Genomic DNA, 54008 nt, shown 5'->3' with positions numbered 1-54008 from the left:
TGATCAGGACGATCTTGCCCGAGAGCTGGCCGCGCCAGCGGGCGAAGTCGCCGGCGGTGCTCATCGGCGCGACGACGATCGGGGCGCTGACGACGCCGTTGGTGCCGGGCGTCCAGGCGATGGGGATGGCGCGCAGGTCCAGCGGACGCGGGGTGGTCATGCGGGCGCTGGACCGGACGATCGACCAGCCGCGGCCGAACTCGAATGGATCGGCGCGGACGTTCGTCAGACCGTAGTCGCGGAAGCGCTGCTGGGCCCAGGCCTCGGCCTCCCGCATCTGCGGCGAGTTGGTCATGCGGCCGCCGATGCGGTCCGTCAGCCACGCGGCGTTCTGCATGACCTCGGAGTGGTTGAAGCCCTGATCGATGATGCCGTTGATCGCCTGCAGGTCTGGCGCCTGGGCGGCGGCCGGCGCGGCGAGAGGCAGGGTCAGGGCGATGGCAGTCGCGGACAGAAGGGCGGCAAGGCGCATGGGAATTCCCCGGAATCACTGAACGCGGGGATATGACGCCATCCGGCTTCGCCGTGCCAGAGCGGAATCGCGCCGGGGACGGATCAGTCCCCGTCTGCGCCGTCGACCGCGCTCTCGACCAGGCCGCGCCAAACGGGATCGGTGTCGTCGACCAGATCGACGTCTTCCAGCAGGGCCACCGCCGCGCCGCCGTCCGGCAGGATCAGGCCGATGACGTCCATCTCGTCGCCCTCGGGCCCGATGTGACTCTCGGCCTGCACGGCCACGGCGGCCTGCTCGCCGCCCTCCTCCCACCAGATCACCGGCTGGGGCAGCTCCATGTCGATGACGCGCGGGTCCTCGGTGTCGTCGAGCGCGAAGACGGCCTTCTTCGCCTGCACGTCGTCCAGGGTGGCGACGCGGCCGGTGAAGGCGGTCAGGCGCGACCAGTCGTCGACATCATAGCCGCCGCCGTCTTCGTCGAAATCGGGGGCCTGTTGGGTCATGGGGTCCTCCGCGGAGCCGGAATCATCTTCCGCATCGAGATGAGGGTTCATCACGGCGAACACAACGGATTCACAACGGGCACGGCGGGGGACCAGTTTGTCTCAGCCGCCGTTGTGTTCGCTGTGGTCCGTCGTGTTCGTTGTGATGAACCAACCTGATTGCGCTTCGCGCAAAGAAAAGGCCGGCGCCCTTGCGAGCGCCGGCCCTTCATTTCAGTCCCGAGGGACGGTCGGTCTTACTGACCGCCCATCATCGAGGCGACTTCCGAAGCGAAGTCGGGGCCCTCGACCTTCTCGACGCCTTCACCAAGGGCAAGGCGCACGAAGCCGACCAGCTTCAGGGTCGTGCCGAGGTCCTTGCCGGTGTTGGCGACCAGCTGCTCGACGGTCACGTCCGGATCCATGACGAACGGCTGCTTCGACAGCACCACGTCCTTCTGGAACTTGTTGATCTGACCTTCCACGATCTTCTCGATCATGTTTTCCGGACGGCCTTCTTCCTTGGCCTTCTCGATAAGAACGGTGCGCTCCTTCTCGATGGCGGCCGGGTCCAGGTCATCCGTGTTCAGCGACAGCGGCGCGGTCGCGGCGACGTGCATCGCGATCTTGCGACCCAGCTCACGGATCGTGGCCTTGTCGCCGGCGCCTTCGATGGCGACCAGCACGCCGATGCGGCCGACGCCCGGCGAAACGGCGTTGTGGACGTAGGTCGCGACAGCGCCTTCCGACACCGACAGGCGGGCGGCGCGACGCAGCTGCATGTTCTCGCCGATGGTGGCGATCATGTTGGTCACTTCGTCCTGGACCGTCTTGCCGGCTTCCAGTTCAGCGCCGTGCAGGGCTTCGATCGAGTGGTGCTCGAGGCCCAGTTCGGCGAACTTCTTGGCGGCCGTCTGGAACAGGTCGTTGCGGGCGACGAAGTCGGTTTCCGCGTTGAACTCGATGGCGGCGGCGACTTCGCCAGCGCCGTCTTCACGGGCGGCGACAGCGACCAGACCTTCAGCGGCGACGCGGTCGGCCTTCTTGGCGGCCTTGGACAGGCCCTTGGCGCGCAACCAGTCGATCGCGGCTTCGATGTTGCCGTCGTTCTCTTGCAGGGCCTTCTTGCAGTCCATCATGCCGACGCCCGAACGCTCGCGCAGTTCCTTGACGAGGGCGGCAGTGATCTCGGCCATGAGATATCTCCTTGGGGGTCTTTTTGTATGCGGTAACGGCCGGGCAGATAGCCCGGCCGTGTGTCAGTTCAACGCGCGGCCTTCTTCTGAAAGCCGCGATGCGATCCTCAGACCGCGGCCTTGTCGGTTTCGACGGCGTCGTTGGCTTCCGTAGTCGCGGCTTGCGCGGCTTCGTCAGCGACGGCCGGCTCGGCAGCAGCTTCCAGCTCGGCGGCGACAGCTTCGGTACCGGCGGGAGCGGCTTCGGCTTCAGCCTTCGGAGCCGTGGCTTCGCGAAGCATCGGCTCGTCCGGGTTCACCGCAGCGCCCAGGTCGACGCCCGACGACGACTGGCCGGCGGCCAGGCCGTCCAGGACGGCGTCGGCGATCAGGTCGCAGTAGGTCTGGATGGCGCGGGCGGCGTCGTCGTTACCCGGGACCGGGTAGGTGATGCCGTCCGGATCCGAGTTGGTGTCCAGGATCGCGATGATCGGGATGTTCAGCTTGCGGGCTTCCTGGATCGCGATCGACTCCTTGTTGGTGTCGATGACGAACATGATGTCCGGGATGCCGCCCATGTCCTTGATGCCGCCCAGCGAGGCGTCGAGCTTGTCGCGCTCGCGCTGCAGGCTCAGCAGCTCGCGCTTCACGCGGCCTTCGCCGCCCGACTCGAGCAGGGCGTCCAGTTCACGCAGGCGAGCGATCGAACCCGAGACCGTCTTCCAGTTGGTCAGGGTGCCGCCGAGCCAGCGGTTGTTCATGTAGTACTGGGCGCAGCGCTTGGCGGCCTCGGCGACCGGGTCAGCGGCCTGGCGCTTGGTGCCGACGAACAGGACGCGACCACCCTTGGCGGCGACGTTGCGGACTTCGACCAGGGCCTGGTGCAGCAGCGGGATGGTCTGCGACAGGTCGATGATGTGGATGTTCGAGCGGGCGCCGAAGATGTAGCGGTCCATCTTCGGGTTCCAGCGGTGCGTCTGGTGACCGAAGTGAGCGCCGGCTTCGAGCAGCGAACGCATGGAGAATTCTGGCAGAGCCATGATCGGTAGTGTCCTTTTTCCGATAGACGTTGCGTGGGCGCTTTAAAGATCCGGCTGGACCCTCGGAATGGTGCGGTCGGGGATGTCTCCCCCGGCTGCGCCACGCCCACGTGCGAAGTGCGCGGGCCAAATAGGCGGGATGGCCCGAAAATGCAAGCGGCGGCGTGAACCTACGTGCCGCGCGGCTTGGCCCGGTTGGTGGCTTCGGCGACGGACGGGTCCTCGGGCCACGGGTGACGCGGGTAGCGGCCGCGCATGTCGGCGCGCACGTCCTTCCACGATCCCGCCCAGAAGCCCGGCAGATCCTTCGTCATCTGCACTGGACGGCGCGCGGGTGACAGCAGGCTAAGGGTCAAGGGCACGCGGCCGCCGCCGACGGTCGGATGGACGGTGACGCCGAACAGCTCCTGCACCCGGATATCGACCTGCGGCCCGCCCTCGGCGGCATAGTCGATGGCGGCGGAGCCCATCGGCGTCTCCAGCCGGGGCGGAGCCAGCACATCCAGCTGGCGGACACGGTCCCACGGGATCAGGGCGCGCAGACCGCCTTCCAGCGCCGCATCGCCGATGGCGTCCAGCGACTGCACAGTGTCCAGCAACGGCCAGAGCCAGGCTTCGCGCTCAGCCAGCAGACCGTCGTCCGAGATGTCGGGCCAGCCCTCCTCCAGCGACGCAACAAAGGACAGACGGGCGCGCAGGGCCGAGGCCCGCTCGCCCCAGCGGATCGCCTTCAGACCGTCGGCCTCGACCTCGGTCTTGAGCGCCGCAGTGATGGTGGCGCGGTCGGGAGCACCCATGAGCTTCTCGTCGACCACGATCGCGCCGACGCGGCGCAGGCGTTTCAGCACCAGACGGCCGGACGGCTCCTTCGTCAGCCGTTCCTCGGTCTCCAGCCGATGTTCCAGATCCGCTGGATCGACGGGCGCGGCCAGACGGATGCGGTCGCGCGCGTCGCCGCCGCCCAGTTCGGCCACCGCCAGCCAGGGCTCGCGCGCCAGAGGATCGGTAGCGTCGAGGAAGGCGCCGCGCCCCGAAGCCAGCAGATACTCGCCTGGCTTGCCCCGCGCCTTCGCCACCCGCTCGGGGAAGGCTTCGGCCAGAAGCAGGCCGGCATCGGCGCCGCGCGCGCCCTTCCCGGCTCCCTTGCGCGCCGCAGCGGCCCAGCGCTCGATCAGCTTGCCAGCGTCGCGGGCGCGAGGCGTGCGATCGCTCTCCAGCCCCCTCAGGCGCTCGGACAGATCGACGGACGAGCCGCCCAGTCCCGGCTCGCTGAGGACAGCGGCGATGCGTGCGCCCAGATCGGCCTCTCCCGCGTCGGCGGCGACAGCCAGCATGTGCGCCAGTCGCGGCGACAGGGGGATGGCGGCCAGCCGTTGGCCGTGGTCGGTCAGGCCGCCATCCGCGTCCAGCGCCTCCAGCCGGTAGAGCACCCTCCTCGCCTCGGCGAAGGCGCCGGCGGGCGGCGGGTCCAGCAGGGCCAGACCATCCGGTGACCGCGCGCCCCAGCGGGCCAGGTCCAGCGCGAACGCCGTCAGGTCCGCCTCGCGGATCTCGGGGTTCTGGTGCGGGACCAGACCACGGGTCTGCTCCTCGTCCCACAGGCGATAGCAGACGCCCGGTTCGACCCGCCCTGCCCGGCCCCGGCGCTGCTCGGCCGAGGAGCGGCTTACGCGGACGGTGGCCAGCCGGGTCAGCCCGCTAAACGGCTCGAAGCGCGGCACGCGTGACAGGCCGCCGTCGATGACGACGCGCACCCCTTCGATGGTCAGGCTGGTCTCGGCGATGGAGGTGGCCAGCACCACCTTGCGGCGGCCCGGCGCGGCCGGCTCGATGGCCCTATCCTGCTCGCCCTTGTCCATGGCGCCGAACAGGGGCGCGAGATCAACGTCGGCCGGCAGGCGGTCACCCAGCGCGCGAACGGTGCGATGGATTTCGCCCTGCCCCGGCAGGAAGGCGAGGACGGAGCCGGTCTCGTCGGCCAGGGCCAGCCGGATGGCCCGAGCCAAGGCGTCCTCGAACCGCTCGGCGGCGTTGCGGCCAAGGTAACGGGTCTCGACCGGAAACATCCGGCCCTCGGCCTCGATGATCGGCGCGCCGTCGAGAAGTCGCGAGACGCCGGCCGTGTCGAGCGTCGCCGACATGACCAGAATGCGCAGGTCATCACGCAGCAGGGTCTGGCTGTCACGGGCAAGGGCGAGGCCGAGATCGGCGTCGAGGCTGCGCTCGTGGAACTCGTCGAACAAAACTGCGCCGACGCCGTCCAGCGCCGGGTCGTCCAGAATCATGCGGGTGAAGACGCCCTCGGTGACGACCTCAATGCGGGTCTTCGGACCGATGCGACTCTGCAGACGGGTGCGGTAGCCGACCGTATCGCCCGCCTTTTCGCCCAGGGTTTTCGCCATCCGTTCGGCTGCGGCGCGCGCGGCGAGACGTCGCGGTTCGAGCACCAGAATCCGCCGCCCTCCAAGCCACGACTGGTCCAGCAGGGCCAAGGGCACGACCGTGGTCTTGCCCGCCCCCGGAGGCGCGGCCAGCACGGCGACAGGGCCCGAGGCCAGCGCCGCCTTCAGCGGTTCAAGAACGGCGTGAATGGGCAACATCGCGCACGGCTGTACCCGCAACACACCCATTCACGAAAGCGTCGTCGCGTGTTCACCAAACGGAAACCGCGTTGCCAGCGTGGACATGCGCCGCTAGCGTCCCGCCCAACAGCTATCTGCTGCCCGTTCGGGAGGGGAAAAGTATATGTGGCGCGTTAAATCGCTCGACGCGATTCTGGCTACGGCTCAGAAAAAATCACTGCACCGGTCGCTCGGTGCGTTCCAGCTGACCCTGCTCGGGGTCGGCGCAATCATCGGCACCGGGATCTTCGTGCTGACCGCCGCCGCCTCGCAGAAGGCCGGCCCGGGCATGATGCTCAGCTTCGTGATCGCCGGCGCCGTCTGCGCCGTCGCCGCGCTCTGCTACTCGGAACTGGCCGCCATGGCCCCCGTTTCGGGCTCGGCCTACACCTACACCTACGCCGTGATGGGCGAACTGCTGGCCTGGATGGTCGGCTGGGCGCTGATCCTGGAATACGCGGTCGCCGCCGGCGCCGTGTCGGTCGGCTGGTCCGGCTATGTGATGGGCCTGATCGAGAACGCCTTGGGATTCGACTGGCCTGATGCACTACAGGCCGGTCCGGCCTGGAGCATGAACGGCTTCATCCCGAGCCCCGACTTCTCGGCAGGCATCATCAACGTTCCGGCGATCGTCGTCGCCATGGCGGTGACCTTCCTGCTGATGCGCGGCACGACGGAATCGGCCCGACTGAACGCCATCCTGGTGGTGATCAAGGTCGCCGCCCTGACCGCCTTCATCGTTCTGACCCTGCCGGTCATCAAGTCGCAGAACTTTACTCCGTTCGCACCGAACGGCCTGTTCGGCGAGTATTCGGGCATGGGCATCGTCGGCGCCGCGGCGTCGATCTTCTTCGCCTATGTCGGCTTCGACGCGGTCTCCACCGCGGCCGAAGAGACCAAGAACCCGCAGCGCAACGTGCCGATCGGCCTGATCGGTTCGCTGGGCATCTGCACCATCTTCTACCTGCTGGTCGCCATCGGCGCGGTCGGCGCGATCGGCGCGCAGCCGGTCCTGGGCGCCGACGGTTCGGCCGTGCAGCCGGGTTCGCCCGCCTTCATCGCCGCCTGTCAGCTGGCCGAAAACGCCAACCAGCTGGTCTGCTCGAACGAGGCTCTGGCCCACGTTCTGCGCGAGATCAACTGGCCGATCGTCGGCAACGCCCTCGGCACCGCCGCCATGCTGGCCCTGCCCTCGGTCATCCTGATGATGATCTACGGCCAGACCCGCATCTTCTTCGTGATGGCGCGCGACGGCCTGCTGCCGGAAGCCTTCTCCAAGGTGCACCCGAAGTGGAAGACGCCGCACATCGTGACCCTGTTCACGGGTATGGCCGTCGCCACCGCCGGCGCCCTGTTCCCGGTCGGTCAGCTGGCCGACATCTCGAACTCGGGCACGCTGTTCGCCTTCTTCATGGTGTCGATCGCCGTGCTGATGCTGCGCGTGAAGGAGCCGAACCGTCACCGTCCGTTCCGGACGCCGCTGATCTGGATCATCGCGCCGCTGTCGGCCGCGGGCTGTGCGTTCCTGTTCTGGAACCTGCCGCACGACGCCAAGATGGTGCTGCCGATCTGGGGCGGCATCGGCCTGGTGGTCTATCTGCTGTACGGCTACCGCAAGAGCCACGTGGGTCGCGGTCTGGTCGAGGTGCCGGAACTGCACCCCGACGCGCCTCCGGGACCGGTCCCGCCGATGCCGGGCGCTCCGTCGCCGACGGACAAGCGCGAGGACTGATCTCCGGATCAAACGACAGGAAAGGCCCGGGAGCGATCCCGGGCCTTTTTCATTTCGGGGCGAGGAGCCGGATGACCGGGAGCCACGTCACGCGGCGCGAGCCTCCACAAAGATCGGGGCTTCCGCGAATCCGAGCGCCGGATTGGCATGGACGGTGACCAGACGCTCGCCCTGATAGAGATAGACTGTCTCGAAGCCCGGCCACTGATGCGCCACATCCTCCAGCGCCCGGCGCGCGGAGCCATCGTCCGCCGCATCGACAACGGCGATGTCGCGGACCGGAAGACCCGGCATGTTCACGATACAATAATAGGAAATCACGGCGAAAATCTCTGGAGTGGTCCGCCGGAACGACAGACGCGCCGACCGGTTCCCGGCTGTTGTCATCACCTCTCCGATGCGTGATCAGCCGTGAAGAAAACCGCCGTCCGTGCAGGCCTGATGCGCCCGATTGCTTCCGCGCCAAATCCCGCTAGAACCCCCTCAGACCTGAGCGGATGTGGCGGAACTGGTAGACGCACCAGATTTAGGTTCTGGCGCCGCGAGGCGTGGAGGTTCGAGTCCTCTCATCCGCACCATTTCCTCCCAGCCTGACGCACCGGGCGAGAGGACGTCGACGATCCCTGCCAGTCCGAGCGCCTCAAGGCTCCAGCGCCATCCTCATCGCCGCCTCCACATGCAGTGAGACGGTGTCGATCATTGGGGCCGGACAGTCACCCTGCCGCAGAGCCGGGAGGGCATCGGTGCGCTCGAAGAGGATGGCCTGCGCGCCGTCATTGGCCATGCGGGCCATAATCTCCAGACAGGCGTCGCGCCTCGCCGTCGGGTCGCTCTGAACGACGAACTCGAGATACTCAGCCCGTTCCACGGACGCTCGTTCGGCTGCGGTGGGGAGCAAGACGTCGATCCCGTACCGGCTCGATAATGGCCCCTCGTAGGCGTCCGGCCCAGCAGAGGCCGGATCCAGCAGCCCGACCTTGTCGATGCCCTCCACCTTCAGGCGTTCGGCGACGGGACCTGCGAAATGGAGCAACGGAATGGACACCGCGCGCTGCACATGTTCGGCCACGTCGTGATGGGTGGCGCCGCAGATCAGCAGCAGGTCCGCGCCGGCGACCTCCAGCCGTATCGCAGCGTCCCTGAAGAGATCGGACAATCCCTCTTCATCGCTCGCATGTCGCAGGCGGCGAACCTCATTGAAGTCGCAGGACCAGATCACGCAGCGTGGCGTGACCCTCTGGAGGTCGTGCACCACGCCCAGGCTGAGCAGGCGGTAGTATTCGGCCGTGGCGCTGGAATCGATGCCGCCGATCAAGCCGATGGTTTTCATACGGGAGTTCTAGGCCAGAACTGTCGCTGGTCGACGTAGCAAGACGGCGTTTCGTCGTGAAAGATTGTTCTTGCTTTGTTCTCGTTCGCGCGTATCGTCCCCTCATGGCCGAGACAGCGAAGGGACGTGGCGCGCGATCGAATGCGACGGGTCGCTACGAACCCCGGACGAGCGAGGCCTTCGATGACGGCTGGACCGCCGAGGACGCCGAGGTCGCGCCCCTGCGCACGACCCTGACGCCCGAAACGGCCCGGACGATCATCGCGCGAAACACAAGTCCGGACATCGGTTTCGACCGGTCCATCAACCCCTACAAGGGCTGCGAACATGGCTGCATCTACTGCTACGCCCGTCCGTCCCATGCCTGGATGGGCCTATCCCCGGGCCTGGATTTCGAGAGCCGTATCTTCTTCAAGCCCGGCGCCGCGGACCTGCTGGAACAGGAGTTCTGCAAACCGCGATACGTCTGCAAGCGGATCCATATAGGCGGCAACACCGACCCCTATCAGCCGGTCGAGCGCGAGCTGAAGTCGACGCGCGGCATTCTCGAGGTGATGCAGCGGTTCAACCACCCCTTCAGCATCATCACCAAGTCGGTGCTGATCACTCGGGACGTGGACATTCTGGGGCCGATGGGACGCGAGGGACTGGCCTCGGCCTTCGTCTCGATCACTACCCTGGACCGCAAGCTGGCGCGGGCGATGGAGCCGCGGGCCTCGACGCCGGCGAAGCGGCTGGAGGCGATCAGCCGGCTGGCGGATGCGGGCGTCCCGGTCGGCGTCGGCTTCGCCCCGGTGATACCCGGTCTGAACGACCATGAGCTGGAGTCCATTCTCGAGGCTGCGGCGAAGGCCGGGGCGATCACGGCCATGTATGTGACCCTTCGCCTTCCGCTGGAGATCAAGGACCTGTTCCGCGAGTGGCTGGCCGATGCGCGACCAGATCGCGCCGCACGGGTGATGTCCCTCGTCCGCCAGACCCGCGGTGGCAGGGACTACGACCCGGACTGGTCCCAGCGGATGAAGGGAACCGGCCCGGTCGCCGAGCTGATCGCCACCCGCTTCCGCGCGGCAGTCAAACGCTACGGTCTCGATGGCCCGCGCCATCTGCTGGATGAGAGCCGTTTTCGGGTCCCCGCTTCGGCACGCAAGCAGATGGACCTGTTCGACGCGGCGTGACCTAGCCGGCGCGGTGCGCCTCCCGGAACTCGTCTTCGCCCCAGATGCGGATGGCCTGACCCGACGCGGCAGCCTCGGTCGCGATCTCAAAGCCTCGGCTCCGCCGCTCTCCCACCGTGAACGGCGGCTCGCTGCCGACGATGATCAGGTCGGTAGTCGTCTTTCCGACGCCGGCAACGATCGTCGCGCCCATGGCGGCGAGTTCTTCCGGCAGCTTGCTCTGGAACGCCCCCATCAATGCAATGCGCCGGCCCAGCAGCGGGCCGGAGCCGCTGGAGACGGGTCGGGCGCGGCGCTCTTTCTTCGGCCATTCACGCTTTTCTCCGTGGATCAGCCCGCCTCCGAAATCGAGCGGACCCCAACTGGGAATGGCCAGTCGGACGCCGAAGTGACCTTCGTCGTGATGGTTCGTCCGCCAGCCGCCGTTGATGAGGGCACCGCAAGTCGCTGAGCCCAGCCCAACGGCCGCCAGCGCCTCCTTCATCCGAGGAGCCCACTCGCGGTTTAGAAACCCGACACGCTGACCCCGGATCAGAACCTCGACGGCATTTGGGTCGAAGCGGTTGTTCGGATCAGGCCGCACCGTTGCAACGCACTCATGCTCGACACCGTAGCGCGTGTGGCTGCCGCACTCGGCCATGATCGCCCGCTGGTAGTTACTCTCGCCCACGACCTGGGTCGGAAACGAGCCAACACGCCACTGGATGTGGCCCGCCTTCGGCAGACGCCCCGGTGGCGGCTCCATGCTGGAGCGCGGCGGTCGCGCAGGCTGAACTCCGCTCACCTGAGCCGCGCCTCTGAACCCTGCAAGAAACTCCGACAACCAGCCCACAGAAACACTCCCCAGTTGCGCGGAGCTAAGCCGGTCGGCGGCGGGGTGTCCAGTCAGTCGCCATCGCGAGGTGGGTCAGTGGATAAGTAGGACGGATTCAGGTTATCTTCTTCAAAATCGTCGCCGAGTATTCCCGACTTCTTCAACTCGTCCATGAGAATGCGACGGGTCTCTTCGATCTCTTCGTCGGAATGGCTGAAGGATGTGTGGAGATAGGGTAAGACAGGCGGAAGGAAGCCCGGCGTTATTGCAGGAGCGCTAGCCTGCACCTTCCGATGCCACTCTGCTGCTCGGAGTATCGGGCTGGACGCGAATTCGGTTCGCCCGCCATCAAGGCGGATGACCTCGCGAGTGAATTCATTGGAGAAGAGAATCCGCAGCGGCACACTATAGTAGAATCCAAGGTTGAACTCGCCACCGTAGTAGTTCCTAACGAACGACAAGATGCCGTTTGATGTAATCCCCGCACGCTCAATTGGCATGGGATACTTTCTGTGCTCTCGATAAACGTGCCGAAGAAGCATTGCCACGGCGCTACCCACGTCAAGAAGCAATCTTGGCAAGCTCCGATGCGGCCAGAATCTATGCGCCTGCAATCGAACCTGCTCACCATAGGTGAGCAATGTCATAGCGACCTTTGCACCGTAAAAATCTGCCCAAAGTTCGAGAGTGAGGTACTCGTCGTTGGTCTGCGAATCCGCCCCGTCGAGATGCTTGTGAGCGAGGTGGGCAATCTCATGGCCCAGCATGAGGAGATGAAAGATCAACCGATCGGGTGACTCGATGACTTCATCAGCCATCTCCCTCGGAATGAGAATGTAACTCCCCGTACTGTCCTTTCGGACACAGGGCATGTTCACAGCGCCAACTCTCGCGCCGACCTCGAATGGGAACGCGGGATGGAAGAAGCGCGAGAAGTCCCTCGCAGCAGCGAAAGCCAGCGCGCGGCCGGTCAGCGGCTCTGATGGTTGTGTGATCTGGACGTCCGTCATAGTCATGATCACAAGGTTAAGCGAACCGCCCACCAGAATGCGATAATCGCGTTCGTTACGACCTTGAAAATCTGTGACGATTCTAGCGACGAAAGACGCTGACCAGTTCGACGTGGGCCGACCACAGGAACTGGTCGATCGGGGTGACGGTCTCCAGCCGGAAGCCCGCGTCGATCAGCACGCGGGCGTCGCGGGCGAAGGTCGTCGGGTTGCAGGAAACGTAGACGATACGCTCGGCCTTGGTCCCCGCCAGCTGGCCCGTCTGCTCGATCGCGCCGGCGCGCGGCGGGTCCATGACGATGGCGTCGCAGCCGCGCAGGTCGTAGGGGGCCAGAGGGCGGCGGAACAGGTCGCGGGCCTGGGCCTCGATGGTCTTGATGCCCTTCGCCGTCTTCAGCCCGGCCTTCAGCGCCTCGATGCCGGGCGCCGAGGCGTCGGCGGCCAGCACCGGCGCGACCGTCGCCAGCGGGAAGGTGAAGGCCCCCGCGCCGCAGAACAGGTCGGCGATCTTCTTTGAGCCTTTAACTGCGGCGACGGCGCGCTCGACCATGGCCTGTTCGGCCTCAGGCACGGCCTGCAGGAAGCCGCCGGCCGGCAGGGGTACGACGGCCGGGCCAAAGGCCACGCGCGGCTGGCGGGCCATGACGAGGGTCTCGCCGGTGAGACTGAGCCGCGCCACATCGGCCTCGGCCGCCGCCTCGATGGCGCGCATCTGGGCGTCGCGCGACAAGCCGCCCGAGCGGCGCTCCACGCCCGTGACGTCGATATCCAGCCCATCCAGCGTCCAGGTGACGTGCAGGGTCGGGGCGGACTTGGGGTGTTCGAGGAAGGGCTCGGCGATCTTCGCCAGCGCCGGAAAGGCCGCGACCAGCCGGGGATCGGCGACAGGACAGGCGGTGACCGGCACCAGCCGCCAGCTTTTGCGCGCCTTGAAGCCCAGTAGCGCCCGGCCGTCCGGACCGCGCCGGGCGTGCAGGCCCAACCGGCGACGGCTGGCCGGAGGCGAGGCGACGGTCGGCTCGACCTCGATGTCGATGCCGTGACGAGCCAGGGCGAAGCGCACCTGCTCGCGCTTCCATTCCAGATAGGGCTCACTGGCCCAGTGCTGCAGCGAGCAACCGCCGCAGTCGCCGTAGTTGGGCGAAACAGGCGCGATCCGCTCCGGGCTGGGCGTCAGGATCTCGACGTTCTCCAGACGCCCCTCGCGCACCACGCCGCGCACCGTCTCGCCGGGCAGGGTCAGGGGCGCGAACACGGGGCCCGCGGGGGTCTCGGCGATCCCGTCGCCCTGCCCGCCTACGCGCGCGATCGTCAGTGTTTCCGTCATCGGCCGCTCATAGCCCGGACCGGGCCTCGCGCGAAACCTGAACGAAGATGAACGGACTGATCAAAGGCCGTTCAGCTTCGAAGGCTCATACGGGATGCAACAGACAAGGGGCCGGATCGTTCGGCAGAGGTCTGAAACAGGATTTTGAAGCCGATGTCCGCTTCCATCACCCGCAAGGCCGCTCTCGGCGCCGTCGCGCTGGCTACCGCCGCCGTGACGTTCGCGCCGGCCGCTTCGGCCCAGAGCTATTACGGCGACCGTTATGGTCAGGACCGCTATTACGGCGACCGCTACGACCGGTACGACAACCGTGACAGCTACGACTACTGCCGCAGTGATCGCGGCCAGCGTCGCGCCGCAGGCGCCACCATCGGCGCCGGCATCGGCGCAGTGGCCGGCTCGCAACTGGCCGCTCGCGGTCGTCGCACCGAAGGCTCGATCCTCGGCGGTGTGCTCGGCGCCGTAGTCGGCGGCAGCGTCGGCAACGACTCGTCGCGCAACTGCGAGAGCGACCGCTATTACGACAGCAACTACGGCTACTCGTATGACAACGACCGCTATGAGTACCGCGGCTACAACGACGGCTACCGCTACGACGATCGCGCCCGTTACGATGACCGCTACCGCTACGAGAGCCGCGGCGGTTGCCGGACGGTCGAGAGCCGCAGCCGCGACTGGAACGGCCGGATCGTGACCCGGTACGAAGAGGTCTGCGACCGCTACTGACGGAATCGCGTCGCCGGTTATTTTTCAGCCCCCCTGTCGATCGGCGATGTGACGGGAGCCGCCGGTGGAGAAATCCACCGGCGGTTTCTCTTTTTTGAGTTGGGCGCGGACCGTCGGCCCTGCGGGACCTCCCGACCCGACGCGCCCTGTGCGCTTCGCGCTCAAGCAGCGAGCGACCGCGTCGCGAGCGTTAGCGCTCCAAGCGTGATCTAGCCCAGAGCAGGTATTCGACGTTGCCATCGCCGCCGGTGATGGGGCTTTCGGCGGTGGCCTGAACGGACCAGTCGATGCTCTCCAGCCAGGTTGAAACGCGATCCAGCGCGGCCTGACGGGCTTCGGCGTCCTTGACCACCCCGCCCCGGCCGATGTCGGCGCGGCTGTCCATCTCGAACTGAGGCTTCACGAGGGTGACCAGATCGGCGTCCGGCGCGGCCAGCGACAGGGCGGCGGGCAGGACCTTGGCCAGACCGATGAAGCTGGCGTCGCAGACGATCAGTTGCGGCGCGTCCGGGATCAGGGCCGGGGACAGATCGCGGGCATCGGTTTTCTCCAGATTGGTCACGCGCGGATCGGCGGCGATGCGGGCATGCAACTGCCCCTGCCCCACGTCGACGGCGAAGACCCGCTCCGCGCCGCGCTCCAGACAGACCTCGGTGAAGCCGCCGGTGGAGGCGCCGACGTCCAGCACCGTGCGGCCATCGACCACGACGGACCAGAGCGTCAGGGCGTGATCGAGCTTCAGGGCGGCCCGGCCGACGAAGCGGTGGGCCTCGACGAAGGTGATGTCGGCGTTGTCAGCCACGGACTGCGAGGCGTTTCTTGCCGGAACGCCATCTATGGTGACGCCCCCGGCCTCGATCGCCGCCTTCGCCCGCGCCCGGCTTTCGGCCAGACCGCGGGCGACGAGGAGCTGGTCCAATCTCATAGTTCATCCCCGCCCCGGTGAGGGGGACCATCCGAAGGATGGTGGAGGGGCGTTGAAGCGAGCGCGAGGCAGCCGCCCCTCCACCGCTGCGCGGTCCCCCTCCCCCGTGGGGGGAGGAATGCGACGGTCACAGCGCCGCGAGCCTTTGCAGCGCCGCTTCCAGCTTGGCCTTGCCGGCCTCGGCCTCGGCCAGTTTCTCGCGCTGCTCGTCGACGACCTCAGGCGCGGCGCGGGCGACGAAGTTGGGGTTGCCCAGCTTCTTGTTCACGTGGCCGATGTCGCTTTCGAAGGCGGCGATTTCCTTGGTCAGACGCGTGCGCTCGGCGGCCAGATCGATGATGCCGGCCAGCGACAGGGCGGCGGTGGCGCCGCCGGTGACGAAGGTCACGGCGCCCGCCGGCGCGGCCTCGGCCGAGGCCAGCTCGGACACCCGGCCCAGCGTCAGGATCAGATCGCGGTGACGCGCCATGCGCTCGGCGGTCGTTGAATCCGGCGCCACGAAGGCCAGCGGCGGCTTGGCCGACGGCGGCACGTTCATCTCGGCGCGCAGCTGACGGATCTCGGTGACAAGATCGACCAGCCAGCCGATCTCCGCCTCGGCGCCGGCGTCGATGAAGCTGTCCGGCAAGGAAGGCCACGACGAACCGATCAGGGTCGCTTCCTCGCGCGGCGCGCCCTCGCCCGCCGTCTTGTCCCACAGCTCCTCGGTGATGAAGGGCATGACCGGGTGCATCAGCTTCAGGGTCTGGTCCAGCGTCCAGGCCGTCATGGCGCGAGTCTCGGCCTTCGCGGTCTCGTCGGCGCCGTTGAAGACCGGCTTGGCCAGCTCCAGGTACCAGTCGCAGAAGACGTTCCAGACGAAGCGGTAGAGCGCCGAGGCGGCGTCATCGAAACGTCCGCCCTCGACGGCTTCGGATACCTGACGCTCGGCCTTGGTCAGCTCGCCGCGGATCCAGCGGTTGATGGTCTGGTCGACGGTCGCGGGATCGAAGCCCTCGACGCGTCGGGCTTCGTTCATCTGGGCGAAGCGGGCGGCGTTCCACAGCTTGGTGCCGAAGTTGCGATAACCTTCAATGCGTTGCCTCGACAACTTGATGTCGCGCGTGCCCGACAGGATGGCCATGGTGAAGCGCAGCGGGTCGGCGCCCAGCTCGTCGATGATGCCGAGCGGGTCGATGACGTTGCCCTTCGACTTCGACATCTTCTGGCCCTTCTCGTCGCGGACCAGCCCATTGATGATGACCCGCTTGAACGGAACCTCATCCATAAAGTGAAGTCCCATCATCATCATCCGGGCGACCCAGAAGAAAATGATGTCTGCGGCCGTGACGAGGTCGCTGGTCGGATAGAAGCGTTCGAGGTCTTCCGTCTTCTCGGGCCAGCCCATGGTCGAGAACGGCCACAGGGCCGAGCTGAACCAGGTGTCGAGGACGTCCTCGTCCTGCGTCAGGGCGGTTTCGGCGCCGTAGTGCTGACGAGCGGCCGCGCGGGCGTCCTCCTCGCTCTCCTCGACGAAGATGGTCCCGTCCGGGCCGTACCATGCCGGGATGCGGTGGCCCCACCACAGCTGGCGCGAGATACACCACGGCTCGATGTTGCGCAGCCACTCGAAATAGATCTTCGAGTAGCTGGCGGGTTCGAACACGGTGTCGCCCTGCTCCACCGCCTTGATCGCCGGCTGGGCCAGGGTGTGGGCGTCGACGTACCACTGGTCAGTTAAGTACGGTTCAATGACAACGCCGGAGCGGTCGCCGTGCGGGACAACGTGGCGGGTCTTCTCAATCTCCTTGAGCCAACCTTCCTCTTCCGCACGAGCCACAATAGCTTTCCGCGCGATGAAGCGATCCAGACCTCTCAGTTCAGCTGGGATACTCTCCGAGACAGCTTCGCCAACGAGATCTTCATCCGCCAGCTGAGTGCCGTCTGCTGCAACTGCGCGGTGACCGAACTCAAAGTCATCCAAGCCGGACCGCTTGATGCGTCCGAACTTGTCCATAACGTTGATGATCTCAAGTCCGGCTCGCTTCCCGACTTGGAAGTCGTTGAAGTCGTGCGCCGGTGTGATCTTCACCGCGCCCGAACCCTTGGTCGGATCGGCATAGTCGTCGGCGACGATGGGGATGCGGCGGCCGGTGATGGGCAGGATCACCGACTTGCCGACCAGCCCGGCGTAACGCTCGTCCGACGGATGCACGGCCACGCCGGTGTCGCCCAGCATGGTCTCCGGGCGGGTCGTGGCGACGACGATGCAGTCGCGGGTCTCATGCTCCGTCGCCTTGCCGTCCTCGTCGAAGGCGATCGGATGCTCATAGGTCACGCCGTCAGCCAGCGGATAGGCGAAATGCCAGTAGGCGCCCTCGACCTCGCGCTGCTCGACCTCCAGATCCGAGATGGCGGTCTGGAAATGCGGGTCCCAGTTCACCAGGCGCTTGTCGCGGTAGATCAGGCCTTCCTTGTGCAGTTGGACGAAGACCTTGCGGACGGCGGCGTTCAAGCCCTCGTCGAGGGTGAAGCGCTCGCGCGACCAGTCGCAGGACGAGCCCAGACGGCGCAGTTGCTGGACGATGGTCCCTCCCGACTCGGCCTTCCATTCCCAGACCTTGTCGACGAAGGCCTCCCGACCCATTTCGCGCCGCCCGACGTTGCCCGCGGCGGCCAGCTGGCGCTCGACGACCATCTGGGTGGCGATGCCGGCGTGGTCCGTGCCGGGCAGCCAGAGAACGGCCTTGCCCTTCATCCGGTGATAGCGGGCCAGGACGTCCTGCAGCGTGTTGTTCAGCGCGTGGCCGATGTGCAGCGACCCCGTCACGTTCGGCGGCGGAATAACGATCGAATAGGCGTCGGCGGCGCCGTCGGTGGCGGAGGCCGCGCGCGGGGCGAACAGGCCGCTGTCCTCCCACATCGCGTACAGGCGGGGTTCGGCGGCTTTCGGATCGAAGGTCTTGTCGAGCATGGGGAGATCTTACACGAAAGAAGAAGGGCGGCCCCGACTGGAGCCGCCCTGGAATGATCTAGTGAAGATCGGTGCGCAGGTGAAGGCTAGCCGGCCGAGCGGGCGATGCGTTCGACTTCCTTGCGTACCTGGGCCTCGACGATGGCCGGCAGGTTGGCGTCCAGCCATTCCTTCAGCAGCGGGCGCAGCATCTCGGCGACCATGGCCTCGACGGTCGAGCCGCTGGCGAAGGTCAGGTCCGGGCCGCTGGCGGCCGGAGCGGCCTCGGGCTTTTTGAAGCTGGCGGCCAGACCGGCGAAGGCTGAGGCGGCGCTGGCGGCGGCGCTGTCGCCGACGAGCGAGTCGTAGCTGGTCGTCGGAACCGACGGGTGCTCGGGCGTGTGAACTTCCGGCGCGGCGTAGAGCGACTCGCTGACGGGTTCGACCGGGAACGGCTCGGGCTCGGCGGCGGACACGTCCAGATCGCCGATGGTTTCGGTGGCCGGGGCTTCATAGGTGTCGGTCAGCTCGAGGACGTCTTCCTCGGCCGCGACCGGCTCCTGCACAGACGGGGTCTCGTCCATGAACGCCGGCGAGACGACGGGCTCTTCAGCCGGAGCGGGCGCGGCTTCCGGCTCGGTCGCAGCAGCGGCGGGTGCGGCCGTTTCGGCCGGCGCGTCATCTTCGGAGATGATCCGGCGAATGGACGCCAGGATCTCTTCCATCGTCGGTTCCTGGGCGGTCTGGTCGGTCATGTCTAAACCCCGGATCGCACGCGTCGGCGCACGGAAATGAAGATGGCTCACGGCCGGTGTTACCCGTCCGCGTCAATCTCTCGTCGCATCAACGCCCGTAGGAATCAACGGGCGTTTTCGCCTGAAGGGCGAAAGCCGGCGATCAGTTCCGCGGCGCGGTCTGGACCACTTCCGACTTCAGCTGCTGGTCGATCGGCGCATCCTCCGCATCAACCGCAGGCATGACCGGCGGGGCGGCGACACGGTCGAGGGTCTCCAGCACACCATCCCACGGCAGGGCGCCGCGGTTGCGGACGCGGTTGTAGTTGGCGGCCGGGTCGTAGGCCTCGAGGGTCGGATCCAGATCCGGGCCTTCGAGGCGACCCATGGCGGCGAGGAGTTGGGCCTGGGCAACGTATTCGTTGCGCTGGGCGCTGGCCAGGGTGACCTCGGCGCTACGCAGCTCCAGCTCCTGGTTCAGCACGTCCAGGGTGGTGCGCAGACCAACCTGGGCCTCCTGACGCACGCCCTCGGCGGCGACGGTGGCGGCACGGACGGCCTCGCGACCGGCCTGCAGGGTCGAGCGGGCCGAGATCGACTGGGCATAGGCGCTGCTGACGGCCTGAAGCGTATTGCGACGCTCGCCCTCGACGCCGATCTGGGCGGCGTTGGCGCGCTCGCGGGCCTGGGCCACGCGCGAGCTGGTCAGGCCGCCGGTGAACAGCGGCACCGACAGGGTCGCGCCGGCACGGAAGGTGGTGTTGTTGGCCAGATCCGAGAAGCGGCCGATGTCGTTGGTGGCTCCGCCGTAAGAAGCGGTCACGCTGGCCGACGGCAGGTAGTCGGCGCGGGCGGCGGCGACCTCGGCCTCGGCGGCACGCAGGGCCCAGCCGGCCGAACGGACCGACGGATTATCCTGCATGGCGACGTCCAGCGCCGAGTCGAAGTCGGTCGGCACGCCTGGCAGCACCGGCATGGCCTCCAGGTTGCCCGGGGCCTGACCGACGACGGCGGCGTAACCGGCGCGGCTGACGGACAGCTGGGCCTGGGCCTGGGCCAGATCGGCTTCGGACTGGGCCAGACGCGCTTCGGACTGGGCGACGTCGGTGCGGGTGATCTCGCCGACCTCGAAGCGGGCCGACGATTCTTCCAGCTGGCGCTGCAGCACGCCGAGGTTGGCCTGACGAATGCGCAGGATCTCGGTGTCGCGAATCACATCGGCATAGGCCTGGATTACGGCCGCGAGGACGGTCTGTTCGGTATCGCGCAGGCCTTCGCGCCCGGCGAGGATGTTGGCTTCGGCGGCGCTGATCGAATGCCCGACCCGGCCGGCGGTCCACAGCGGCTGAGAAACCGAGACGCTGGCGCTGGCGCCGTCGCTCTCGACGTCCGGCCCGCCGTCCGTCCAGGTCTTGGTGTAATCGGCGCCGACCGAGGCCGACAGCGTCGGGCGCAGGCCCGCGCGGGCGGCGACGATGGTCTCGTCCAGGGCGCGCTGGTTCGCGCGCTGGGCCAGAATGGTCGGGTTGGTGCGGTAGGCCAGGGCAATGGCCTCCTGCAGCGTATCGGCCCAGGCGGGCGCGCCCACGCTCGAAATCACGGCGATGATGGCGGCCGAGGCGAGCACGCGCGAACGGTTCAGCATGACGATTCCTGCCTTGGGCGCAGACCGTGCGCCCTTCGTATCCCAGAGGCCTGATGCGGGACGGTTTACGCCCACGCCAGTTAAGTTTTTTTCACGCGGCCGGTCGGGAGTTCCGTCGCGGTCGCGGATCAGAGGGCGAAGGTGGGTTCCGGCCGCAGTTCCGCAAGCACCTGCGGCGCAGCATCGAACAGTTCGCGGCGCGAGACGCCCTGCTCGCCACGCACATAGAGAACCGCCTTGCCGGCCGCGCTGGACCGCTCGACGACGGCCAGACGACCGCCGACCTTCAGGGCGTTGATCCAGGCCTCGGGACGGCCGGGCACGGCGCATTCCGAGATGATGATGTCATAGCCCTCACCCGACGCGGCGGTCAGCGGAGCGACGACCGTCTGCACGCCCTCGTCGGCCAGAACCGGACCGACAACCTCGAACACAGCGGCGTCGGCTTCCTGGGCGGTGACCTCAAGACCCATGCGGGCCAGAACGGCGCCGGCGTAGGGGCCGGCGATAGCCAGGGCGCGCTCGCCCGGCCTGGCGCCCAGCGCCATCAGCAGCTTGGACAGGTCGCGGGCCAGCATCAGCAGGCGGCCGTTGGCGATCTCGGGCTGGATCTCGGCATAGGCCGAGAAGGCGCGATCGGCCGGAAGGAAGCGCTCGCGCGGGGTTTCCAGCAGCGCGGCCTGCAGCGCGCGGTCGGTGACATCATTCACGCGAACCTGGCTGTCGACCATGACCTTGCGTGCGGCGGCGAAATCCATGAGCTGGCAATCCTGCTGAAATCTGGCGCGCTTATAGGTCTGTGCGTTGCGGCGGACAATCCGATCTGATAGCGAACGCGCCTCGCGATGGTTGGCTTGGTCACCAAGGCCCCTACGGCCTGATGGCGGAGTGGTTACGCAGCGGACTGCAAATCCGTGTACGCCGGTTCGATTCCGGCTCAGGCCTCCATCGCGAGATTTCCCTTCAGGACAGCACAAAACGCCCCGCGCTGGCGCGCAGGGCGTCTTTTATCGCGTGCTGGAGACGTCAGATGGGCGCGGTGATCCAACCGATGGCGCTGGCTGCGCCGACGGCGGCCGCGGCGATGGCCACGGCCATCCCGATGCGCGCATTGCGATGAATGAAAACGAAAACGCCGCCTAACATGGCCACTACTCCCCCCGGAACCCGCCCACAGCGCCACAGCTCGAGCGATCCATCAAGGTGTACAAAGCGTTAATCGCGGATTGGTGATCGTTTTACGCCGATCGCGCGAAATGATGCAGGGCGATTCCCCCGGCTACCGAAACGTTCAGCGAATCGAACCCGCCGGCCATGCGAATCCCGACCGCCTGGCAGCGCGCGATGATCGATTCCGGCAGACCCGGCCCCTCGGATCCCAGAATCACAGCCACGCGCCCTCCCCTCGGCGCGTCATGCAACGGAAGGGTCGCGGACGGCGTCATGGCGTACGGGACGAATCCCCGCGCCTGCAGTTGATCGATGACCTCGGACATCTGCAGCCCCGTCGCCATCGGCGTGCGCAGCGCCGCGCCGACCGAAACGCGGATGGCCTTGCGATAGAAGGGATCGCAGCAACCGGCGTCCAGCAGCACCGCATCGGCGCCGAAGGCCGCCGCATTGCGGAAGATGCCGCCCACGTTGTCGTGGTTGCCGATCCCGCTGGCCACAACCACCAGAGCCTCATCGCCCAGCCCGTCCAGCAAGGCGTCGGCCGACGTCGCCGCCGGCTTCTCCCCCAACGCCAGGATGCCGCGATGCAGATGGAAGCCCGCGATGGCGTCGAGCACGCCCTGCTTCGCCACATGTACAGGCGTGTCGGCCGGGAGGGCCTCCAAGATGTCGCTCAGACCCTCGACCCGGTTCTCCGCCAGCAGCACGCCGCGAATCCCGCAGCGCGACTGTGGCGAGGCCAGAACGCGCAGGACGACCTCGCCTTCTGCGACGAACAAACCCTCACGCCCGGTCAGGTCTCTTTCGCGGATGTCCCGGAAGCCCGCGATACGGGCATCCGAAGGGTCTTCGATGAAGATGATGTTCAAAGTCCGATATTTCCCGTTGCGTTCGTCTGACTCGCGCTGCTATAGCGCCGGCCTTCCCGAGCGAAACCTCTTCCGCGGTAGCTCAGTGGTAGAGCAGCCGACTGTTAATCGGCTGGTCGTAGGTTCGAATCCTACCCGCGGAGCCACTCGCTTTTCCATGCGCTTCGGCGCACCGGGAGGATTCTCCAGACCGATCCGGTTTTCGCGCAGTCCGTCGCTGTGCGTTCGGGATCTCGCACAAGAAAAAAGCCCGACGCGGACGTCGGGCTGAAGAAGTTCGGTGATGGTGGGTGTCCTCGAAAAGGAAGACATCCCTCCGTTGAGCCGAATTGGTTAACGCATCGTAAATCAGACATCCGGCAGCCAGGTCCACTGACGCGCGCCCGCAGGGCCGTTCCACGCGACCCTCCACCCTTCCCCTGCTCGCTCGGCCGTCAGACTGTCGGTCCCGGCGCCCGGCCCCGGCCAGGCGAAGGTCGTGGAGCCCACCCGGATGGACTGCGCAGCGCCCGCGCCGGCCAGAACCACGCTCCAGTGGCCGGTCGCGTCGGGCGTCACCTGAAGCAACTCCGACCCCGCGGCGACCGCGACCCGGGCCACGCCTTCCGCCGCCTGGCCCGAGGCCAGTGCCGCCCGGCCGTCACTGTCCACGGCGCCGAGCGCCGGTGAATCGCCAAGACGGCGCGTCGGACCTCCTGCGCGAAGGACCGCGATCGGGCCATCGGCGAGTATCAACAGACGGTCCGGCGACACGGCGGCATCCTGCCCGACCTGGGTTTCGGGCCTCAGCACCAGATGCGCCCGTGGGGCGGTCATGCGAATCTCGAAGGCGCCCCGCTCGTCCGCGGCGGCCGCGAAGGCTGCACCCTCGTCGTTGCGCAGCACGACACGTGCGCCCGGTTCGGCCATGCCGGAAAAGATCAGCGTCGCGGGACCACGCCGGACGCCGGTGATCTCGGGCGGTTGCGTCCAACCCGTCGCCTGCGAGGCCGGGTCGACCTTGTCCGCCGAGCGCGGCGCGTCCGAACACGCGGCGAGCGCCGCAGACGCGCCCAGCAACATTCCGGCGAAGATGGCCCGTTTCATCCTGTGTCTCCGGAGGCTAGGACTGTCTGCCAGATAGCGCGCCGCATGCGCCGCTGTCTCCAATCGATACCGAGGCTTCATGTCCATCTCCATCCAGCCGTTCGACGGCAAGTCCGTCTGTCTGTTCTGCGGCTCGTCCGACCGTTCCGATCCCGCCTACACCGTCGCCGCACAGCAGTTCGGCGCCCAGACCGCGGCCGCCGGCTGGCGGCTGGTCTATGGCGGCGGAGGCGTGGGCCTGATGGGCGCCTCCGCGCGATCGGCGCACGAGGCCGGCGGCCGGGTGCTGGGTGTCATGCCGGGCTTCCTGCGCAGCCGCGAGCGCCTGTTCGACGACGTGGAAACCCTGGTCGTCACCTCGATGCACGAGCGCAAGACCATCATGTACGATCAGTCAGACGCCTTCGTGGTCGCGCCGGGCGGCGTCGGCACGCTGGAGGAGGTCATCGAGGTCCTGTCGTGGAAGCGTCTGGACCTGCATGGCAAGCCGGTGATCTTCCTGAATATCAATGGCTTCTGGGACACCCTGCTGGCCACGCTGGACCACAGCATGGCCTCGGGCATGACCCCCGACACCTTCCGCCAGGCCTATAGTGTGGCGAACACGGTCGAGGAGGCGATCGCGCAAATGCAGCGTGCGGACGATCTGCCTCACTTGAAACATGATCAGCGATAAGTAATCGTCGTTCAGAGAGCGTTGTGCGTTTCGTTTGACAACGCGCCTTGACAGTTTCTTTTAAAAACGCACAGTGAGGCTGTGGGGCTCTCCCTTGACGCCCCGACCTCATACGGAGTTTCCCATGCGCGCCCTGATCGTCGCCGCGACCCTGCTCGTCGCCGCCCCCGCCTTCGCCCAATCGGCCGCCTCGAGCGCCACCCTGGTGGACGCCTCGCGCGCCCCGGCCGCCCGCACCATCATCGACGGCGCCAACTGGCGCTGTGAGGGCACGTCGTGCACCGCCAACGGCGGCGCCAACCAGACCGCCACCCGCGCCTGCCGCCGCGTGGTCGCCCGCTTCGGCGCCGTGTCGGCCTTCACCTACAAGGGCGTCGCCCTGTCGGCCGAAGAACTGACCGCCTGCAACGCCTGATCCCTTCCGGATCGCACATATGAGAAAGGCCGCTCCCTGACGGGGGCGGCCTTTTTCGCACCTGCTTGTGGACAGCGCTTACGCCGCCTCGCCCTTGAGCCGCTTCACGATCCGGTCGCGGTCGATCATCGGCGCGATGGTCGCCATGTCCGGACCATGCGACTGGCCGGTCAGGATCAGGCGCAGCGGCATGAACAGGCCCTTGCCCTTGGCGCCGGTGGCTTCCTTCACGGCATTGGTCCAGGTCGGCCACAGGCTGGCGTCGATCGTCTCCGGCAGCACGGCCAGAGCGGCCTCGGCGAAGGCAGCGTCCTCGATCACCGGCGTGATCGGACCGCGAACGATGGCTGCCATTTCAATCACATCGGCGAACTTCTGAAGGTTCGGCCGCACGGCCTCCCAGAAGCCTTCACCCAGATCGGCGTCCAGATCGGCCAGACGCGGCTGGGCCACCGCGTAGCTCATCGCGTGCAGGGCCTGGGCGTTCAGACGGTCCAGATCGGCCGTGTCGTAGCGCGCCGGCGACCGGCCCATCTTGGAGAAGGCGAAGCTCTCGCCCAGTGCCTGGATCGAGGCGCCGACCTCAAGCGGGTCAGAGGTGCCGATGCGGCCAAGGTGGCTGGTGATGGCGATAGGCTCGTAGCCCAGATCGCGCATCTCGCTGATCGACAGGGAGCCGAGTCGCTTCGACAGGGCCGCGCCATCGGCGCCGACCAGCAGCGGCATGTGGGCGAAGCCGGGGATCGGCGCGCCCAGAGCTTCGAATATCTCGATCTGCGCACCGGTGTTGGTGACGTGATCCTCACCCCGGATGATGTGGGTGATGGCCATGTCGATGTCGTCGACGACCGAAGGCAGAGTGTAGAGAAACAGGCCGTCCTCGCGGATCAGCACCGGATCCGACATCGAGGCGGTGTCCACCTCGGCGTGACCGCGGGCCAGATCCTCCCAGGCGACGCGCTTGCCATCCAGCTTGAAGCGCCAGTGCGGACGACGGCCCTCGGCTTCGTAGGCCGCCTTCTGCTCATCGGTCAGTTCCAGCGCAGCACGGTCGTAGATCGGCGGCAGGCCGCGCGACAGCTGCACCTTGCGACGACGATCCAGTTCCTCGGCCGTTTCGTAGCAGGGATACAGGCGGCCTGAAGCCTTCAGACGGGCGGCGGCGTCCTCGTAGCGGTCGAAACGTTTGGACTGGTTGTCCCGCTCGTCCCAGAGCAGCCCCAGCCAGGCGAGGTCGTCCTCGATGCCCTGTTCGAACTCGGCGGTCGAACGGGCCAGGTCGGTGTCGTCGATGCGCAGCACGAAGCTGCCGCCCTGCCCCTTGGCGAACATCCAGTTCACCAGGGCGGTGCGCACGTTGCCGACGTGCAGTTTACCCGTCGGAGACGGGGCGAAGCGGACCTTGACGGACATTCAGACGACCTTGAGATGCAAGGCGGCTAGGTCGCGCCCACAGCCCTTCAAGTCAAGGCGTGCGCCGTATTCAGTCGTCGCGGTGGACGCGTTCCCGGCGCTCGTGACGCTCCTGGGCCTCGACCGACAGGGTCGCCGTCGGGCGGGCTTCGAGGCGACCAAGGCTGATCGGCTCGCCGGTTTCCTCACAATAGCCGTAGGAACCGTCCTCGATCCGGCGCAGGGCCTCGTCGATCTTGGAGATCAGCTTGCGCTGTCGATCACGGGTGCGCAGTTCGAGCGCCCGATCCGATTCAGACGAGGCGCGATCCACCAGGTCCGGGTGGTTCTCGGTCTCGGCCTTCAGGTTGATCACCGTGCCCTTGGACTCGCGAAGGATGTCATCCTTCCAGTCCATGAGCTTGGCCTTGAAGTAGGCCAGCTGCCGATCATTCATGAACGGCTCGTCGTCGGTCGGCCGGTAAACGGCGTTCTCGACGATACTGGACGCCAATGCGTTCATCGCACTCACGCTAAATCCATCAGCGCCCCCCTGTGGCGCACGCTGCGTATAGGGCTGCCAAGGAGTCGCGGCAACAACCCTCTCGCGAGCGTGAGCGGCTACGGTTCACCGATCAGTGTGACCGTGACAATTCTTCATCACACGGCGAAGTCGCACTCGCTTTTTCGGAACGATTTCGCTGATTTATGCGGCGGTTCGGCGAATTTCAGCCTTGGCCAACTCGACCGCAGCGCGAAGGTCGATCTGGTCCAGCACCTGGGTCAGTCCCGGATCGGCGTCTTCGGGGCGTTCCTCGCGGATGGTCCGGGCCAGCCGGTCCAGAGCCGCCTCGCCGGTCGCGCCATCCAGCAGAGCCAGTTTCAGATCATCCAGGCGATCCAGCAGGCCGCTGCCCCGGCGGATCGCTCGTCGGCGGCGCTCGGTCGGATCCTCGACGCCCTGCAGGGCCATCAGCGCGCAGACATCGGTCACCCCGCCCATGGCGCTGGTCGCCTGCGCCGCGCTGGCGGGAGCCGCGCCGCCGCCGGAGGACAAGGCGAATCCGCCCGACGCCTGACGGGCGGGACGCGAGCCTTGCGGGGCTGAGGGACCGGTTGGGCCGTTGACCTTCATGCGCGGCGACTCCTGGGCACGATGCAACATCGTCCGGCAGGGTCACCGTTTGGTTAATGGCCCGGCAAAAACTGCCGGAACAAGGCTACAGCGCCCGCAGAGAGTCGTTGTTTTTATTCGTGTTTCGGTTTGGCACAGAGCTGGCATCCCGGTCAGACGTAACGGATCCCGGATACCTGACCGATGCAGAAACTGCTGACCGCCCTCATCGCCGCCGCCGTGGCCGGATTCGCCTCTCCGGCGATGGCCCAGTCGCGGATCAAGGACATCGCGTCCATCGAGGGCGTTCGCACGAACCAGCTGGTCGGTTACGGACTGGTCGTCGGCCTCAACGGCACCGGTGACAGTCTGCGCAACTGCCCCTTCACCCGCCAGTCGCTGGAAGGCATGTCCGAGCGGCTGGGCAACAACATCCGCGGCACCAACGCCAACACCAAGAACATGGCCGCGGTGATGATCACCGCCGAACTTCCGCCCTTCGCCACGCCGGGCTCGCGCATCGACATCAGCGTCTCATCGATGTGTGACGCCAAGAGCCTGCTGGGCGGCTCGCTTCTGCCCACGACCCTGGAAGCCGCCGACGGGCAGGTCTACGCCCTGGGCTCAGGCTCGGTGCAGACCGGATCGGTCTCGGCGTCCGGCGCCTCGGGCTCATCGGTCACCCGCGGCGTGCCGACGGCGGGCCGGATCGCCGGAGGCGCCACCGTCGAGCGCGAGACCGGCTTCGAGATGGCCAATATGAACGAGGTGCGCCTGACGCTGCGCAACCCCGACTTCACGACGGCCCAGCGAGTCGCAGCGGCCATCAACCAGACATATCCGAACAGCGCCCTGGCCGAGAACGGCACCGTCATCGCCGTGCGCGCACCGGCGCAAATGGGCATGGCCGGCTTCATCAGCCGGGTCGAGAACCTGCCGGTCGAGGTCGACGCGCCGGCCAAGGTCATCATCGACGAGGTCAACGGCGTCATCGTCATGGGCGAGCAGGTGCGGGTCTCCACCGTCGCCATCGCCCACGGCAACCTGACCGTCTCGGTGCAGGAGAACCCGATGGTCAGCCAGCCCGAACCTTTCAGCCGCGGTCAGACGGCCGTGGTGCCCCAGTCCAGTGTCGAGGTGACCGAGGAGACCGGCACCCAGATGCGGATCGTCGGGGGCAGCGCGTCCCTGTCCTCGCTGGTGAATGGCCTGAACGCCCTGGGCGTCAGTCCCCGCGACATGATCAGCATCCTGCAGGCCATCAAGGCCGCCGGCGCCTTGCAAGCCGATATCGAGGTGATGTGATGAACCCGATCGATCCGACCACCTCTCCCCTCACCCCGGCGGCGCCGAACCGGAATGCCGAAGCGGCCGCCCGGATGCGTGAAACCGCGGAGGCGTTTGAGGCTTCCATCCTCAGCCAGATGCTGAAGCCGATGTTCGAGGGCCTGAAGACCGACGGCATGTTCGGCGGCGGTCACGCCGAGGAGACGTGGCGCGGCTTCATGGTCGACGCCATGGCCAAGCAGACCGTCAAGGCCGGCGGCATCGGCCTGGCCGATCAGGTCGTCGCCCAGATGATCCGCATGCAGGAGGAGCAGTCCGCATGACCGACCCCGCCGCCATCAACGCCACCGCCCGCATCCGTCAGCTGACCGACCTCACGCACCGCCTGACCGAACGTCTGACCGCGGAATCGAAGGCGTTCGAGGCCCGCCGCCCGCAGGACGCCATGGCCACCTTGGCCGAAACCCAGGAACTGGCGAACCTGTACCGGCGCGAGTCCGCCCAGGTGAAGGCAAACCCGGCCAGCGTGTCGGCGGCGTCTCCGGCCGACCGCAAGGCTCTTGTCGAGGCGACCAAGGCGTTCGAAGCCATTCTCGATACGCACTCGCGCGCCGTAGAGGCCGCCCGCACAATTTCCGAGGGCCTGGTCAAGACCATCGCCGCCGAAGTGGCCGGCCAACGCGGCAACCCGTCGGCCTATGGCGCCTCCGGACGGGCCAACGGTGGCGACACGCGGGCCGTCGCCTATAACCGCACCGCCTGACTTCGCCCTAAGGCTGTTCTTAATCTGCTTGCGGCATAGCTGGCGGCATGAACCTCGGATCGCGCCTGCTCGGCATGGCCTTCGCCTCTGCCGATCTTCTCTTCGAGTTGAAGGACGGGCGGATCGCCTTTGCGGTCGGCGCCGGTCCCGTTGCGGGCATCGATCCGGCGTCGGCGTGGTCCGGCCGACCTCTGAGCGAGGTTCTCGATGTCCAGTCCGCGTGCGAGCTCACTGACAACCTCGCCGCCCTGGGCTCCGGTCGACGTTCGGCGCCTATGGAGATCCGCGTCGTCACAGGTGACGGTCGCGCCCGTCGCGCCTCGCTGCGCGCCTTCGTCCTGCCAGAGATCGCCCCCGCCATCTCCTGCGCCCTCAGTTGGACCGGACCGGCCTTCGTTCTGGCCGTCACGACCGAGCCGCCGATCCTGGATGCGCGAGGCCTGATCAGCCGTCTTGAGGATGTGATGACGTCGCCGGGCGCGGACAACGGACTGTCGGTAGCCTTCGTAGAGGTGCCGGGCCTCGACACCGACAGCGACGAGCACCGCGCCGCCAGCGCCCGGATCGAGTCCGAGCTTCAGGCCGCGTCACTGAATGGCGCCTCCGCCTGCCGCCTGTCCGCCGACCGCTTCGCCCTGATGCGGGGCGCGGACGACCTCACCGATCTGGTTCGCACCGTCGAGGCCGCAGCCGCGGCCGAGGGACTCAGCCTGTCCGCCACGACCGCGACCGGCGACCTGAACGGCGCAGAGTCGGCCGTGGCCGTGCGCACGCTCCGTCTCGCTCTCGACGCCTGCCTGAAGGATGGGGTCGCCGCCGGGGCCAGCTTCGGCGAACGCCTCAAGGAGACCGTCGCCGACGCCGATCGCTTCCGCGGCATCGTTCGCGCTCGCGAGTTCCATCTGGTCTATCAGCCCATCGTTTCGCTGGAGAGCGGAGCAATGCACCACTTCGAAGCCCTGGCCCGCTTCAACGACGGCCCGCGCGCGCCGGTGGCCCAGATCGCGATGGCCGAGGAGTTGGGCCTGATCGAGGGCTTCGACCTCGCCGTCGCGGAAAAGGCGCTGGTCCAGATGCGCAAGGCCGGGTTCGGGCGCGCAAAGATCGCCATCAACGCCTCGGCCCTGTCGCTGACCGGCGATGCCTATGTCGAGAACCTGCTGCGGATGACCGCCGCTGCGACCGACGTGAGGGATCGCCTGCTGGTCGAGATCACCGAGACCGCCGCCGTGGCCGACCTGGAGGCCGCCAACCGCCGCCTCGCCGTCCTGCGCGATGCCGGCTTCAAGGTTTGCATCGACGACTTCGGCGCGGGCTCCGCCTCGTTCGACTATCTGCGCAGTCTGCAGGTCGACATGGTCAAGCTGGACGGCGTCTTCGTCCACGAGATCGCCACCGAGCAGCGCGCTCGCACGCTTGCGACCCACGTCATCCAGCTCTGCGCCGATCTGGGCGTCGCCACGGTCGCGGAGATGGTCGAGACCCAGGCCCAGGCCGATGCCCTGAAGGCGCTGGGCGTGAACTATGGTCAGGGCTGGCTTTTCGGCCGTCCGGGTCCGACACCGACCTCGCAGACTCAGTCGCGTCCTGTGGCCCGTCGCAGAGGCGAGGTCGTCGGCTGGGGCTGATCCAGCAGGATCGTCCGCCCGATCACGATGGCCTCGAGAAAGTCCGGATCGTGGCTGACCACGACCAGCGCGCCGTCATAGACCCGCAGCGCCGCCTCCACCGCCGCGATCGACTCCAGATCCAGATGGTTGGTCGGCTCGTCGAGGATCAGCAGTTGCGGCGGCGACTTGCCGGTCATCACGCAGGCCAACGCCGCCCGCAGCCGCTCGCCACCTGACAGGGTTCCCACCACCCGCTGCGCAGCCGTGTTGCGAAACAGGAAGCGCGCCAGGGCCGCATGAGCCTCGTTCGGCGTACCCTCCGGATTCAGCCTCATCCAGGCTTCCAGCAAGGACTCGTCCGGCCGCAGGATTGCCGCGTCCTGATCCAGAAGGGCGGCGGCCACAGGGCGTTCGACTCGGCCCGAAGTCGTCTCAAGCTCGCCCGCCAGCAGCTTCAGCAGTGTCGTCTTCCCGGCGCCGTTGGGGCCGGTGACGGCGATCCGCTCCGGCCCGGTGATCCGCAGCGAGGTCGGGACGAGGATGGTTCGCCCGGACGGCGCAACCCACGATGCCGCTTCCAGCACCGCCACGGTTCGTCCGGCGGACAGGCCGGTCGAGGGCATGGGAATATCCAGCGCACGGATGCGCTCCACCATCTCGCGCGCCTCGACCAGTTGAGCCTCCGCCTCTTCCGCCCTGCGCTGCGCCAGCGCATGCTCGCGCGCGCCGGAGTTCTCCGCTCGCTCGGCCATCGCGCCCAGCAGGATGCGCGGCTCGGACGCCTTGGCGGCGAAGGCCCGTCCGGCCTTGTCGCGTCGGGCCTTCCGCTCGACCGCCTTCTGGTTTTCGCGGAAGACGCGCGAGGCGTCGCGCTCGGCCGTTGCAAGATCCCGCTCCGCCGTCGCCCGCTCGGCTGCCTTGCGCTCGGCATAGAGGTCGTAGCCCCCGCCATAGGTCGCCACACCGAGCCCTGAAAGCTCGACGATCCGGTCCATGCGACGCAGCAAGGCCCGATCGTGGCTGACCACGACGACGCCGCCCGGCCAGCGGCCCAGCAGGTCGGCGATGGCGGCCCGTCCGTCTGCATCCAGATGATTGGTCGGTTCATCCAGCACCAGCAGGTCCGGCTGACGCAGCAGCAGGCCGGCGAGCCGAACCCGTGTCTGCTCTCCGCCGCTCAGCGACGCCGCGTGACGGGCCATTTTCAGCCCCGGTAGACCGACATCGGTCAAGGCCGCAGCGATCCGCTCGTCCAGCGTCCAGTCGGCCAGATCGAAGTCATCGCCATCTGCCTCGCCTGCCAAAACGCGCGCGACAATGGCTAGTGGTTCAGCCACGTCCAGCAGGTTTGCCACAGTTTCGGCCGGCCCCGCATCGCGCCTCTGTTCCAGCCACCCGACCGTGCCTGCGCGCGCGACGGTCCCCTCGGCAGGCTCGGCTTGCCCGAGGATCAGGCGCAGCAGGGTCGTCTTGCCGGAGCCGTTGCGGCCGACAATGCCTGTGCGCTCACGCCCGAAGGCGAGGCTCAGATCAGAGAAAAGGGTATGACCGTCAGGCGTGCGGGCCGCGACGCGATCGAGCGTCACGAGTGCGGATGCGGACGGGTTTCGGCTTGGGAGCGAGGGCATAGGCGAGCACGAGCAGCAACGGAGCGGAAAGGGCGAAACCGATTTCCAGCGTGCTGATCATGATCGTCGGGCCTCCAGTGAACTCACTCGATAGGGAAAGGATGGGTGCGAATGTCCGTGTCCGCAAGTCTTTTCGGCCTCGCGCCGCTGACGACGGCGTGACAGGGTGGCCGGCGGAGGGACCCGAAATGCGCCATCTGAAGCCGCTCGCCCTGTTGCTCCCGGCCCTGCTCGCCGCCTGCGCCAGCACGCCTTACGCCCCGACCGGCCCCGCCGATTTCAGCCCGATCGCCACAACGCCTGCACCGCATGCCCGGCTGTATGCCGACTGCATCGGCCAGGCGGCGACGGCCGGAACCTACGGGCGCGCCCACGATGCAGACACTGAGATGGTCCAGTTCACCTGCACGGGCGCACCGGCCCGCGCATTCTACGATGCCCTCGCCGCCCGAAGCGCCGAGGTGGGATCGGAGGTCGTCGCCAACGGCCGCACCTTCCGCTCGACCAACCGCATCATCGCCAACCTGTTCGGGGCCGACCACTGCTCCACCGGCGGCGCGGGCGATTACCGCTGCTCGCTCAGCTTCAACGCCGGCGAGTTCCTGAAACCCTGACCCGGACTTGTTGCCACCCTGTTGTCAGCAGACTGGCGACAGGTGGCAGGAGTTCCCATATTGTTCTTGCTGACTTGAGCAAACCATCCCCCATATAGCGCTGTCGCGCCGGACCCTCCCCGGCCCCTCCGCGTTCTCCGGATTCCATGACCGAAAAGCACAACTTCATCCGCGTGCGCGGCGCGCGCGAGCACAATCTCAAGGGCGTCGACATCGACATCCCGCGCGAGAAGCTGGTGGTCATGACCGGGCTGTCGGGCTCAGGCAAATCCTCGCTCGCCTTCGACACCATCTATGCCGAGGGCCAGCGTCGATATGTCGAGAGCCTCAGCGCCTACGCCCGCCAGTTCCTGGAGCTGATGGGCAAGCCGGATGTGGACCTGATCGAGGGCCTGTCGCCGGCCATCTCGATCGAACAGAAGACCACGTCCAAGAACCCGCGCTCGACCGTCGGGACGGTGACCGAGATCCACGACTACATGCGCCTGCTGTGGGCACGCGTGGGTGTGCCCTATTCGCCCGCGACCGGCCTGCCGATCGAAAGCCAGACCATCTCCATGATGGTCGACAAGCTGACGGCCCTGCCCGACGGCGAACGCCTGCTGCTGCTGGCTCCGGTCGTGCGCGGCCGGAAGGGCGAGTACCGGAAGGAGATCGCCGAATGGCAGCGCTCGGGCTTCCAGCGCCTGAAGATCGACGGCGAGTTCTACGCCATCGAGGACGCCCCGGCGCTGGACAAGAAGTTCAAGCACGACATCGACATCGTCGTGGACCGGATCGTCACAAAGCCCGGCCTCGAAGGCCGCTATGCCGACAGCCTGCAGACGGCGCTGGGCCTGGCGGACGGCATCGCCGTGGCGGAATGGGCGAACGCGGCCGAGGGTGAGAAGGAACCGCGCCGGATCACCTTCTCCGAGAAGTTCGCCTGCCCGGTCTCGGGCTTCACCATCAGCGAGATCGAGCCGCGGCTGTTTTCGTTCAACAACCCGTTCGGCGCCTGCCCGGCTTGCGATGGACTGGGCGTGAAGCTGGCGTTCGACGCCGATCTGGTGGTGCCGGATCGCGACAAGACCCTGCATGGCGGCGCGGTCGCCCCGTGGTCGCGAGGCCCCTCGCCCCTCTACACCCAGACGCTGCAGTCGCTGTCGACCCACTACGGCTTCTCGATGGACAAGCCGTGGCGCGACCTGCCGGCCAAGGCCCAGAACGTCATCCTCCAGGGCTCTGGCGGCGAGAAGATCAAGTTCGTCTATGACGACAACGCCCGGAAATACGAGACGCTGAAGGCCTTCGAGGGCGTGCTGCCCAACCTTGAGCGTCGCTGGCGCGAGACCGACAGCGCCTGGGTTCGCGAGGAGCTGGGCCGCTTCCAGTCCGAGACCCCGTGCGAAAGCTGCGGCGGCAAGCGTCTGAAGCCCGAGGCCCTGGCGGTGAAGATCGCCGGCGAGGACATCGCCGACATCTCCACCCTGTCCATCTCGCGCGCCTTCGCCTGGTTCGAGAGCCTCGACGGCCAGCTGACCGACAAGCAGATGGAGATCGCCCGGCGGATCCTGAAGGAGATCACGGATCGCCTGCGCTTCCTGAACAATGTCGGCCTCGACTATCTGAACCTGTCACGCAGCTCGGGCACCCTGTCCGGCGGCGAGAGCCAGCGCATCCGTCTGGCGTCGCAGATCGGCTCGGGCCTGACCGGCGTGCTCTACGTCCTCGATGAGCCGTCGATCGGCCTGCACCAGCGCGACAACACCCGCCTGCTGGAAAGCCTGATGGGCCTGCGCGACCTCGGCAACTCCGTGCTGGTGGTCGAGCATGACGAGGAAGCCATTCTGACGGCCGACTACGTCATCGACATGGGTCCGGCCGCCGGCGTCCACGGCGGCCAGATCTGCGCCCACGGCACTCCGGCCGAGGTGATGGCCAACCCGAACTCCCTGACCGGAAAATACCTGACCGGCGAGCGCGAGATAGAGCTGCCGCCCGAGGGCCGTCGCCCGGTCAATCGCAAGAAGATGCTGAGGATCTCGGGCGCGACCGGGAACAACCTCAAGAACGTCACCGGTGAAATCCCCGCCGGCCTGTTCACCTGCATCACCGGCGTGTCCGGCGGCGGCAAGTCGACCTTCACGATCGAGACCCTCTACAAGGCGGCCGCGCGTCGCCTGCACAACGCCTCGGACGCCCCGGCCCATTTCGACCGGATCGAGGGGCTGGAGATGTTCGACAAGGTCATCGACATCGACCAGTCGCCCATCGGCCGCACCCCGCGCTCCAACCCGGCCACCTATACCGGCGCCTTCGGCCCGATCCGCGACTGGTACGCGGGTCTGCCCGAGTCCAAGGCGCGCGGCTATGGCCCCGGCCGGTTCAGCTTCAACGTCAAGGGCGGCCGCTGCGAGGCCTGTCAGGGCGACGGCGTCATCAAGATCGAGATGCACTTCCTGCCGGACGTCTACGTCACCTGCGACGTCTGCAAGGGCAAGCGCTACAACCGCGAGACGCTGGAGATCGTCTTCAAGGGCAAGAGCATCTCCGACGTTCTGGACATGACGGTCGAGGAAGCCGCGCGCTTCTTCAACGCCGTGCCGTCCATCCGCGACAAGATGCAGACGCTGGAACGCGTGGGCTTGGGCTATGTCCAGGTCGGCCAGTCGGCGACGACCCTGTCCGGCGGCGAGGCCCAACGGGTCAAGCTGTCGAAGGAGCTGTCCAAGCGCGCCACCGGCAAGACGCTCTATATCCTCGACGAGCCGACAACGGGCCTGCATTTCGAGGACACCCGCAAGCTGCTGGAGGTGCTTCAGGAGCTGGTCGAGAGCGGCAACACCATCGTGGTGATCGAGCACAATCTCGATGTCATCAAGGTCGCCGACTGGCTGCTGGACTTCGGTCCCGAGGGCGGTGAAGGCGGCGGTGAGATCGTCGCGGTCGGCACGCCGGAAGAGGTCGCGGCCAATCCGAAGAGCTGGACCGGCAAATACCTGAAGGAGGTGCTGGACCGCCATGAGGAGCGCCGCAGGGCGCGCGTGGCGGACCTGAAGGCTGAAGCCAAGCCGGCCAAGGCGCGCAAGAGCGCCTGAGCCGGCTCAGGCCCGGATCAGCTCCGGGCCGCGCCCTTGTCGCCGACGATGTCGCGATAGGCCACCGCCGGCGGCGCCAGGAAGATGGCGTAGGTCAGGGCCGAGAAGAACGAGGTCACCACCAGATTGGCGATCATCGGCGCCGTGAAGAAGCTCTGGAGGCTGGTGTAATCGGCTTGCAGCATCTGGAACATTGCATCCAGCGAGCCGGCTGAAGCGCCGCTCAGGGCCATCATGAAGGCGAAGCTGATGGCGCTACCGAGGAAGGACACCATGATCCCCAGAATGCCGGCGAGCACATAAGCGCCGAGCAACGGCCAGAAATGCCCCTTCGTCGCCTTCCAGGACTGGAAGATCCGGATCCGCCCTTCGGCGAAGGTCATCGGTGCGGCGAACGAAAACTTGACCCAGAACGCCAGCAGTCCGGCGATCATGACCAGATAAAGCACAAGAACGATCAGGGCGGTGGCGATCCCCGCGCCAGCGCCGCCACCTCCGGCGGCCATGGCGATAACCGCAGCGATCACGCCGATGCACAGCGCCAGTGCGAACGTCAGGACGATCGACAGCGCCCAGAGTGCGACCAGCACCACGGCGAGGCGCAGTTCGGTGGCGCCCAGCCGCAGGTAGGCCATGCCGGATTCGGTCGGCCGAAGAACCGCCCGATAGACCGCACCGGTGAAGATCGAGAAAATCAGCAGCACGAAAGGCAGCAGTACCGCGTACATGCCCGCCATCTGTCCGAACAAGGCCGCAACCTCCGCCGGATCGGTGGCCGGCGTGTTGCTGGCGGCGATCAGTTGGCTCATCGAGTCACCGAAAAGGGCGACGATCAACGCCGAGCTGACCAGGCTGATGATCAGCGAGGCGAGAGCCCAGAACAGCATCACCTTCGGTTGGTGCCTTCCGATCCGGAAGCCTTCAAGTGCCGCGTCGGTCGCCGAAAAAGCCATCATGCCCTCCAAAGTCGAAGCGTCAGCCTAGCGACCTTGGCGCTGCGTCGCTAGAAGCCGCGCATGACGGCAGCTCCCAAACCCATTCATGTCATCGGCGGCGGCCTCGCCGGTTCGGAAGCCGCGTGGCAGATCGCCAATGCCGGCGTGCCCGTGATCCTGCACGAGATGCGCGGCGTGCCGGGCATCAGGACCGACGCCCACCACACCGACGGCCTTGCCGAGCTGGTGTGCTCCAACTCCTTCCGCTCGGACGACTGGGAGTTCAACGCCGTCGGCCTGCTGCACGCCGAGATGCGCGCGCTGGATTCGATCATCATGGCTTGCGGAGATGCCAACATGGTGCCCGCCGGCGGCGCCCTTGCCGTGGACCGCGACCAGTTCTCGCAGGCTGTGACGGCGAAGCTGGAAGCCCATCCGCTGGTCACCATAGTGCGCGAGGAGATCGCCGGACTGCCGCCCGAGGAATGGGACAACGTCATCGTCGCCACCGGCCCGCTGACCTCCCCCGCCCTCGCCGACGCCATCCTGAAGGCCACCGGCGAGGAGAGCCTCAGCTTCTTCGACGCCATCGCCCCCATCGTCCACGCCGACTCGATCGACTTCGACATCGCCTGGCGTCAGTCGCGCTATGACAAAGAGGGTCCGGGCGGCGACGCGGCGGCCTATATCAACCTGCCGATGGACAAGCCCCAGTACGAGGCCTTCATCGACGCCCTGCTGGACGGACCCAAGGCCGAGTTCAAGGATTGGGAGAACGTCCCCTATTTCGACGGCTGCCTGCCGATCGAGGTCATGGCAGAGCGCGGTCGCGAAACCCTGCGCCACGGCCCGATGAAGCCGGTCGGCCTGACCAATCCGCGCAACCCGACGGTCAAGGCGCACGCCATCGTCCAGCTGCGTCAGGACAATGCGCTTGGCACCCTGTTCAACATGGTCGGCTTCCAGACCAAGCTGAAGCACGGCGCCCAGACCGACGTCTTCCGCATGATCCCGGGTCTGCAGGATGCGCAGTTCGCGCGTCTGGGCGGCCTGCACCGCAACACTTTCCTGAACAGCCCGAAGCTGCTGGATCGTCAGCTGCGCCTGAAGTCGATGCCGCGCCTGCGCTTCGCCGGACAGGTCACGGGTGTCGAGGGCTACGTCGAGAGCGCCGCCATGGGCTTGCTGACCGGCCGTCTGGCCGCCGCGCAGGCTCTGGGCCGCGACCTCGCCCCGCCGCCGGCGGAGACGGCCATGGGAGCGCTGGTCGAGCACATCACGGGCGGACACCTCGAGGGATCGAAGTTCCAGCCGATGAACATCAACTACGGCCTGCTGCCGCCGCTGGAGGCGCCGAAGGTCGACGATGACGGCAAGCGCATCCATCCCAAGGAGCGCGGCCGGGCCAAGAAGCGGCTGATGAGCATCCGCGCGATGGAGGCCCTCAAGGCCTGGCGGGACGCGGCCGTCTGATGTCCGAAGACAACGAACTCGGCCGCCTGATCGACCGCCGCACCACCCTGCTCTATCGCCTCGACCTGATCGCGAAGGGCGCGCAGATCACCTACGACGACGGCACTCCGGTCGACATGGCGTCCGAGAAGGCGCGGCTGGAGGACGAAGTCGCCCGGCTGGATCGCAAGATCCTGTCGCTGCAACCGCCCGCCGGTCAGGCCTGAGGCTTCGCAGGCAGCGAAGTCGCGGCTAGACAGGGCGTACGGAGCCTCCCCGATGTCAGTCCTCGACTTCGCCCGCCGCGCGGTGCGCCGGAAGATCACCGATGTGTTCAACGACGCCGACAAGGGCGAGCGTCCGGTGCTGCGTCGCGCCGACGCCCTTTTCTCTCCCGACGAGGTCGCATGGCAGGTCAACGGCGACGTCGTCACCATGATGATCGGCGGCGTGTCCGGCCTGCTGCTGCAGATGCTCCACCCGGCGGTGCTGGCGGGTGTCTGGGATCATTCCGACTTCCGCGCCGACATGCATGGCCGGCTGCGCCGGACGGCGAAGTTTATCGCCACCACGACCTATGACCACGCCGATGCCGGCCGCGCCGCCATCGACAAGGTCAATCGCATTCACGCGAAACTGTCAGGGACGCTGCCGGACGGCACGCCGTACCGCGTCTCGGACCCGCACCTGCTGGCCTGGGTCCATGTCACCGAGACGATCAGCTTCCTCGACTCGTGGATCCGCTATGCCGAACCGGACATGTCGATGGCTCGGCAGGACGCCTATTTCGCCGACATGGCGCGGATGGGCGAGGCCCTGCATGCCGCGCCGGTTCCGCGCACCCGCGCCGAGGCCGAGGCCCTGATCCAGAGCTACCGCTCCGAATTGCGCGCCGATGCGCGCACGCACGAGGTCGCCGCGATGGTGATGCGCCAGACCGTGGGTCAGGCCTCGGTGGATCTGGCGGCCGGGGTCATCATGCAGGCGGGCATGGACCTGCTCCCTGCCTGGGCCCGCGCCATGCACGACCAGCCCGAGCGCCTGCCCCGCCCCCTGATGCTCGCCGGGGCGCACAGCACCGCCCGCTTCATCCGCTGGGCCTTCGAGAACTCGCCCAACAAGGCCGTCTGGCCTGCCGGGGTCACGGAGTATCCATGAGCCAGCCGTTCGACATCCGCATCGACGACCTCTCTGGCCAGCCGACCCGCGACCTGCTGGCGCTGCACCTGCGCGGCATGCAGGCGTATTCACCGCCGGAGTCCGTGCATGCGCTCGATCTGTCAGCGCTGAGCGGCCCGGACATCACGGTCTGGACCGTCTGGCGGGGCGAGGCCATCGCCGGCATCGGCGCCCTGCGTCAGCACCCGGGCGGCGTCGGCGAGCTGAAGTCCATGCGCACCCACCCGGAGCATCTGCGTCAAGGCGTGGCTGCGGCTCTGCTGGAGCACCTGATCGCCGAGGCCCGCGTCCGCGGCCTGACGCGCCTGAGTCTCGAGACCGGCTCAGGCGATGCGTTCGAACCCGCGCTCGCCCTGTATCGCCGACGCGGCTTCGCCAACGGCGACGCATTCGGCGGCTATGAGGCGACGGACTTCAACCAGTTCCTGCACCTGGACATCTGAGCGGGCTCGCTCAGATCCGCCCGGTCGCCACAGCCCAGGTCAGCCGCAGCCGCTTCACCGCTTCCGGCGCATCCGGCTTCAGCAGGGCCGCCGGCGCGACCGCCGGGAAGGCCGATGCCGGCAAGGCCTTCAGCGCCCGGTTCGCCTCGCCCCGCAGCGCGCGCGCCTGATCCGTCTGCCCCGTCTGGGCCAAAGCTCTGACCCGCGCCGCCGGAGCCACCGCGTCATCGAACCCCGCCCCGGCCAGCACATGCACCGCCGCCTGCGTCGGGCCGACATAGAAGGCGTCCAGATCGTGCGGTTCGCCGTGGACCCGGCCGATGTGCGCCTCGATCAGGGCGTCGAAGGGCTCGCGCGGCAGGGCGTGGCGGACGACGACGTCCGTCAGGGCCTCCAACACCGGATGGCCCTTGCGCGGCACGCCGGAGAAGACGCCGTCCATCTGCTCCCGCCACCAGGCGTAGCGCATCTCGGCCAGCAGCGGCTGGGTCACCCGCGACGGGATGGCCATCAGTTCCGCCTCGAAGGCGTACAGCACGATCAGGTCGGCGCGCAGGCCTTCGTCCGCCACGAAGCGGCTGGCCAGCCAGCGGTCGATGTCGGCGGTGCGGACCTGTTCGTCCAGCGTCGTGCCCTGTGCGCTCATCGGCTCCCTGTAGAAACGAAGGGCCGGGAAGGTCGCCCTCCCCGGCCCCGATTGGTCTGGCTGATATCGCGCCTTACGGACGCGAGGCCATGCCCAGCTTGATCGGCTTGGTGTCGTCTTCGGCCTTGCCGCCGCGCTTCACGCCCCACAGCAGGATGATCGGCGCGCCGACGTAGATCGATGAGTAGGTGCCAATCACGATGCCGAACATCAGGGCGATCGAGAAGCCGTACAGGGCCTCGCCGCCGAGGAAGGCCAGCGCCGCCAGAACCATGACGGCGGTGACGCCGGTGATGATCGTACGGCTCAGGGTCTCGTTCAGCGACAGGTCGATCACTTCGGCCAGCGGCATGGTCTTGTACTTGCGCAGGTTCTCGCGAAGGCGGTCGAACACGACGACGGTGTCGTTCATCGAATAGCCGATGACCGTCAGGATGGCGGCGACCATGTTCAGGCTGAACTCGAGGCGCATGATGACGATCAGGCCGAACGTCAGCACTACGTCGTGCAGCAGGCCGATGACCGCGCCGAAGCCGAACTGGGGCTCGAACCGGAACCAGATGTAGAGGAACATCAGGACGATGGCCGCGCCGAGCGCCAGCAGGCCGGACTGGAACAGCTCGCCCGAGACCTTGGAGCCCACGACCTCGACGCCCGAATAGGTCACCTGCCCGACGCTTTCGCTGATCGCACCTTCCACGCGCTGAACAATGGCGCTCTGGTCACTGCCTTCCGGGATCTGGAAGCGGACCACGGCGCTGGAGCCGTCGGCCGCGTTGTTGTCGCGTCTGGCGATGCCCTGCACCTGGACATCGCCCAGCCCCAGTTCGCCGACCGCGCCGCGCAACTGGTCGAGTTCGAGCACCACGCCCGCAGGCTTGGACACCTCGATCGAGGCGCCCCCGCGGAAGTCGATGCCCATATTCAGGCCGGGATAGAAGCAGCCGACGATCGAGGCGACCGACAGCACGACCGACAGGATGCCCGCCGGTAGCGCGTACTTCACGAAGCGGAAGTTCGTCTTCTGCGGCAGCAGTTTGATGAGAGGCCAACCACGCATCGTCTTACTCCGCCGCCGCTTTGGCGGTCTTGCCGGCCGGAGGCGCAACGCCCTCGGAGATCGGCAGTGTCTTGGGTTTAGCGTACTTCAGCCACAGGCCGACGCCCACCTGGGCGACCAGCACCGAGGACAGCATCGAGGTGAAGACGCCGATAGTCAGGGTCCAGGCGAAGCCGCGGACCGGGCCGGCGCCGAAGATGAACATGATCAGCGCGGCGACCAGGGTTGTCAGGTTGGCGTCCACGATGGTGCCCATGGCCTTGTTGAAGCCGGCGTCCGCCGAAGCGATGACGCTGCGTCCCTGTCGGGCCTCGTCGCGCATCCGCTCGTAGATCAGCACGTTGGCATCCACGGCCACGGCGAAGGTCAACACCAGACCGGCGATGCCCGGCAGGGTCAGGGTCGCGCCGATCAGCGACATGGAGGCGATGATCAGCAGGCCGTTCAGCAGCAGACCGATGACCGAGATGCCGCCGAACAGCAGACCGTAGGCGCCCAGCATGAAGGCGACGATGATGATGAAGCCGACGGCGGTCGAGATCGCGCCGTTACGCACGGCGTCTGCGCCCAGTTCGGCGGTCACGGTCCGGCGCTCCTCGACCTTCAACGGAGCCGGCAGGGCGCCGCCGTTCAGCAGGTTCACGAGCTCGGAGGCCTCCGCCAGGGAGAAGTTGCCGGTGATCTGGCCGCTGCCGCCGGTGATGGCGCTCTGGATGGTCGGGGCCGAGATGACCTTGCCGTCCAGCAGGATGGCGAAGCGCTCGCCCAGGTTGGCGGCCGTGGCTGCGCCAAAGCGGCGTCCGCCGACGCCGTCGAAGCGGAAGTCGATGGCGGTGCGGCTGTTCTGATCGGTGCCAACGCCGGCGCGGGTCAGATTCTCGCCCGATACCATGATGCGGCGCTCGACCAGCAGCGGCGTGGCGCCGTCGATGTCCATCACCAGCAGATAGCCCGGAGGCACCGTGCCGGCGATGGCGTCGCGCATGGCCTGCGGATCGCTGTTCACCATCTGGAAGGTTAGCTGGGCGGTCTGGCCCACCAGACGTTCCAGTTCGGCCGGATCGCTCTGGCCCGGAGCCTGAACGACGATGCGCTCGGCGCCTTGGCGAGCAATCGAGATTTCCTTGGTGCCGCTCGAGTCCAGACGACGGCGAACGACCTCGATCGACTGGCTGACGGCCTCGGCCGGCATCGCCGCCATGGCCTGGTCGGTGTACGCGTAGCGGATACGGTTGTCGCCCTGACGGGTAACCGTCCGGTTCGGAACGCCGGCCGTGCCGGTGTTGAGCAGCGCCCGCATCGACGTCAGGGCCGTATCCATCTGCGCCGGATCGGCGAGGGTGATCACGACGCCGTTGCCCTGCCGGGCGATGGCGCTCACGCCGACGCCCGCTTCCTGCAGGATGCTGCGCGTATCCTCACCGAGGTTGGAGAGACGCTTCTCGCTCATCGCCGGGGTGTCGACTTCCAGCAGCAGGTATGAACCGCCCTGCAGGTCGAGGCCGAGATTGACGCCGCTCGAGGGCAGCCACGACGGCAGCGCATCGCGCTGGGCTTGGCTCAGGACATTCGGGAAGGCGAACAACAACCCGAACAGAAGGGACAGGGCGAGAAGAGTGATCTTCCAGCGAGACAGATGGATCATGCGGGTCGCCCCAGCCTTTCAGTGCGCCGATCAGGCCTTGGCGTCGTTGGCCGCGATGGCGGTGCGGGCGCCGACCTGGCTGATCATCGACTTGACCACGCGGACGTTCACGCCCTGCGAGATCTCGACCATGGCCTCGTCGTTCTCGACGCGGGTGACCTTGCCGATCATGCCGTTCGACAAGGTGACGGTGTCGCCGCGCTTCAGGGCCGCGACCATGGCCTGGTGCGCCTTCATCTGCTTCTGCTGCGGACGGATCATCAGGAAGTAGAAGAGCACGATCAGGCCGATGAACGGCAGGAAGGTGATCAGTTGGGCCATAAGGCCGCCGTCGGCAGACGTCATCAGCGTTTCCCCGAAGAGGCGGCCTTCCGCAGGCGCCCCGGTCAAAATGAGGCGCGGAAACTAGGGTGCGCCGTCACACTTTGCAACGCGACGCGAGGGCACGCCGCAAAGCGTGCGTTATCGCGGCAACACGGTCAGCGGATCGACCGCGTTCGGCTCGTCCCCGCGCATGCGCCAGGTCTCGAAATGGATCGACGGTCGGCCATCGCCGGCCGTGGTGCCGGCGGTGCCAATCACCTGACCTGCGCGGATCTCGTCACCGTCCCGGACCGACGCGCTGCCGAGGTGGCCATAGACCGTCCGCCAGCCTTCGCGGTGCACGATCAGGACCGTCAGCCCCTGCCCCGCGAGGTCGTCGCCGACATAGCCGACCCGGCCGGCCGCCGCGGCGCGGACCTCGGCTCCGGCCGTAGCGCCGATGTTGATGCCGTTGTTGCGCTCGCCCATGCCCACCGGGCCGAAGCGACGCAGGATGTCCCCGCGCAGAGGCCAATCGAGGCCCACATTGGTTGTCGCAGGCGCAGCGGCCGGCGGCGCGGTCGCGGCCGGCTGGCGGGCGGGCGGCGGCGTGGCTGGACGGGGCGGCGCCGGGGGCGGCGGAGGCACGCCTTCGTTCGGCGTCACCACGCCGACCGGCGATGGGCCGGTCGCATAGGGATCGCCGCCCACATCGATCGCGCCTTCCGGCAGAATCAGGCGCTGGCCCGGCGAGATATCCGCGCGCGGCCCGAGGGCGTTCAGGTCGATCAGCTGCTGGATGGGCGTCTGGAAACGACGGCCGATGCCGGAGATCGTGTCGCCGGACTGGATCGTATAGCTGGCGCCCGGCCGCACGGCTCCACCGCTCGACGACGGCGGCGGCGGGGTGGTGAAACCTTCGGACGCCGGACCGGCGGCCGGCGCGCGACCGCCCGGATTGTAGGGAACCTCGGTGTAGGGACGCGGAGAGACCGTGATCGGCGCATCCAGCGCCCCGCCCTCGATCGTCGCCACCGGCGCCCCGCGCGGCAGCGGAGACTCCGTCGCTGGATCGGTGCGCCCGATCACGCCCTCTCCGGTCGGTGCGGGCGTATCATAGGCGCCGGGTGCAGGGGCCGCGCCGCGCGGCGCGGTCGGATAGACGGAATAGCGAGGCTCGGTCGGATAGGTCGAACAGGCCGCCAAGACGCTGGCCGCACCCAACAACACCAGAACCCGAAGTCCGCCGTTCATCGCCATTCGCCCGCTCCTGATTCCGGCCGCCCGCAGTTCGCGAACCTAGACCCCACGAACCGCGCCAAAGTTGGGCGGGAAGGTTAATCGGACCTTACCCTAGCCTTCTTTAGCCGTACCCTCGACAAGCGGCACGAACCGCACCTCGGTCAGGCTCTCGCGGCGGAAGCTGCCGTCGGGCTGGCCGACGTAGCGGTGCAGCATCTGCACCGAGCTGCGCCCCACCGGACAGACCAGCACCCCGCCGGGCTTGAGCTGCTTCAGCAGCTCGGTCGGCTCGCCCGGCGCCGCGGCCGTGACCATGATCCGGTCGAACGGCGCCTGTTCGGGCCAGCCCAGACCGCCGTCGCCGTGGCGGGTGATGACATTGTCGATGTCGAGCTGCCGCAGCTTGGCCTCGGCCTCGGTCAGCAGGCTGCGGTAGCGCTCCACCGAGTACACATAGCGCGCCAGCCGGCTCAGCACCGCGGCTTGGTAGCCGCTGCCGGTGCCGATCTCCAGCACCCGGTGGCGCGCCTGAACGTCCAGCGCCTGGGTCATCAGGCCGACGATGTAGGGCTGGCTGATCGTCTGGGCGCAGTCGATCGGCAGGGCCTGATCCTCCCACGCCTGATCGAGGAATTTCTCGTGCACGAAGACCGCGCGGTCGATCGATTCCATGGCCGTCAGCACGCGCGGATCGGTGACCCCCTGCTGCCTCAGACCCAGAATCAGCCGGCCGGCACGGTCGTCGTTCAGCTTCATTCGGCGGCCACCGTCTTCGGCGGGGCGCCGCCCAGCACCTTCTTCAGGTCGTTGACGCTGGACATATGGGTCAGGTCGATATGCAGGGGGCTGACCGAAATCCGGCCCTCGTCCATCGCGCGCAGGTCGGTGCCCTCGGCATGCTCCTGCTTCTCGCCGCGGAAGCTCATCCAGTAGTAGTCGCGGCCGCGCAGATCGGTGCGCCGAATGGCGTGCATCTCGCCGATATCGCGGAAGCCCTGACGCGTCACCTCGACCTCGGTCACGTCCTCCGGTTTCCGGTTCGGGAAGTTCAGGTTCATCACCACTCCGTTCGCCCACGGCTGGGCCAGAAGGCGGCTGATGATGGCGGGGGCGAAGGCCTCGGCCGTCTCCCAGTGCGCGGTCACCTCGTCGTGGAAGCGCTCGAGGCTCTGGCTCAACGCGATCGAGCGAATGCCGAAGGCCATGCCCTGCAACGCCCCGGCGACCGTGCCGGAGTAGCTGACGTCCTCGCCGACGTTGTGCCCGCGATTGACGCCCGACAGCACCAGATCCGGCTTCTCTGGCATCAGATCGTTGACCGCCAGGATCACGCAGTCCGTCGGCGTTCCGGTCACCGCGAAGCGCTTCTCGCCGAACCGGTTCACGCGCAGCGGTTCGGTCAGGGTGATGCCCCTGCCCTTGGCCGACTGCTCGGTCTGCGGCGCGCACACCCAGACGTCGTCCGACAGGGTGCGGGCGATGCGCTCCAGACACTCAAGGCCCTCGGCCTCGATGCCGTCGTCGTTGGTCAGAAGGATTCTCATGGTCGGGTTTGACTAGTCTGAAGACCGCCCGAGCGCATCCGAAAAATCCTCCGCTCGCCTGACGGGCGAAGGGTGCGGCCTACTGCACCACCTCGACCCGGTCGGCCAGCACGATCGTGTCCCGGCCGCACAGGTTGGTGATGCGGGTCCCCTGCCAGTTCCAGGTCTGGGCTCCGTCGCGCTCGGCCCAGGCCACGGCGCGGCCCGTCAGGCGGATCTTGCGGCTCGACACGTCGCGCGCGGTCTCCTGCACGCTGCGCGGCAGGGCCGCGCTGACGCAGTCGCCGGGGAAGCCCAGCGTGAGGTCGCGCTCTTCCTGGAACAGGCGGATTTCGTCGCCCTGCACCCGGGCCCAACCCTCGAACGTGGTTCCCGAGGCGTTGAACCACGACGGCGGCGGCGCGTCGTTGCCGCCCGCCGAGGCGCAGCCGGTCAGGGCGAGCGCCGCCGTCACGGCTCCGGTGAGGATCAGGGTCTTACGCATACTCGTGTCCTTCCGCTTCTGATGGCCGACCTTGGCCGCAATCTTGCGACAGGTGCGTGACCATCCCGTGCTTTTCGATACGCCAATGCATGGCAAACGGATCGGGTCCGCCGATCCGTCGCCGGTCAGCCGACCTGCGCCAGTCCGCCCATGTAGGGAGCCAGCGCCGCCGGCACGCGGATCGTGCCGTCGTCCTGCTGATAGTTCTCCATGATGGCCACCAGTGTGCGGCCGACCGCCAGACCCGAGCCGTTCAGCGTGTGCACGAACTCGGTCTTCTTCTCGCCGTCCCGCTTGAACCGGGCGTCCATGCGCCGGGCCTGGAAGTCCCCGCAGTTCGAGCAGGAGCTGATCTCGCGATAGGTCCCCTGCGACGGCAGCCAGACCTCCAGATCGTAGGTCTTGCGGGCCGAGAAGCCCATGTCGCCCTTGCACAGCAGCATCTTGCGGTACGGCAGCTCCAGCGCCTGCAGGATCGCCTCGGCGCAGCCCACCATCCGCTCGTGCTCGGCGTCGGAGTCCTCCGGCCGGGTGATCGAGACCAGCTCGACCTTGGTGAACTGGTGCTGGCGGATCAGGCCGCGCGTATCGCGCCCGGCCGAGCCCGCCTCGGCCCGGAAGCAGGGCGTCAGCGCCGTCATCCGGATCGGCTGCGCAATCTCGCCCTCAGGCAGGATCTGTTCGCGCACGAGGTTGGTCAGGGAGACCTCGGCGGTGGGAATGAGGTAGTGCTCGCCGGCCCTGAACAGGTCCTCCTCGAACTTCGGCAGTTGGCCCGTGCCGAACATGGCTTCGGCCTTGACCATGTAGGGCGAGGCGACCTCCAGATAGCCGTGCTGGTCCGTCTGCACGTCGATCATGAACTGGGCCACAGCCCGCTCCAGCCGCGCCAGCTGACCCTTCAGCACCGCGAAGCGCGAGCCCGACATCTTCGCCGCCGCCTCGAAATCCAGCAGGCCCAGGGCCTCGCCCAGATCGGCGTGATCCTTGGCCGGGCCGCCCTCGCGCGGCGTGCCCCAACGCGAGACCTCGACGTTGCCGGCCTCGTCCTCGCCATCCGGCACGTCGTCGGCGGCCAGGTTCTTCAGCCCCGCCAGCAGGTCGCGCAACTCCTTGCCGACGCTCGCCTCGACCTCTTCCGCCGCCGCGATATCGCCCTTCAGCGTCTCGACCTCGGCCTTCAGGCGATCCGCCTCGGCCATGTCCTTCTTGGCCATGGCCGCGCCGATCAGCTTCGACGCCGCGTTGCGCTTCGACAGCGCGTCCTGCCCCGCCGTCTGGGCGGCGCGCAGCTCCTTGTCCAGCCGCAGCAGGTCCGCCACCAGCCCGTCGGCCTCCTCGACCCCGCGCGACGACCACCCGGCCACGAAGGCGGCGGGGTTGTCACGGATGGCGCGGATATCGTGCATGGTCAGTCTCCTTGGGAAGCGATGCTCTAGCGTCCGGGGGGGATTCAGCCAAGTCGCACGCCGCCTCACCTCTCCATCGCCCCTTCTTGCCCCTCCCAAACCACGCCATACTTGCGAATCCATGCCGATCCGTCGCCTTCCTCCCGAGACCGTGAACCGCATCGCCGCCGGAGAGGTGGTCGAGCGGCCGTCCAGCGCCATCAAGGAGCTGGTCGAGAACGCGCTGGACGCGGGGGCCGGCCGCATCGAGATCCAGGCAGACGGCGGGGGCCTCAGCCGCATCCTGATCGCCGACGACGGGCACGGCATGGCGCCGGATCAGCTGGCCCTGTGCGTCGAGCGGCACGCCACATCCAAGCTCGAGCCCGACGACGCCGGCGACGTCGACCTGCTGCGCATCCACACCCTGGGCTTCCGCGGCGAGGCCCTGCCCTCGATCGGCTCGGTCGCCCGCCTGACCATCACCAGCCGCCCGAAAGAAGGCGGAGACGCGCACCAGATCACCGTCGAGGGCGGCGACCAGCGCCCCGTCGCCCCCGCCGGCTTCCCCGGCCCGCACGGCGCCCGCGTCGAGGTCCGCGACCTCTTCTACGCTACGCCTGCGCGCCTGAAGTTCATGAAATCCGAGCGCGCCGAGGCCATGGCTATCTCGGAAGAGATCAAGCGCCAGGCCATGGCGCACGAGGCCGTCGCCTTCACCCTCGACCTCGACGGCAAGACCGTGCTGCGCCTGCCCCCCGAACACCCCGGCGACCACGGCCGGCTGAAGCGCCTCGCCGCCCTGCTGGGCCGGGACTTCGAGGCCAACGCCCTGCTGATCGATCAGGAACGCGACGGCGTCCGCCTGACCGGCTATGCGGGCCTGCCGACCTACTCCAGAGGCAACGCCGCCCACCAGTATCTGTTCGTCAACGGCCGCCCGGTGAAGGATCGCCTGCTGCAAGGCGCCCTGCGCGGCGCCTACGCCGACTTCCTCGCCCGCGACCGCCACCCGGCCGCCGTCCTCTTCCTCGACATCGATCCGCTGTACGTCGACGTGAACGTCCACCCGGCGAAGGCCGAGGTCCGTTTCCGCGACCCCGCCCTCGTGCGCGGCCTCATCGTCGGCGCCCTGCGCCACGCCCTCGCCGCTGCCGGTCACCGAGCCTCGACGACCGTCGCCGCAGACGCGCTCAGCGGCTTCCGCGCCCACGAAGGCGTCGCCGCCCCCGCATACAGCCCCACCTCCCCCTCGGCCCAGGGCTGGAGCGGCTGGCAGGGCTGGGCCGCTCCAGCCTCCCAGAGCGCCCAGATCCTCCCCGGCCTCAACGAACGCTCGGCCCGCGTCGAGGACCTGCTGCCGCCGGGGTTGAGCTCACCCCAATCCCCAATTCCCAATCCCCCATCCCTTCCGCCCTCGGAGATCGACTTCCCCCTCGGCGCCGCCCGCGCCCAGCTCCACGGCACCTACATCGTCGCCCAGACCCGCGACGGTCTGGTCGTCGTCGACCAGCACGCGGCGCACGAGCGCCTCGTCTATGAGCGGATGAAAGCCCAGATGGCCGAGGGCGCCGTCACCCGGCAGGCCCTGCTCGCGCCCGAAGTCGTCGAACTGGACCCCGCCGAGGCCGAGCGCGTCGCCGGCAAGGCGGATGAACTTGCCGAGCTGGGCCTGATCGTCGAGCCCTTCGGCGCCGGCGCCGTCCTCGTCCGCGAGACCCCGGCCCTGCTGGGCGACACGGACGTCCAGGGCCTGATCCGCGACATCGCCGACGACCTCGCCGAACACGGCGCCGCCCTGTCGCTGAAGGAGCGCATGGCCGAGGTCTGCGGGACGATGGCGTGCCACGGCAGCGTCCGCGCCGGCCGCGTTCTGTCCGCCCCGGAGATGAACGCCCTTCTCAGGCAGATGGAAGCCACCCCGCACAGCGGCCAGTGCAACCACGGAAGGCCGACCTATGTGGAGCTGAAGCTGGGGGATCTGGAGAAGCTGTTCGGGCGGCGGTAGGTTTGCCGTGTGTGACTCAGGATTCTGCTCCGGCGCATCAGAGGCCGCTGATCTCCACAATATCGATGCCTAGCTGTTTTGATTCTTGAGGGCCGCCCTTGTGCCCGACAGCAACGACTTCATAGCGATCATTGATAATTGGTGCGCCGCTCAACCCATCACCAACTTGCATGTCAACTTCGACGTATCTCACTGCGCTCTTGATATTCCGACCCACGATCCGTCCCTGCTTTTGGATCAGATTGTCGCCCGGACCAAAATCTGGATATCCGACCACTGTAACCGTGGCTTTGATACGATCGACTCCTGCGGCCTGCTTCAAGAAGGCTTGCTCATGCGTTGGTACGTTGTGTTCGAGTATCGCCAGGTCGCGATGTGAGCAGGCTTTGGAGCTCATGCGCGCTTGATATTTGATCGTTGGACTGGCCGCACGATAGAGCGTGGCCCAGCCAGAAGGCATCTTAGCTAGGACATGATGAGCCGTTACCAGTCCGACTCCGTCAAGGAAGAACGCAGAGCCTTGACTCATCTTCTTGCCCTTCCCGTACTCAACGACGAATATCGCCCTGTCTAAAATTTCCTCGTTCGTCGGATCTATACGGAGCGGTGAATCCGGGTAGAGAAGGTTAAATCTCGCTGCGAGTACACGATATGGGTCGAAGCTTCGACCTCTGACCTGCGCAATCCACTCGAGCCTACCCCGCACTACCGAAGAAATTTGAGATTTCGACCCGTACTTGGCTTGGTACTCAAGCTCGGCTGCGTTCAAACCGAGAGTTTCCATTCGATATAGGCTCGATCGAACATTTCTCACGAAATCGCGCCTCACATTTGTGAACTCGTTAACAACTAAACCCGTCACTTGCTTACGAGTCTTCTGAGCGCAGTATCTCGCCTTGTCAGGATTGAGAGAAAAATTATTACCCGTAATCAGGCCAGACAGAGCGGGGGCAATGTCAGATATATCAATCCTACCGGGAAACGGCTCGGCATCTACGAATAATACTGTGGGCCTGACATAGCTCGAGAATGTTATATCGTCAGCGTACCGGGTGTATCTCAGGCGATGAGTCTTGGCGAATGCTGTAAGATCTTTATCAAGACGAAAAGTAACCATGTTGGCCAACAGTGGAGAGGTCGGCGCACCTTGGGGTAGCTGATTGTCGACCACCGTTAAATCGCAGATTGATTCTGCGACAGCTGTAGGTATCCCGACAGCGATCAGAACACCCTTCACACGATTGCGGGTGATGGCTCCGAAGTAGTTGGAGAGATCAAGGTTCAGCAGATATGGCCGGCCTTGGTGCGCGTTGGCGTTGGTGATCGGGCTCCGGTCGGCAACGAATCCGTGAACGGCTGGCTTTGACCGATATAGAGGCGTCAGGAGATCGAGCAGTTCACGCTGATGAAACTTAAGCCGATCATCAGGTGCCAAGAGCGTGCGATTGCCGCCGCGGCGTTTCGGTATTTGCGCCGCCCGGTATCGATAACGCACATGCCGAGAGAGGAACTTCGCCTCTGCGTTGCCGATGCCCAGTTTCGCGTGCAGAGCAGCGACGCTCATCAGGTCGGGCGACAACGTGGACATGGGTGAGGCCTCCTCCTTCTCCGACGGGGCGGACCATTCGTCACGGTCGTCGGGCCTTTTGTATCAGACGTTGAGTCAGACGCCGCAGTTTCGACAGCGCGCTATGCGAGGAGGCCTCCCGCATAGGTTTAGGCGCTCGCGCCATATCGTCAATCTGGTGATGTGTCGAAGCCATAGGATTTTACAATCGCTTGGCCATCTCGCCCGTCACTTGCTCTTTGCTACAGTCATCCTCCATGCCCTCCATCCTCTTCGTCTGCCTCGGCAACATCTGTCGCTCGCCCCTCGCCGAGGCCGCCCTGCGTGAGGAGGCGCGGCGTCGCCGGCTCGACCTGATCGTCGACTCGGCCGGCACCGGGAACTGGCATGCGGGCGAGCCGCCCGATCCGCGCGCCGTCGCCACGGCGGCCCGCAACGGCGTCGACATCACCGCCCTTCGCGCCCGTCAGGTCACCCGCGCCGACTTCCGCCGCTTCGACCACATCGTGGCGCTGGACCTCGACAATCTGAAGGACCTGCGAAAGCTGGCGCCGGCGGACGCCACCGCGCGGCTCAGCCTGCTGCTCGACCACGTCCCCGGCCGCGAGGGCCAGGGCGTGGTCGATCCGTGGTTCGGGGACGAGGCGGGCTTCGACGTGACCTGGGCCGAGGTCACCGACGCGGCGCGAGGGCTGGTGGATCAGCTCGGCCGGCGCGGCTGATCAGACTCCGCGATCGGCCAGCATCGCCAGTTCCTCGTAGATCGCGTCGCCCGACCGGCTCTCGGCGTTGCGCCAGCTGGTGGCGGTCGAGGGGTTCACCAGTGTGCCGTCGGCGGTGAGAACGAGGACGTTGGGCAGTCCCGGCAGTTCAGGAACGCCGAACCGGCGGGCGATGGCCAGGTTGTGGCCGTCGCCGGTGCGGGGCATGCCGATGTTCACGAACACCAGTTCGTACTTGCGCTCGATCAGGGCGGCGAACCGTTCGGTCTCCAGCCAGCCGGCCAGCGCGCGGCTGTCGCTGCACCAGTTGGCGCCCATGACCAGCAGGACCCGCTTGCCGGAGGCCCCGGCGCGCTCCAGCGCCGCATCGACGTCGCCCATAGCGTTATCGCTGACATGATAGGAGCGCGCCTGCGGCCGGGGCGGCTCCGGCGTTACAGGCGCGGGCGCAACAGCCGCCGTATGGGGCGTCACTGGCGCGACCGGCCCGGACGTGGATGCACAGCCCGCCAGCGCGCACGCGGCCATCAGCGAGAAGGCAACAGGTTTCATTCTTCGAATCCCCCGCGCGGCTTCACCGGCCGCGTCCACCTCATTCTCGGCTACTTTCAGGACGCGCTCAATCCATGTTTGTCGACGGGATCATGACATGGCCTGCGGCCTCGCGCCGGGCTTCAGCCGCGCCCGGTGATCTTCCGCCATATCCGCTTGCGGGCCTCGAACACCGACACGCCCAGCGCCGCCGCGCACGTCCAGAACAGCAGCTCGGTCGACAGGGCCGCCGCAACCGCCAGGATCAGGCGCGTCCCCTTCGACACGTCCAGATACAGCCCCACGCCCAGAGAAATCCACGCCCCGACGGCGCAGACCGCCAACAGGCCCGCCATCGTCCAGAGAAACGCCCGGCCCTTGCGTACGCCAGACGGCGCGGCGGCGTTGGTGACGGCTTCGGTGGTTTCGACAGTCATCGGTCTCGTCTCCTCGATAAAATCCGGTGTCGATGTGAAAGTCCCGGCCGATCGGCGAGTCTTTCAGAGCAGGCTCCACTTTCCGGCGCCGATACGATGAGGACCGAACAGTTTGGGCAGGGATGCGACCTTCGAGGCGCTGGTCGGCGAGCACGGGCCGATGATCCGTCGCATCGCCGGCAGCTACGAGGCCGATCCCGAGCGTCGGCGCGAGCTGGAGCAGGAGATCCTTCTGGCCGTCTGGCGCGCCCTGCCGTCGTGGCGCGGTGAGTCCCCGATCCGGGCCTTCCTCGCCCGCGTAGCGCACAATCGGGCGGTGACCCATGTGTCACGCGAGGCCGCCGCCCCGCGGCGCTCTGTTCTGGACGAGGCCCTGCCCTCCACCGAGCCGTCGCCCCACGACCGGGTCGAGGCCGACGATCTGCGCGAACGCCTCGCCGACGCGGTCCGCAGCCTGCCGCTGTCCCTGCGCCAGCCGGCCAGCCTGACGCTGGAAGGCTTCAGTCCAGCCGAGATCGCCGGGATGCTGGGCCTGAACGCCAATACCGTGTCGATCCGCCTGACCCGCGCCCGCGCTGAACTGCGAACCC

At 67.2% G+C, this 54008-nt stretch carries 53 protein-coding genes and 3 tRNA genes (2 of these 56 only partly in view); 21 read left to right on the top strand and 35 right to left on the bottom strand.

All coding sequences use genetic code 11. The features are described from left to right. The 5 genes from ABDZ95_RS09970 to hrpB all read right to left on the bottom strand — a co-directional run. Nucleotides 1-472, bottom strand: the beginning of a protein-coding gene (locus ABDZ95_RS09970; RefSeq protein WP_343793246.1) for a M20/M25/M40 family metallo-hydrolase. It extends 1139 nt beyond the left edge of the window; 472 of the gene's 1611 nt are visible here — the first part of the coding sequence; its start codon is at nucleotides 470-472; the stop codon falls past the left edge of the window. 83 nt (nucleotides 473-555) lie between these two features. Beyond that, on the bottom strand, nucleotides 556-957 hold the full coding sequence (locus ABDZ95_RS09965) for a hypothetical protein (RefSeq protein WP_343793244.1): 402 nt from the start codon (nucleotides 955-957) through the stop codon (nucleotides 556-558). A 236-nt stretch (nucleotides 958-1193) separates the two neighbouring features. Further along, on the bottom strand, nucleotides 1194-2132 hold the full coding sequence (gene tsf / locus ABDZ95_RS09960; RefSeq protein WP_343793242.1) for a translation elongation factor Ts: 939 nt from the start codon (nucleotides 2130-2132) through the stop codon (nucleotides 1194-1196). A 107-nt stretch (nucleotides 2133-2239) separates the two neighbouring features. Further along, nucleotides 2240-3151 carry a 30S ribosomal protein S2 gene (gene rpsB, locus ABDZ95_RS09955; protein ID WP_343793240.1) on the bottom strand — a complete coding sequence of 304 codons (912 nt, stop codon included), beginning with the start codon at nucleotides 3149-3151 and terminating at the stop codon, nucleotides 2240-2242. Between the two features lie 170 nt (nucleotides 3152-3321). Continuing rightward, complete coding sequence (gene hrpB, locus ABDZ95_RS09950; RefSeq protein WP_343793238.1) at nucleotides 3322-5751, bottom strand: ATP-dependent helicase HrpB; 2430 nt, start codon at nucleotides 5749-5751, stop codon at nucleotides 3322-3324. Nucleotides 5752-5896: 145 nt separating this feature from the next. On the opposite strand from hrpB, the gene ABDZ95_RS09945 reads away from it, so the two are divergent. Continuing rightward, nucleotides 5897-7504: an amino acid permease gene (locus ABDZ95_RS09945; RefSeq protein WP_343793236.1), complete on the top strand. Its 1608-nt coding sequence runs from the start codon at nucleotides 5897-5899 to the stop codon at nucleotides 7502-7504. 87 nt (nucleotides 7505-7591) lie between these two features. Here ABDZ95_RS09945 and ABDZ95_RS09940 read toward each other — a convergent pair whose 3' ends face one another. Beyond that, nucleotides 7592-7798, bottom strand: a complete 207-nt coding sequence (locus ABDZ95_RS09940; protein WP_343793234.1) for a hypothetical protein — start codon at nucleotides 7796-7798, stop codon at nucleotides 7592-7594. Between the two features lie 199 nt (nucleotides 7799-7997). On the opposite strand from ABDZ95_RS09940, the gene ABDZ95_RS09935 reads away from it, so the two are divergent. Then, nucleotides 7998-8082, top strand: a tRNA-Leu gene (locus ABDZ95_RS09935). 62 nt (nucleotides 8083-8144) lie between these two features. On the opposite strand, the gene ABDZ95_RS09930 is transcribed toward ABDZ95_RS09935, so the two are convergent. After that, complete coding sequence (locus ABDZ95_RS09930; RefSeq protein ID WP_343793232.1) at nucleotides 8145-8834, bottom strand: aspartate/glutamate racemase family protein; 690 nt, start codon at nucleotides 8832-8834, stop codon at nucleotides 8145-8147. A 104-nt stretch (nucleotides 8835-8938) separates the two neighbouring features. On the opposite strand from ABDZ95_RS09930, the gene ABDZ95_RS09925 reads away from it, so the two are divergent. Beyond that, the gene (locus ABDZ95_RS09925) at nucleotides 8939-10012 is read left to right on the top strand and encodes a PA0069 family radical SAM protein (RefSeq protein WP_343793230.1); all 1074 of its coding nucleotides are present in this window, start codon (nucleotides 8939-8941) and stop codon (nucleotides 10010-10012) included. A gap of 1 nt (nucleotide 10013) precedes the next feature. On the opposite strand, the gene ABDZ95_RS09920 is transcribed toward ABDZ95_RS09925, so the two are convergent. From ABDZ95_RS09920 to ABDZ95_RS09910, 3 genes are all read right to left on the bottom strand, one after another. Further along, complete coding sequence (locus ABDZ95_RS09920; protein WP_343793228.1) at nucleotides 10014-10757, bottom strand: hypothetical protein; 744 nt, start codon at nucleotides 10755-10757, stop codon at nucleotides 10014-10016. Nucleotides 10758-10897: 140 nt separating this feature from the next. Continuing rightward, entirely contained in the window at nucleotides 10898-11836 is a 939-nt protein-coding gene (locus tag ABDZ95_RS09915) for a hypothetical protein (protein WP_343793226.1), read from the bottom strand. An 82-nt stretch (nucleotides 11837-11918) separates the two neighbouring features. Beyond that, nucleotides 11919-13163, bottom strand: a complete 1245-nt coding sequence (locus ABDZ95_RS09910) for a class I SAM-dependent RNA methyltransferase (protein WP_343793224.1) — start codon at nucleotides 13161-13163, stop codon at nucleotides 11919-11921. A gap of 153 nt (nucleotides 13164-13316) precedes the next feature. Here ABDZ95_RS09910 and ABDZ95_RS09905 point away from each other — a divergent pair, with 153 nt between their 5' ends. Then, the gene (locus ABDZ95_RS09905; protein ID WP_343793222.1) at nucleotides 13317-13889 is read left to right on the top strand and encodes a glycine zipper family protein; all 573 of its coding nucleotides are present in this window, start codon (nucleotides 13317-13319) and stop codon (nucleotides 13887-13889) included. A 190-nt stretch (nucleotides 13890-14079) separates the two neighbouring features. Here the strand turns inward: ABDZ95_RS09905 and ABDZ95_RS09900 are convergent, their stop codons facing one another. From ABDZ95_RS09900 to ABDZ95_RS09880, 5 genes are all read right to left on the bottom strand, one after another. Then, nucleotides 14080-14814, bottom strand: coding sequence for a TlyA family RNA methyltransferase (locus ABDZ95_RS09900; RefSeq protein WP_343793220.1), 735 nt, complete (start codon nucleotides 14812-14814; stop codon nucleotides 14080-14082). A 127-nt stretch (nucleotides 14815-14941) separates the two neighbouring features. Next, nucleotides 14942-17767, bottom strand: a complete 2826-nt coding sequence (locus ABDZ95_RS09895; protein WP_343793218.1) for a valine--tRNA ligase — start codon at nucleotides 17765-17767, stop codon at nucleotides 14942-14944. Nucleotides 17768-17853: 86 nt separating this feature from the next. After that, the gene (locus tag ABDZ95_RS09890; RefSeq protein WP_343793216.1) at nucleotides 17854-18501 is read right to left on the bottom strand and encodes a DUF2497 domain-containing protein; all 648 of its coding nucleotides are present in this window, start codon (nucleotides 18499-18501) and stop codon (nucleotides 17854-17856) included. A gap of 142 nt (nucleotides 18502-18643) precedes the next feature. Beyond that, nucleotides 18644-20125, bottom strand: a complete 1482-nt coding sequence (locus tag ABDZ95_RS09885; RefSeq protein ID WP_343793214.1) for a TolC family outer membrane protein — start codon at nucleotides 20123-20125, stop codon at nucleotides 18644-18646. A 128-nt stretch (nucleotides 20126-20253) separates the two neighbouring features. After that, entirely contained in the window at nucleotides 20254-20883 is a 630-nt protein-coding gene (locus ABDZ95_RS09880; protein WP_343793212.1) for a protein-L-isoaspartate O-methyltransferase family protein, read from the bottom strand. A 116-nt stretch (nucleotides 20884-20999) separates the two neighbouring features. Between ABDZ95_RS09880 and ABDZ95_RS09875 the strand changes: the two genes are divergently transcribed. Further along, nucleotides 21000-21073 (top strand) — tRNA-Cys (locus ABDZ95_RS09875). A 290-nt stretch (nucleotides 21074-21363) separates the two neighbouring features. On the opposite strand, the gene ABDZ95_RS09870 is transcribed toward ABDZ95_RS09875, so the two are convergent. After that, the gene (locus ABDZ95_RS09870) at nucleotides 21364-22167 is read right to left on the bottom strand and encodes a TrmH family RNA methyltransferase (RefSeq protein WP_343793210.1); all 804 of its coding nucleotides are present in this window, start codon (nucleotides 22165-22167) and stop codon (nucleotides 21364-21366) included. 71 nt (nucleotides 22168-22238) lie between these two features. On the opposite strand from ABDZ95_RS09870, the gene ABDZ95_RS09865 reads away from it, so the two are divergent. After that, nucleotides 22239-22313, top strand: a tRNA-Asn gene (locus tag ABDZ95_RS09865). Between the two features lie 202 nt (nucleotides 22314-22515). On the opposite strand, the gene ABDZ95_RS09860 is transcribed toward ABDZ95_RS09865, so the two are convergent. Then, on the bottom strand, nucleotides 22516-23253 hold the full coding sequence (locus ABDZ95_RS09860) for a hypothetical protein (RefSeq protein ID WP_343793207.1): 738 nt from the start codon (nucleotides 23251-23253) through the stop codon (nucleotides 22516-22518). A 79-nt stretch (nucleotides 23254-23332) separates the two neighbouring features. Here ABDZ95_RS09860 and ABDZ95_RS09855 point away from each other — a divergent pair, with 79 nt between their 5' ends. Both ABDZ95_RS09855 and ABDZ95_RS09850 read left to right on the top strand, forming a co-directional pair. Further along, a complete protein-coding gene (locus ABDZ95_RS09855; protein WP_343793205.1) occupies nucleotides 23333-23929 on the top strand; it encodes an LOG family protein in 597 nt (198 codons plus the stop codon). A 124-nt stretch (nucleotides 23930-24053) separates the two neighbouring features. Further along, nucleotides 24054-24344, top strand: a complete 291-nt coding sequence (locus ABDZ95_RS09850) for a DUF8200 family protein (protein ID WP_343793203.1) — start codon at nucleotides 24054-24056, stop codon at nucleotides 24342-24344. A 78-nt stretch (nucleotides 24345-24422) separates the two neighbouring features. Here the strand turns inward: ABDZ95_RS09850 and gltX are convergent, their stop codons facing one another. From gltX to ABDZ95_RS09835, 3 genes are all read right to left on the bottom strand, one after another. Continuing rightward, the gene (gltX, locus tag ABDZ95_RS09845) at nucleotides 24423-25757 is read right to left on the bottom strand and encodes a glutamate--tRNA ligase (RefSeq protein ID WP_343793201.1); all 1335 of its coding nucleotides are present in this window, start codon (nucleotides 25755-25757) and stop codon (nucleotides 24423-24425) included. 70 nt (nucleotides 25758-25827) lie between these two features. Next, nucleotides 25828-26259 (bottom strand): RNA polymerase-binding protein DksA, encoded by a 432-nt coding sequence (dksA, locus tag ABDZ95_RS09840; protein ID WP_343793199.1) that lies wholly within the window; start codon nucleotides 26257-26259, stop codon nucleotides 25828-25830. A 183-nt stretch (nucleotides 26260-26442) separates the two neighbouring features. Further along, nucleotides 26443-26871: a flagellar assembly protein FliX gene (locus tag ABDZ95_RS09835; protein WP_343793197.1), complete on the bottom strand. Its 429-nt coding sequence runs from the start codon at nucleotides 26869-26871 to the stop codon at nucleotides 26443-26445. 183 nt (nucleotides 26872-27054) lie between these two features. Between ABDZ95_RS09835 and ABDZ95_RS09830 the strand changes: the two genes are divergently transcribed. From ABDZ95_RS09830 to ABDZ95_RS09815, 4 genes are read left to right on the top strand one after another with little or no spacing between them, the layout of a single operon-like run. Continuing rightward, on the top strand, nucleotides 27055-28155 hold the full coding sequence (locus ABDZ95_RS09830) for a flagellar basal body P-ring protein FlgI (RefSeq protein ID WP_343793195.1): 1101 nt from the start codon (nucleotides 27055-27057) through the stop codon (nucleotides 28153-28155). After that, the gene (locus ABDZ95_RS09825; RefSeq protein ID WP_343793193.1) at nucleotides 28155-28460 is read left to right on the top strand and encodes a rod-binding protein; all 306 of its coding nucleotides are present in this window, start codon (nucleotides 28155-28157) and stop codon (nucleotides 28458-28460) included. Before ABDZ95_RS09830 ends, ABDZ95_RS09825 begins: the two co-directional genes overlap by 1 nt. After that, the gene (locus ABDZ95_RS09820) at nucleotides 28457-28900 is read left to right on the top strand and encodes a flagellar basal-body protein FlbY (RefSeq protein ID WP_343793191.1); all 444 of its coding nucleotides are present in this window, start codon (nucleotides 28457-28459) and stop codon (nucleotides 28898-28900) included. The genes ABDZ95_RS09825 and ABDZ95_RS09820 overlap by 4 nt, the downstream gene beginning before the upstream one ends. Before the next feature lie 47 nt (nucleotides 28901-28947). Beyond that, nucleotides 28948-30528: an EAL domain-containing protein gene (locus ABDZ95_RS09815; RefSeq protein WP_343793189.1), complete on the top strand. Its 1581-nt coding sequence runs from the start codon at nucleotides 28948-28950 to the stop codon at nucleotides 30526-30528. Here the strand turns inward: ABDZ95_RS09815 and ABDZ95_RS09810 are convergent. Next, nucleotides 30477-32096, bottom strand: a complete 1620-nt coding sequence (locus ABDZ95_RS09810; RefSeq protein ID WP_343793187.1) for an ABC-F family ATP-binding cassette domain-containing protein — start codon at nucleotides 32094-32096, stop codon at nucleotides 30477-30479. The two genes, ABDZ95_RS09815 and ABDZ95_RS09810, sit on opposite strands and share 52 nt — an antisense overlap. Then, on the bottom strand, nucleotides 32062-32199 hold the full coding sequence (locus ABDZ95_RS09805) for a hypothetical protein (protein ID WP_343793185.1): 138 nt from the start codon (nucleotides 32197-32199) through the stop codon (nucleotides 32062-32064). The genes ABDZ95_RS09810 and ABDZ95_RS09805 overlap by 35 nt, the downstream gene beginning before the upstream one ends. A gap of 127 nt (nucleotides 32200-32326) precedes the next feature. Here ABDZ95_RS09805 and ABDZ95_RS09800 point away from each other — a divergent pair, with 127 nt between their 5' ends. Beyond that, nucleotides 32327-32752, top strand: coding sequence for a hypothetical protein (locus tag ABDZ95_RS09800; protein WP_343793183.1), 426 nt, complete (start codon nucleotides 32327-32329; stop codon nucleotides 32750-32752). 146 nt (nucleotides 32753-32898) lie between these two features. After that, the gene (gene uvrA, locus ABDZ95_RS09795) at nucleotides 32899-35832 is read left to right on the top strand and encodes an excinuclease ABC subunit UvrA (protein ID WP_343793181.1); all 2934 of its coding nucleotides are present in this window, start codon (nucleotides 32899-32901) and stop codon (nucleotides 35830-35832) included. A 17-nt stretch (nucleotides 35833-35849) separates the two neighbouring features. Here the strand turns inward: uvrA and ABDZ95_RS09790 are convergent, their stop codons facing one another. Next, nucleotides 35850-36785 carry a hypothetical protein gene (locus ABDZ95_RS09790; RefSeq protein WP_343793179.1) on the bottom strand — a complete coding sequence of 312 codons (936 nt, stop codon included), beginning with the start codon at nucleotides 36783-36785 and terminating at the stop codon, nucleotides 35850-35852. Nucleotides 36786-36848: 63 nt separating this feature from the next. Here ABDZ95_RS09790 and trmFO point away from each other — a divergent pair, with 63 nt between their 5' ends. From trmFO to ABDZ95_RS09770, 4 genes are read left to right on the top strand one after another with little or no spacing between them, the layout of a single operon-like run. Continuing rightward, a complete protein-coding gene (gene trmFO / locus ABDZ95_RS09785; protein ID WP_343793177.1) occupies nucleotides 36849-38240 on the top strand; it encodes a methylenetetrahydrofolate--tRNA-(uracil(54)-C(5))-methyltransferase (FADH(2)-oxidizing) TrmFO in 1392 nt (463 codons plus the stop codon). Beyond that, complete coding sequence (locus ABDZ95_RS09780; protein ID WP_343793175.1) at nucleotides 38240-38446, top strand: hypothetical protein; 207 nt, start codon at nucleotides 38240-38242, stop codon at nucleotides 38444-38446. The genes trmFO and ABDZ95_RS09780 overlap by 1 nt, the downstream gene beginning before the upstream one ends. A gap of 52 nt (nucleotides 38447-38498) precedes the next feature. Then, the gene (locus tag ABDZ95_RS09775) at nucleotides 38499-39377 is read left to right on the top strand and encodes an oxygenase MpaB family protein (RefSeq protein ID WP_343793173.1); all 879 of its coding nucleotides are present in this window, start codon (nucleotides 38499-38501) and stop codon (nucleotides 39375-39377) included. Next, entirely contained in the window at nucleotides 39374-39841 is a 468-nt protein-coding gene (locus tag ABDZ95_RS09770; RefSeq protein WP_343793171.1) for a GNAT family N-acetyltransferase, read from the top strand. The genes ABDZ95_RS09775 and ABDZ95_RS09770 overlap by 4 nt, the downstream gene beginning before the upstream one ends. Nucleotides 39842-39851: 10 nt before the next feature. On the opposite strand, the gene ABDZ95_RS09765 is transcribed toward ABDZ95_RS09770, so the two are convergent. From ABDZ95_RS09765 to serS, 9 genes are all read right to left on the bottom strand, one after another. Next, nucleotides 39852-40487: a squalene/phytoene synthase family protein gene (locus ABDZ95_RS09765; protein ID WP_343793169.1), complete on the bottom strand. Its 636-nt coding sequence runs from the start codon at nucleotides 40485-40487 to the stop codon at nucleotides 39852-39854. 73 nt (nucleotides 40488-40560) lie between these two features. Continuing rightward, entirely contained in the window at nucleotides 40561-41547 is a 987-nt protein-coding gene (gene secF, locus ABDZ95_RS09760) for a protein translocase subunit SecF (RefSeq protein ID WP_343793167.1), read from the bottom strand. A gap of 4 nt (nucleotides 41548-41551) precedes the next feature. Beyond that, the gene (secD, locus tag ABDZ95_RS09755; RefSeq protein ID WP_343793165.1) at nucleotides 41552-43192 is read right to left on the bottom strand and encodes a protein translocase subunit SecD; all 1641 of its coding nucleotides are present in this window, start codon (nucleotides 43190-43192) and stop codon (nucleotides 41552-41554) included. Nucleotides 43193-43222: 30 nt separating this feature from the next. Next, nucleotides 43223-43537, bottom strand: a complete 315-nt coding sequence (gene yajC / locus ABDZ95_RS09750; protein WP_343793163.1) for a preprotein translocase subunit YajC — start codon at nucleotides 43535-43537, stop codon at nucleotides 43223-43225. 117 nt (nucleotides 43538-43654) lie between these two features. Beyond that, nucleotides 43655-44755: a peptidoglycan DD-metalloendopeptidase family protein gene (locus ABDZ95_RS09745; protein WP_343793161.1), complete on the bottom strand. Its 1101-nt coding sequence runs from the start codon at nucleotides 44753-44755 to the stop codon at nucleotides 43655-43657. A 93-nt stretch (nucleotides 44756-44848) separates the two neighbouring features. Further along, nucleotides 44849-45493, bottom strand: a complete 645-nt coding sequence (locus ABDZ95_RS09740) for a protein-L-isoaspartate(D-aspartate) O-methyltransferase (protein ID WP_343793159.1) — start codon at nucleotides 45491-45493, stop codon at nucleotides 44849-44851. Beyond that, nucleotides 45490-46281 carry a 5'/3'-nucleotidase SurE gene (gene surE, locus ABDZ95_RS09735; protein WP_343793157.1) on the bottom strand — a complete coding sequence of 264 codons (792 nt, stop codon included), beginning with the start codon at nucleotides 46279-46281 and terminating at the stop codon, nucleotides 45490-45492. The genes ABDZ95_RS09740 and surE overlap by 4 nt, the downstream gene beginning before the upstream one ends. 79 nt (nucleotides 46282-46360) lie before the next feature. After that, the gene (locus ABDZ95_RS09730) at nucleotides 46361-46765 is read right to left on the bottom strand and encodes a hypothetical protein (protein ID WP_343793155.1); all 405 of its coding nucleotides are present in this window, start codon (nucleotides 46763-46765) and stop codon (nucleotides 46361-46363) included. A 125-nt stretch (nucleotides 46766-46890) separates the two neighbouring features. Beyond that, a complete protein-coding gene (gene serS, locus ABDZ95_RS09725) occupies nucleotides 46891-48174 on the bottom strand; it encodes a serine--tRNA ligase (RefSeq protein ID WP_343793153.1) in 1284 nt (427 codons plus the stop codon). A 121-nt stretch (nucleotides 48175-48295) separates the two neighbouring features. On the opposite strand from serS, the gene mutL reads away from it, so the two are divergent. Further along, nucleotides 48296-50161, top strand: a complete 1866-nt coding sequence (mutL, locus tag ABDZ95_RS09720; protein WP_343793151.1) for a DNA mismatch repair endonuclease MutL — start codon at nucleotides 48296-48298, stop codon at nucleotides 50159-50161. Nucleotides 50162-50198: 37 nt separating this feature from the next. Here mutL and ABDZ95_RS09715 read toward each other — a convergent pair whose 3' ends face one another. Next, nucleotides 50199-51749, bottom strand: coding sequence for a trypsin-like peptidase domain-containing protein (locus tag ABDZ95_RS09715; RefSeq protein WP_343793149.1), 1551 nt, complete (start codon nucleotides 51747-51749; stop codon nucleotides 50199-50201). Between the two features lie 236 nt (nucleotides 51750-51985). Between ABDZ95_RS09715 and ABDZ95_RS09710 the strand changes: the two genes are divergently transcribed. Further along, a complete protein-coding gene (locus ABDZ95_RS09710; RefSeq protein ID WP_343793147.1) occupies nucleotides 51986-52450 on the top strand; it encodes a low molecular weight protein-tyrosine-phosphatase in 465 nt (154 codons plus the stop codon). Here the strand turns inward: ABDZ95_RS09710 and ABDZ95_RS09705 are convergent, their stop codons facing one another. Together ABDZ95_RS09705 and ABDZ95_RS09700 are read right to left on the bottom strand one after the other, a co-directional pair. Continuing rightward, nucleotides 52451-52831: a thioredoxin family protein gene (locus tag ABDZ95_RS09705; protein WP_343793145.1), complete on the bottom strand. Its 381-nt coding sequence runs from the start codon at nucleotides 52829-52831 to the stop codon at nucleotides 52451-52453. A 293-nt stretch (nucleotides 52832-53124) separates the two neighbouring features. Continuing rightward, entirely contained in the window at nucleotides 53125-53418 is a 294-nt protein-coding gene (locus ABDZ95_RS09700) for a hypothetical protein (RefSeq protein WP_343793143.1), read from the bottom strand. Nucleotides 53419-53530: 112 nt separating this feature from the next. Between ABDZ95_RS09700 and ABDZ95_RS09695 the strand changes: the two genes are divergently transcribed. Further along, nucleotides 53531-54008 carry the 5' portion of an RNA polymerase sigma factor gene (locus ABDZ95_RS09695; RefSeq protein ID WP_343793141.1) on the top strand. 26 nt of this gene lie beyond the right edge of the window, so 478 of the gene's 504 nt are visible here — the first part of the coding sequence; the start codon lies at nucleotides 53531-53533; the stop codon falls past the right edge of the window.

Source organism: Brevundimonas kwangchunensis, assembly GCF_039523815.1.
In the GTDB taxonomy this organism is placed as follows: Bacteria; Pseudomonadota; Alphaproteobacteria; order Caulobacterales; family Caulobacteraceae; genus Brevundimonas; species Brevundimonas kwangchunensis.
This window is presented reverse-complemented; position numbering and strand designations above follow the sequence as displayed.

What these genes read in the sequence shown, in the direction of transcription:
- ABDZ95_RS09965 (WP_343793244.1), bottom strand. Translation starts at nt 957, where the DNA reads ATGACCCAACAGGCCCCCGATTTCGACGAAGACGGCGGCGGCTATGAT.
- tsf (WP_343793242.1), bottom strand. Translation starts at nt 2,132, where the DNA reads ATGGCCGAGATCACTGCCGCCCTCGTCAAGGAACTGCGCGAGCGTTCG.
- rpsB (WP_343793240.1), bottom strand. Translation starts at nt 3,151, where the DNA reads ATGGCTCTGCCAGAATTCTCCATGCGTTCGCTGCTCGAAGCCGGCGCT.
- hrpB (WP_343793238.1), bottom strand. Translation starts at nt 5,751, where the DNA reads ATGTTGCCCATTCACGCCGTTCTTGAACCGCTGAAGGCGGCGCTGGCC.
- ABDZ95_RS09945 (WP_343793236.1), top strand. Translation starts at nt 5,897, where the DNA reads ATGTGGCGCGTTAAATCGCTCGACGCGATTCTGGCTACGGCTCAGAAA.
- ABDZ95_RS09940 (WP_343793234.1), bottom strand. Translation starts at nt 7,798, where the DNA reads ATGCCGGGTCTTCCGGTCCGCGACATCGCCGTTGTCGATGCGGCGGAC.
- ABDZ95_RS09930 (WP_343793232.1), bottom strand. Translation starts at nt 8,834, where the DNA reads ATGAAAACCATCGGCTTGATCGGCGGCATCGATTCCAGCGCCACGGCC.
- ABDZ95_RS09925 (WP_343793230.1), top strand. Translation starts at nt 8,939, where the DNA reads ATGGCCGAGACAGCGAAGGGACGTGGCGCGCGATCGAATGCGACGGGT.
- ABDZ95_RS09920 (WP_343793228.1), bottom strand. Translation starts at nt 10,757, where the DNA reads ATGGAGCCGCCACCGGGGCGTCTGCCGAAGGCGGGCCACATCCAGTGG.
- ABDZ95_RS09915 (WP_343793226.1), bottom strand. Translation starts at nt 11,836, where the DNA reads ATGACGGACGTCCAGATCACACAACCATCAGAGCCGCTGACCGGCCGC.
- ABDZ95_RS09910 (WP_343793224.1), bottom strand. Translation starts at nt 13,163, where the DNA reads ATGACGGAAACACTGACGATCGCGCGCGTAGGCGGGCAGGGCGACGGG.
- ABDZ95_RS09905 (WP_343793222.1), top strand. Translation starts at nt 13,317, where the DNA reads ATGTCCGCTTCCATCACCCGCAAGGCCGCTCTCGGCGCCGTCGCGCTG.
- ABDZ95_RS09900 (WP_343793220.1), bottom strand. Translation starts at nt 14,814, where the DNA reads ATGAGATTGGACCAGCTCCTCGTCGCCCGCGGTCTGGCCGAAAGCCGG.
- ABDZ95_RS09895 (WP_343793218.1), bottom strand. Translation starts at nt 17,767, where the DNA reads ATGCTCGACAAGACCTTCGATCCGAAAGCCGCCGAACCCCGCCTGTAC.
- ABDZ95_RS09890 (WP_343793216.1), bottom strand. Translation starts at nt 18,501, where the DNA reads ATGACCGACCAGACCGCCCAGGAACCGACGATGGAAGAGATCCTGGCG.
- ABDZ95_RS09885 (WP_343793214.1), bottom strand. Translation starts at nt 20,125, where the DNA reads ATGCTGAACCGTTCGCGCGTGCTCGCCTCGGCCGCCATCATCGCCGTG.
- ABDZ95_RS09880 (WP_343793212.1), bottom strand. Translation starts at nt 20,883, where the DNA reads ATGGATTTCGCCGCCGCACGCAAGGTCATGGTCGACAGCCAGGTTCGC.
- ABDZ95_RS09860 (WP_343793207.1), bottom strand. Translation starts at nt 23,253, where the DNA reads ATGAAACGGGCCATCTTCGCCGGAATGTTGCTGGGCGCGTCTGCGGCG.
- ABDZ95_RS09855 (WP_343793205.1), top strand. Translation starts at nt 23,333, where the DNA reads ATGTCCATCTCCATCCAGCCGTTCGACGGCAAGTCCGTCTGTCTGTTC.
- ABDZ95_RS09850 (WP_343793203.1), top strand. Translation starts at nt 24,054, where the DNA reads ATGCGCGCCCTGATCGTCGCCGCGACCCTGCTCGTCGCCGCCCCCGCC.
- gltX (WP_343793201.1), bottom strand. Translation starts at nt 25,757, where the DNA reads ATGTCCGTCAAGGTCCGCTTCGCCCCGTCTCCGACGGGTAAACTGCAC.
- dksA (WP_343793199.1), bottom strand. Translation starts at nt 26,259, where the DNA reads ATGAACGCATTGGCGTCCAGTATCGTCGAGAACGCCGTTTACCGGCCG.
- ABDZ95_RS09835 (WP_343793197.1), bottom strand. Translation starts at nt 26,871, where the DNA reads ATGAAGGTCAACGGCCCAACCGGTCCCTCAGCCCCGCAAGGCTCGCGT.
- ABDZ95_RS09830 (WP_343793195.1), top strand. Translation starts at nt 27,055, where the DNA reads ATGCAGAAACTGCTGACCGCCCTCATCGCCGCCGCCGTGGCCGGATTC.
- ABDZ95_RS09825 (WP_343793193.1), top strand. Translation starts at nt 28,155, where the DNA reads ATGAACCCGATCGATCCGACCACCTCTCCCCTCACCCCGGCGGCGCCG.
- ABDZ95_RS09820 (WP_343793191.1), top strand. Translation starts at nt 28,457, where the DNA reads ATGACCGACCCCGCCGCCATCAACGCCACCGCCCGCATCCGTCAGCTG.
- ABDZ95_RS09815 (WP_343793189.1), top strand. Translation starts at nt 28,948, where the DNA reads ATGAACCTCGGATCGCGCCTGCTCGGCATGGCCTTCGCCTCTGCCGAT.
- ABDZ95_RS09805 (WP_343793185.1), bottom strand. Translation starts at nt 32,199, where the DNA reads ATGATCAGCACGCTGGAAATCGGTTTCGCCCTTTCCGCTCCGTTGCTG.
- ABDZ95_RS09800 (WP_343793183.1), top strand. Translation starts at nt 32,327, where the DNA reads ATGCGCCATCTGAAGCCGCTCGCCCTGTTGCTCCCGGCCCTGCTCGCC.
- uvrA (WP_343793181.1), top strand. Translation starts at nt 32,899, where the DNA reads ATGACCGAAAAGCACAACTTCATCCGCGTGCGCGGCGCGCGCGAGCAC.
- ABDZ95_RS09790 (WP_343793179.1), bottom strand. Translation starts at nt 36,785, where the DNA reads ATGGCTTTTTCGGCGACCGACGCGGCACTTGAAGGCTTCCGGATCGGA.
- trmFO (WP_343793177.1), top strand. Translation starts at nt 36,849, where the DNA reads ATGACGGCAGCTCCCAAACCCATTCATGTCATCGGCGGCGGCCTCGCC.
- ABDZ95_RS09780 (WP_343793175.1), top strand. Translation starts at nt 38,240, where the DNA reads ATGTCCGAAGACAACGAACTCGGCCGCCTGATCGACCGCCGCACCACC.
- ABDZ95_RS09775 (WP_343793173.1), top strand. Translation starts at nt 38,499, where the DNA reads ATGTCAGTCCTCGACTTCGCCCGCCGCGCGGTGCGCCGGAAGATCACC.
- ABDZ95_RS09770 (WP_343793171.1), top strand. Translation starts at nt 39,374, where the DNA reads ATGAGCCAGCCGTTCGACATCCGCATCGACGACCTCTCTGGCCAGCCG.
- ABDZ95_RS09765 (WP_343793169.1), bottom strand. Translation starts at nt 40,487, where the DNA reads ATGAGCGCACAGGGCACGACGCTGGACGAACAGGTCCGCACCGCCGAC.
- secF (WP_343793167.1), bottom strand. Translation starts at nt 41,547, where the DNA reads ATGCGTGGTTGGCCTCTCATCAAACTGCTGCCGCAGAAGACGAACTTC.
- secD (WP_343793165.1), bottom strand. Translation starts at nt 43,192, where the DNA reads ATGATCCATCTGTCTCGCTGGAAGATCACTCTTCTCGCCCTGTCCCTT.
- yajC (WP_343793163.1), bottom strand. Translation starts at nt 43,537, where the DNA reads ATGACGTCTGCCGACGGCGGCCTTATGGCCCAACTGATCACCTTCCTG.
- ABDZ95_RS09745 (WP_343793161.1), bottom strand. Translation starts at nt 44,755, where the DNA reads ATGGCGATGAACGGCGGACTTCGGGTTCTGGTGTTGTTGGGTGCGGCC.
- ABDZ95_RS09740 (WP_343793159.1), bottom strand. Translation starts at nt 45,493, where the DNA reads ATGAAGCTGAACGACGACCGTGCCGGCCGGCTGATTCTGGGTCTGAGG.
- surE (WP_343793157.1), bottom strand. Translation starts at nt 46,281, where the DNA reads ATGAGAATCCTTCTGACCAACGACGACGGCATCGAGGCCGAGGGCCTT.
- ABDZ95_RS09730 (WP_343793155.1), bottom strand. Translation starts at nt 46,765, where the DNA reads ATGCGTAAGACCCTGATCCTCACCGGAGCCGTGACGGCGGCGCTCGCC.
- serS (WP_343793153.1), bottom strand. Translation starts at nt 48,174, where the DNA reads ATGCACGATATCCGCGCCATCCGTGACAACCCCGCCGCCTTCGTGGCC.
- mutL (WP_343793151.1), top strand. Translation starts at nt 48,296, where the DNA reads ATGCCGATCCGTCGCCTTCCTCCCGAGACCGTGAACCGCATCGCCGCC.
- ABDZ95_RS09715 (WP_343793149.1), bottom strand. Translation starts at nt 51,749, where the DNA reads ATGTCCACGTTGTCGCCCGACCTGATGAGCGTCGCTGCTCTGCACGCG.
- ABDZ95_RS09710 (WP_343793147.1), top strand. Translation starts at nt 51,986, where the DNA reads ATGCCCTCCATCCTCTTCGTCTGCCTCGGCAACATCTGTCGCTCGCCC.
- ABDZ95_RS09705 (WP_343793145.1), bottom strand. Translation starts at nt 52,831, where the DNA reads ATGGGCGACGTCGATGCGGCGCTGGAGCGCGCCGGGGCCTCCGGCAAG.
- ABDZ95_RS09700 (WP_343793143.1), bottom strand. Translation starts at nt 53,418, where the DNA reads ATGACTGTCGAAACCACCGAAGCCGTCACCAACGCCGCCGCGCCGTCT.